The sequence below is a fragment of the Allofrancisella inopinata genome (genome assembly GCF_012222965.1).
Classification (GTDB): domain Bacteria; phylum Pseudomonadota; class Gammaproteobacteria; order Francisellales; family Francisellaceae; genus Francisella; species Francisella inopinata.
In genome coordinates this window covers 865071-922741 of the sequence record NZ_CP038241.1, presented here as the reverse complement: position 1 = coordinate 922741, position 57671 = coordinate 865071, and the positions used below count along the sequence as shown (strand labels likewise).

Here is a 57671-nt window from a genome sequence, read left to right as displayed (position 1 = left end):
ATCAACATCTTTAGGAGATTTTACAAATGAAATTTAGTCATAATTGGTTAAATGAGTATCTAGATGCTACTCAAAGTAGTCAAGATCTAGCAGAAACACTGACATTGGCAGGCTTAGAAGTTGACGCTGTAGAAGCAGTAGTTACTGAAAAAGTCAGTAATGTTGTAATTGGTCAAATAAAAACTATTACAAAACATCCTGAAGCAGATAAATTGAATATTTGCACAGTAGACGTTGCTGGACCAGAGCCTTTAACAATAGTCTGTGGTGCTACAAATATCTATGAAGGTATGAAAGCGCCAGTGGCAAAAATAGGGGCTGTATTACCAGGTGATTTTAAAATTAAAAAATCTAAATTAAGAGGTCAAGAATCTTTTGGTATGATGTGTTCAGAACAAGAGCTTGGTTTAGCAGAAAATGCTGATGGTTTAATGGATTTACCACAAAATGCTCCTGTGGGTGAAGACATTAATAAATATCTTAATTTAGACGATAATATTATAGAAGTTGATTTGACACCAAATAGGGCAGATTGCTTAAGTGTATATGGTATAGCTCGTGAAGTTTCAGCTCTGACAAAATCACAATTAAAAACTATCAAAATAGTCGAGCCAAAATTCCAAATACAAGACACTAAAGATATCAAGATAACTAATTTAGATGCTTGTAAAAGTTACTATGGTTGTATTATAAGAGATGTTGATACTTCAGTTACTACACCCTTATGGATGCAAGAAAAACTTAGAAGAAGTGGAGTTGGTAGTATCTCTTTATTTGTAGATGTTACAAATTATGTAATGCTACTTTTAGGTCAACCAATGCATGTTTTTGACTTTGATAAATTAGAAGGTGACATTAATGTCCGTTATGCAAATGACCAAGAAGAGTTAACTCTTTTAGATGATACAAAAGTTGTATTAGATAGCGACACCCTTGTGATAGCTGATGAGAAAAAAGCTTTAGCAATAGGTGGAGTCATGGGTGGCTTAGATTCATCTATTACAGCTGATACTAAAAATATATTCTTAGAAAGCGCTTTTTTTGTGCCAGAGAAAATAGCAGGTAAAGCTCGTAAATATAATTTACATACAGATTCATCACATAGGTTTGAAAGGGGCGTTGACCCTAAACTTGCTAAATCTGCTATGAAGTTAGCTATACAGCTAATAACTGATATAGCTGGTGGAAAAGTTGGTGAAATTTCTTGTCAAGAAGATTTAGAGTTTTTAAATAAACAGACTACTATAAATTTGTGTATCAAAAAACTAAATAGAGTTTTAGGTACTGATTTTAAAATTGATTATGTGCTTAACGTACTTACAGCATTACATATGCAGGTCAAAAAAACAGATGAATGTTGCTTGGAGGTGATTCCTCCATCATATCGTTTTGATATGGAAATTGCTGAAGATTTAATAGAGGAGGTTGCTCGAGTTTATGGATATTCAAATTTACCAGAAACTATGCCTTTATATCGAGCATCTAAGGTAAATATTTCAGAAAGTAGACAGGCTGTAGAAATTTTAGAATCTAGACTTATCGATAGAGGTTACTATGAGACTATTAACTATAGTTTTATCGATCCTAAATATGATGAGTTCTTCTTTGATCAAAAAGGAGTAACTATACAAAACCCTATTTCGCAAGATTTATCTGTAATGAGACAATCTCTTATCCCGGGATTATTAAACACCTTTAAAGTAAATATTTCACGTCAGCAAAATAGAGTAAGAATATTTGAAAAGGGTGCTTGCTTTAAGTTAAAAGACAATCAAAGAAGCCAGCTTGATAAAATTGCTGGATTAGCTTATGGTGATCTTTTGAATATTAATTGGTCTAACTCTAAAAAAGTAGATTTTTTTGATATGAAATCAGATGTTGAAGCATTGTGTAATGATGTTGCTAACTTAAGTTTTGAGGTTTGTGATGATATTCACTGGTTACATCCATGTCAATCAGCATATATTTTAGCTAATGGTAAAAAAGTAGGAGTTATTGGAGTGATCCATCCAACAGTACTTAAAACTTTTCAAATTAAAGCAAAAGCCCCTATAGTTTTTGAACTAGACTTAGATATTTTAACTCAAAAAGAAATTCCTAGTTTTGAAAAAATATCTAAATATCCATCAGTATCTAGAGATCTTTCATTTTTAGTTGGTAAAGAGGTTTTAGCTAGTGATATTATAAGTGCTATTAACGAGTTAAATATGACTACATTAAAAGACATAAATATCTTTGATGTTTACCAAGAGCAATCAAATAATAAAAAAAGTATAGCTCTTAGTATGCTTTTCCAAGATAATAATCAAACTTTGGATGATAAAGCTATTGTTGAAAATGTAGATAGTATCCTCAATGTCTTAAAAGATAGATTTTTTATTGAGCAAAGAGTTTAGATTGTAAAGAGACAGTTTAGCTTCTAACCAGAGTAATATTTATTGTCTTTAAATTTTTTACAGTAGCTAACAGTCGCATGTTCTAGGATGCCAGATTTGATCTTGTTGTAGCATTGTAGCGAAGGGGCTATAACTGTTTTTAAGTTACAGTCATTTTGTTTATAAAAGTTATTAGGAACAATATTGCTTTGGAACATCTGATTAGGAAATTTTACTTTTAAACCACTATGAGAACCATGCCAATCTGTCATTTGATCACCAATAGACATTAACCAATAAACATTTCTTTGCTCAGCTAGAGCTTGCCTAAAAGAATCTTTATACGCAATTTTTTCATCTTGCTGTGTAGCACAAAGAGTATCATTAATTGAGCCAGATAGAAAAACATATTTACTTATCTGGGTATTTGTTAAATTTAGATTTTGTTTTAGCCATTGTTCTGTTGATATTGCTGCTTCCATATTACAATATCTGGCTGTTATAAAATAACAATCGACACCATTCTTAAAACATTGTTTTTTAACAAAATTAGTTAAGTACGGGGTTGGTCTTGTACCTTTACTAAAGTAATCATCGTCAAAGGATGTAAGCTCAAGCGTATTATCTATATCAAACATTAAAGCTGGTCGTTTATCATTTGCTTGTATAGCTTTAATAAAACCTATATCTATAAATTCACTCATGAGTTTATTTAGGCTTTCAACCAAATTTTTAGAAACTTTTGTATATTGAGAATTTTCACTATAGTCAAAGCCATCTTTACTACCCATATATTCATAAACATCAGAATTCTGGGTTATTTTTGAAATACATTTTTTTGCATTCTCTGGTAATTTGAATTTGCCTTCATATTGATTATCAAAAGCTGTTTCTAACTGTGTAACTTTTGTATATAACTCTAGAGGATCAACGCTCTTTTCAGTTTTGTTATTGGAGCAAGCTGTTGTAATAGCTATAATCCCTAAACTTAACAAAAAAAAAGATAAAGTGATGTTACTTATTTTCTTCATATCAGCTCATCATATAAATATTACACCAAAATCAAGAACTATAGTAACTTAAAAAAGCAACTTTATCATATACTTTTTTAGTAAAAATATTAGATTTAGGAGGGTATTGTATTAAAAGTTACATCAAAGGAGTAAGTATTTTCATAATACTTTCAACTATTAAACTACCTCGTTTATTAGTTATATGAGAAGTATTTTGGCTTGAATCATCAATAATTTTCTCTGCCCATTTATATAATTTTAATACTTGCTTAGGAGTATAAATAAACGTAGTTAGTTCATAGTTTAAAAATAGACTACGATTATCAAGGTTTACAGAACCAAGCATGGCTATATTTTCATCTATCAAAACAGCTTTTGCATGAACCATATTTTTTGTAAAATGTACTTCAATATCACAATTAAGTAGTTCTCTGATATAGCTAGTTCTAGCTTTATCAACTATTTTATGATTTGACTGTTTAGGAGTTATAACTTTGACATCTATGCCTCTTCGTTTAGCAAGTACTATTGACTGAAACAAATCAGCCGACGGTATTAGATATGGTGTAATAATCCATAGTCTGTTTTTTGCTGAGCTTATTGCTGTAATTAAGCCAGCATATAGCTGGTCTCGCTGCATATCTGGACCAGATGGGATAACCTGGGTAAAGCATTTTTCTTTAACATTATTTTTTATTTTAAAGTCTAATTCTTCATTTGTTGCGAAATGCCAATCTGAACAAAAAACTTTTAGAAAGTATACTAAAGATTCCCCTTGAATTTTAAATAATAAATCATCCCACATTCCTTCATGCTCTATAGGGCTCATATACTCATCTCCAATATTCATACCGCCACTAAATACTGTATGGTTATCAAAAATGTAAATTTTACGGTGGTTGCGATAATTAATGTAGTTACGTAAAGGATTTACTAATATAGGCATAAAAAAAACAACTTTAGCACCTAACTTACGTAAATTACTGAATATTCTTTTGTTATGACGGTAAACATAAAAGGATCCTAAAGCATCTATCATTATTTTAATTTCTATACCACAAGAGGCTTTTTTCTCTAATGCATTGAGTATTAATCTAGAGGTTGTGTCGTATTTAAAGACATATGTTTGTATATATATATTTGTTTTAGCAGAATTTATAGCTTCAATAAAAGCTTTGTATGAGCTTACACCATCAGTATATATTTCAAAAGAATTGTTAGCTGTTAAAGTAGGCAGCTCAAGATTTGAAAAAACATTTATAATATCTGTAGGAAGGTTTCTATAAGCAGTATCACTTTTAATACAAATATTTTCTAAAGAAGGCTGACGTATACTCATAGCTTCTTTTTGCCAAAAACTTCTTCTATCTTTACGCTGAAATATAAAAAAGAAGGGAATAGCTATATATGGAATAAATAAGATTGCTAAAAGCCAAGCTAATATATTTGAGGCTGATTTTTTGTCAACTATAAGCTTCAGAACAACAATTATAGTGAATACTTGGCAAACAAACAGAATTATGTTTGCCTCTAAAATATATACTAAATTTAATAAAAAATTTTCCATTTATAGAACAACGCGTACCTAAGGTTAAAAAAATAATTTCAGAATCTATGGGAATTTTAACATATGTGAAGTCTACTATATATGGTAGGCTGACTTAATTTTTGATAGGTTTAACCTATATTTCTTAGTCTTTAGACCAATAAAAACAATTTTAACTACCTTTTTAAAATAAAACTAATAAAGTATAATGTCATCAAATTATAGAAAATTAATTGCATGAAAAAGATAGAGAACGTTGAAAAAAAGAAAGTCCAACCTGGACAAAAGCTTTTACCTAATATCAAAAACATTATCCTAATTGCTTCAGGCAAAGGAGGAGTTGGTAAATCAACCGTCACAACTAATCTGGCTGTAGCTTTTGCTAAGATGGGAGCCAAAGCAGGTATTTTAGATACTGATATTTATGGTCCTAGCCAGCCAACTTTACTAAATCTTAAAGATAATCCAAAAACTACAGATAAGAAAAAAATTATTCCTTTAGAGCGATATGGTGTGAAAATGATATCAATCGGTAATCTAATTGATCCAGAATCGGCTGTAATTTGGCGAGGTCCTATAGTTTCGCGAGCATTGATGCAACTTCTTAATGATACTGATTGGCAAGATATAGATTATTTGTTTTTAGATTTACCACCTGGAACGGGTGATATCCAATTGACCATATCGAAAAACATGCCTGTAACAGGTGCTGTGATCGTAACTACGCCACAAGATTTATCCTTAATAGATGCTAAACGTGCAATAGTAATGTTTGAAAAAGTGGATATTAAAACTTTAGGTATAGTAGAAAACATGAGCTATTACATTTGCCCCAAATGTGGTAATAGTGAGCATATTTTTGGTGAAGATGGTGCTCATTTACTTTGTGGTAAAAACAATATTGAATTTTTAGGAAGTTTGCCTTTGCATAAAGATATTAGAGAAAATGCAGATCACGGTATACCATATGTAAGTCTAGAGAAAAATGATAATATAACTACAAGCTACCTAGAAGTAGCTGAAAATTTATTGCATGAAATACAAAAGTTACCTAAAGCAAGTAGCTTAGATTCTATTAGTGTTAAATTAGAAAAATAAGTGAGTAAAAATGACGATTAAATCAGATAAGTGGATTAAAAAAATGTCCCAAGAACAAAACATGATAGAACCTTTTGAGGCAGGGCAAGTTAAAATAGTAAATGGTGAAAAAATAGTTTCTTATGGTACATCAAGCTATGGATATGATGTACGTTGTGCAGATGAGTTTAAAATTTTTACAAATATAAATTCATCTATAGTTGATCCTAAAGATTTTAGTGATAAAAACTTTGTAGATTTTAAAGGGGATGTTTGTATTATTCCACCAAACTCATTTGCTTTAGCACGTACCGTTGAGAAATTTAAAATACCTAGAGATGTGCTAGTAGTATGTCTTGGTAAGTCTACTTATGCAAGATGTGGGATTATTGTAAATGTAACACCACTTGAGCCAGAGTGGGAAGGATATGTAACCTTAGAATTTTCAAATACAACTCCATTACCGGCTAAAATATATGCTAATGAAGGTGTTGCTCAAATGCTATTTTTTCAATCTGATGAACCTTGCGAAACTTCATATGCTGATAAAGGTGGTAAATACCAAGGTCAATTTGGAGTAACACTTCCTAAGTGCTAATTTTTTATAAAGCTAATTAATAATCTTTAGATGTTATTCTACCTGTAATAGCCTGGAAAGCTCTTAATTCAAATAGTGATAAACTAGCAAAAACATGATCAAAAATATCAGCTTGGATCTTTTCGTAGTTTACCCAATTGGTGTCATTTGTAAAAATATATATCTCTATAGGTAAACCAGATTCAGTAGGTTGTAACTCTCTTATTAAAAAAGTTAGATCCTGGTGTATTTTTGGATGCTTGCGTAAATAATTTTCTATATAAACTCTAAGCAAGGTTATGTTAGTTATTTTTTCATTATTATTTTTTGCTACATAGTCTTTTAGTAACTCTTCTTGTTTTAATTTTCCTAAAAGGTCATCGTTACAAAATTTTATAGTATCAATATCAATATTTATTGAACGCTTTATTCTACGGCCACCGGTTTCAACCATACCTCGCCAGTTTTGGACACTATTACTGATAAGAGCATATGTGGGGATCGTTGAAATAGTTTTGTCAAAATTACGTATTTTTACAGTATTTACAGAAACCTCTATGACATTACCGTCAACGCCAGCAGCTGGTACTGTAATCCAATCATCCACTCTCACCATATCTAAAGCTGCTACTTGAATATTTGTAACAAAACCTAAAATAGTGTCTTTGAAAACTAACATTAATACAGCAGATAAAGCACCTAGTCCAGTTAGAAAAGCAATAGGGGATTTATTTAATAATTGTGATACCACTAATATAAAAGCTATGAAAAACAAAATTATTTTGATAATTTGAGCATAACTACGTAATGAATGTCTTGCAAAATATGGTAAGGTTTGAAAGTATTCAAAAATAGCATCTGTGAAAGCTATGAAAAACCATATAATAACTAATGTCATATAAATTTGAGCAATTAATTCTATAGCATTTACTAAATTTAATGTCCAAGGACAATCTGGAAAACTGGCTAAGCTAATAGCTACATATATAAAAATGGCAGGCCCTATGTGGGATAATTTCCTAAAAACATGATATTTAATTAAAGATTTTCCAAAATTAGAATCCTTTTTACTAAAAAAAGCTTTGACAATAGTTACTATATATTTTTTTAGTACTAAATTTAGCATCCAGGATATAAATAGTACTATTACACAAATAGTTGCAAAACTTAAAACATTCGCGATACTGTTATTTCCTAGCAATTTAGTATAAAAAAATATTAAAGTTTCCATCATAGTATTTACCTCTTAGATATTATTTGCTTTGTGTATTAGATTCTAGATTTTTATTAGGATTAGAGCTATTTTGCTGAGACCCTTTATTACTAGCAGCTATTGATGTACTAGTATCATTGCCAACTTGTTCAGGTAAAAGTAAGGCTATTTGATTAATCATATTATTTACTAATTGATCTTGTAAATAATTATAAGTTCTACTTGCTTCATTATCTTGAGCTAGCACTGTACCGGAGTTAGACTGCCAGAATTGTTGTGTACTTAGAGTTTTATTCGGTACGACTGGAGTTTCATCATATGGTTTAACTATGTTGTATGTTACTGTATATATTAGCTGATATGTATTATTTGAAGCACCACCAACAACACTTGTCATTTGTGACGTCTTAGCAGCATCTTGGATATTTATGATATAATCAGCATCTTTATCATTTGTGACAATATTTGCTTTATAACTCACTAAAGTTTTTCTTAGTTCATTTGCGTATTGATCAAAGTCATTAGATTCAATATAGAATTTAGTACCCACAATACTATCAAAATTACTAGTATTGCCATTTATTGAAACACCACGAGGGTGAAAGCCACATGAAGATAGTAAACCAATAAACAAAATAAATAACACAAGTATATATTTTTTCATTTTAAACACCTATTTTATTACTATATTTATTAGCTTCTGTGGTACATAAATTACTTTCATAATTTCTTTATTTTCAATTATAGGTTTGATATAACTATCAGATAAAACAGCAGCTTCAACTTGCTCTTTTGATAAGCTAGCATCTAGTTCTAATTTGGCTTTTAACTTACCGTTTATTTGTACCACTAATAAGAAATCATCTTTTTTAAGAGCTTGTTCATCAACTACTGGAAAATTAGAAGTTAAAATATCACCTCCTAAATTAAGCTCTTGCCATAGATAATGACATACATGTGGCGTAAAAGGAGCTAATAGTCGAAGTAAGATATTAAAGCCTTCAGATTTTATATCTTTTGCTAAATTTTCATTATTGTTTAAACTATTTAATATTTTCATACAAGCAGAAACTACGGTATTAAACTGGCTTTTATCAAAGTCAAAAATAGCCTGCTTAAGAGCAGAATATATCTCAAAACGAGTTGTTTTATCATTTTTTGTTAGCTTTTTATGATCTACTTGGAAATTAGTAAGTAACTCATTTTGGTGAGTTTGAGCATAGTTAAATACTTTACGTAAAAATTTATGTGCTCCTTCAACACCTGTTTCTGACCATTCTAAAGATTGTTCTGGTGGAGCAGCAAACATACTAAAAAGTCTAACTGTATCAGCACCATATTTATTTATTAACTCTTGAGGATCTACAGTGTTGCCTTTTGATTTAGACATTTTTGCACCATCTTTTAAAACCATACCTTGAGTAAGTAAGTTTTCAAAAGGCTCATCCGAAGAAACTAAACCTTGATCACGCATTAATTTATGGAAAAACCTTGCATATAATAAATGCATGATAGCATGTTCAATACCACCTACATATTTGTCTACAGGTAACCAATAATTTGCTTCATCGACAAGCATTTGATTGGCAGTAGGGCAAGTATATCTTGCATAATACCAAGATGATTCAAAAAACGTATCAAAAGTATCAGTTTCACGTTTTGCTTTAGCGCTACAGTTAGGGCAACTAGTTTCCAAAAATTCAGGCATATCTTTTAAAGGAGAGCCTGCAGCTGTTAAGGTAACATCAGTAGGTAACCTTACTGGTAAATTTTCTTCTTTTTCTGGTATTATTCCACAACTATCACAATGAATCATAGGAATAGGACAGCCCCAATATCTTTGGCGGGAAATACCCCAGTCGTGTATTCTAAAATTAGTTGTTTCATAACCTTTATTGTTATCAAAAAGATATTTTTTAATAGCTTGGTATGCTTGCTTAAAGTTTAAATCATTGAATTTGCCAGAATTTATCAAAATACCTTTCTCTACAAAAGCTTCTTTTTCTAAATTAACGTTTAGTTTTTTATCATTAGATTTAATAACTTGCTTTAGAGAAATATTATACTTTTTTGCAAATTCCCAATCTCTTTGATCATGTGCTGGAACACACATAACAGCGCCAGTACCATAACCCATTAATACAAAGTTTGCTACCCAAACATCAATTTCTTCATTAGATATAGGGTGAATCACTTTTATAGAAGTTTTAAAACCTTTTTTCTCTTGTGTTGCAAGATCTGCTTCCATAGTTGTTGATTTTTTACATTCATCTATAAACTTATTCAAATCAGAATTTGACTTTGCTTGTTCTAAAACCAAAGGATGCTCAGAAGCTATAGCTAAATAACTTACACCCATTAAAGTATCAGGACGAGTAGTAAATACTTCTATATCATCTTGACCATCTTTAATTTTAAACTTAACTGTTAAACCTTTAGATTTTCCAATCCAGTTAGTTTGCATCGTTTTAACAGCTTCAGGCCAGCCATCTAATTTATTTATATCCTTTAAAAGTTCATCAGCGTATTCAGTAATCTTAAGGAACCATTGTGGAATTTCTTTTTTTTCTACTAATGCTCCAGATCTCCAGCCACGACCATCTATAACTTGCTCATTTGCTAAAACTGTTTGGTCAACAGGATCCCAGTTTACTACAGAGTTTTTACGATAAGCTAAGCCTTTTTTATATAATTGAATAAAAAACCACTGTTCCCATTTATAATAATCTTCATCACATGTTGCTATTTCTCTTGACCAATCAAAACTAAAACCTAGAGAGTTAAATTGAGATTTCATATGCGCGATATTACTTTTTGTCCATTCTGCTGGCGATCTATTATGTTTAATTGCAGCATTTTCAGCAGGTAAGCCAAAAGCATCCCACCCCATAGGATGTAAAACATTTTTCCCTAGCATTTTTTGGTATCTAGCAATAACGTCACTTATTGTATAGTTACGTACATGTCCCATATGTAAAGTACCACTAGGATACGGTAACATTGACAAACAATAAAATTTTTCTTTAGATGTATCTTTAATAGCTTTAAAACTATTATTTTCTTGCCAATATTTTTGAGCATCTTGTTCTATGCTAGTGAAATTGTATTCTTTCATTGAATAATAAAACCTAGTTAATTTATTACGAAAACTAATTAGGTAATTCTATGTGAAAACAAACAAAATATCTAGTTCTCAGACATCCATGTTTCTAAAATCACGCAAGCTGCTAAAGCGTCAACTTTCACGTGACTGACTTTTTTATTTTTAACACTTTCTAAACGCCACCGTGCTTCTCTAGTTGAGTAAGCTTCATTTATTAGATGCACATTTTTTTGGTATCTATCTTCAACTTCTTTAGCAAAGTTACGTGTATCTCTAGTTATATCAGTATCAAGATCTTTAGTGTCTAAAGGAAGCCCTATGATAATATCAGAAGGGTTCCAACGTTTTATAACCTTATCAAGCTCAAACCAGTTGGGTTTACCATCATAAGCTTCAATTGTGCCAATTGGGGAGGCTGTTTTTGTGATCATCTGACCACTAGCTAGCCCAATCCGCGCTCGACCATAATCTATAGCTAGTAAAGCTTTAAACATAAATTAAGCATGCCCTATGTTTTTAAATAAAGCATTTAAATTTTGGAAACTATAACCAGCATGTTCTAGGTGATGTTGCCATTTTGATTTATTTTCATAATTAAATAAAATTTTTTTACTAAGCTTAGTTGTAACAATCCAATCATTAGATTTAATTTCGTTGGTTAGCTGCTCAGCAGTCCAGCAACTATAACCAACTATTGGTAGAAAATACTCTGGCAGGATGTTATTAGCTAGATCTTCTAAAATGTCTACTGAAGCTGTAATAGCTAAACCTTCATCTAATCTAATAGTTGAACTATAGTTTCTACCGTTAGTAGTATGTAAAATTAAGATTTTATGTGAACTAATAGGCCCACCCATATAAAGAGGATGATTAAGGATTTCCTCAAAAGTATGTAAACAAGGTATCTCTAGCTCTTCAAACACATCTTTCAGGGTTTCTGTTAAAGGTTTATTAATAATTAGCCCCATAGCCCCATACTTATCGTTCTGACATAGATATATTACAGATTGCGTAAATATAACATCATTCTTAATAAGTGGGGTTGCAAGTAAAATTTCACTTTTATGGTTTTGAAACATATTATATAGTTAAGACCTTTATTTTTTTAATAAAACAAACATGAAAAAAATCAATGCAGCGATAGGGATAATTCTAGATGATAAAAGTTCTAAAGTCTATATAACACTAAGACAAAAACATCAAACTTATTCTAACTACTGGGAATTTCCTGGCGGTAAAGTTGAGAAGGATGAAACTTTTATAGAGTGTATTAAACGAGAGCTTTATGAAGAGGTTGGAATACTAGTGAAATCTATAAATAGCTTCTTTAAGAAAAAATATATCAATAAAGATAGTGTGGAGGTGAATTTGGAATTTTTTATCATTGATAAATTTGAAAACAAACCACATCCAAAAGAAAAACAACAATTAGAGCTTGTAGAAATTTCTAAACTTAAAAAGTATAAATTTTTACCAGCAAGTTTAGAAATTATCGACAGATTACAAGTTGTTTATTCGTAAGTTTTTACCCACCAGTTTAGTGAAAGAGTAGTTATTAACATGTTTTAAACATGCACTTATCAACAATATACATAATTTAACATAATATATATTATGCGAATGTTAGTATTGTGTTGATAAATATGTGATTCTTATACACAGGTACACCTACACAATGAAAATACTTAAAAAAACTCGTTAAAAATTTATTTTTCGCAAAAAAAATGTACTATTTATTTAAAGAGTAAAAATAAACTATGTAGCTTATACAATGTTAAATGATATATTTCATCAACCAATAAGAACGAAAATTATTACTTATTTATATTCTATAGAAAATGCTTGTTTTAAAGACATCAAGGCTTTACTTGAGTTGACAGATGGGCATATGAGTACTCATATGCGAGTTTTTATAAAAAATGGCTACATTACCAGCACAAAATCATTCAAATCTGGCAAACCTATGACGACTTATTCTATTACGGAAAAAGGTAAAAAAGACTTTTTAGAGTATTTAAATGAATTGGAATGTATCGTTAAATATATCAAACGATCCTAGATAGAAAATCCCCTACTTCTATAACTTTTCTTTGACCAATAGCACATTTTACAACATACATCTTGAGATTTTCTATATAGTAAATAGCATCTTGAAAATATTTTAAACCTAAATTACAAGCCTCGTCTATAGAGATCGCTTCAAACATAAATCCATCCTCCTTATGTCCTGTTTTCTCATCGAACCCGTTAATTTGGTATACCCAATCATAACTTTGCCTAAGTTCAATTTCTAAAACTTTATTTCTTGATAAGTTTTTTTTAAGATTAAGTTCTTGATTCATAGGGTTAAAGGCTGTAATAATAGCAAATTTTGGCGGATAATATTCAGGTACTACAGGCAGCTCAAATTTAGTATTAAAATACCAGTCCGGCATATTTTCAGTAGCATTTCTACTCATATACTTCTAGTTTCTTTTGAAGTTGAGAGGCTGTAAAAACACCGTTTAAAGTTTCAACTTGCTTGGCATTTTTAAATATGATTAATGTTGGGATACTTCTAATACCAAATTTAGCAGCTAGATTTTGGTTATCATCGACATTTATTTTTGCAATCAAAGCATTTTTATAGTCTTTAGATAGTTGATCAAGTATTGGTGCGAGAGTTTTGCATGGACCACACCAATCAGCGTAAAAATCTACAAGTATTGGTTTTGAGGTGCTATTAATTATCTTATCGAAACCCGCTTCATCTGTTTTTATAACGTTACTTATAGCCATTTTTATTACCTCTCAATAAATGTTACGTTCGCTTTTATACTTATATCTTTTGACACCGCAGCTTGATTAGTATTATCATTATAGTTGTTTGCTACTGTTTTCATTAACACTAAATTACCACTAGAAGGTAATATATTATAATCAGGACCATACTTAATTGACTGTATGATGTAATTACTATCAGTCTGCTTATTAAAGTTATTTAGATATTTTTTTGTATCATTATATATTTTTATCATCAACTTTTGTTTTGCATTTTCGATATCTTGAGTTGGTGGATTATAATCTAAAATATCAACAACTAACTTTTGTCCATTAATTTTTTGATTATCTAAAGCAGTTTGTAGTTTATTTAATTGAGTTTGAGTAATTCTAGCTTGTAATTCTGACGTGACGTTTAAAGCTCCACTTTGACTTGTACTTTGTTGAATATTTTTAACTTTCCAATCAGTATCAATAATGTTTTTAATATTAGCAGTAATTTTATGTTGAACGTTATTTATATCTTGTAAAGTTGTTGTAGCATAAGCTGTGACTTGGACTAATATGCTATCACTTTTAACGCTAGTTTCAGCTTGAGTTGTATAGCTGATAGTGTTGTATTTCCCTTGGTCTTTGTTATCACATGCATATAACGATGTCATTGTAGCAATACTAATCAAAGTCGTAGAAGTAATTTTTTTCATTAAAACTTTACCATCTTTTTCTTTTTATCTTTATTATCTTACTATACTTTTATATTTGGTTATAATTTAAATCTTTTAATAAGTAAGTAATCATTTCCATATACTCCATGCATGGGTAATAACATTACCCGCAAATTCCTCAGCAACATATTCAGGATCTTTAATACAAATTTTCATGCATCGTTTATCACCCCTGAAACCAGTTATATCAATAGCTTCTAATATCTCAGAATTTTTATTTTTAAACATATATGATAAATGTCCCACACCCTCACCAGTTGGCTCATACTTAAATAGACATCCTACAAAATTCATATTACCAATATATTTAGCATAAATAGTCTCAAATTCCTTTACACTACCATATACGTTTAGATCATCATTGTAAACTTCTAACCCTAAAACTTTTTCTTCTTTAATAGTCACACCTAGTTTTCTTAAAAATTCGATGGATGAACCTGGAGAGGTAAAGTCATCATGAATAAGCTTACTCCATTCGGAATATTTACACTTTATATTTACACCACAATCACTACTAGCGATAATACTTGCTGCAGCATTAGCACATCTTAGTTGGTGTGTTGTCTCAGATAAAAATCTAAAAGACATTTCCCCAATTTCTTGTGCTGTCATTGTATATGGTTGTAGTATTTTAGGATTATTTAGTAATATTGAGCGCTTAAGGTTTGGTACATCTCTATGTACACTTAAACTTAAGCTACCAAGGTTGTTAATTGTTATATTTTTTTTATAATCATTAAGTGTAGCTATTATAATAGTTCTAAGTGAACTTGGAGAATCATTGCCACTATTTAATAAAGCATATTGATCTTTAGTTATGTTATTGGTTCCAATAATTAACTTTTTATCTATATATTTTTTAAGTATATCTATAAAATCCGTATCAGAAGAGGAATTTAATATCTCTTTAAGTAAATTTGCTCTTTTTACTCCAGTTTTACCATGATGGTGAAATATTTGCCAAGATGTTAAAGAAGACTTCTCTTTTGATAAATAAAATTCAATTGCTTCATTTATAGCCTTACGTAATTTAACAGACATAAATAAAATTATTGTCCTTTACGAAGTGTTGTAACCTTATTCTTATTATACCATCAAAACTTATGTTATATAGGGTAAAATTTATTAGATTTATTTATATAGTCTACTACAGGAATAGCTTAAAATCAAACTACCCCTGTAGTTTACGTGGTCAATCTTGACGTAACGATGCTCTACTTTTTAGTGTAGTTAGCTATAAATAAAACATTCAGAAAATATTGCAAAGTGAGGGTTTTTGCTGGACATAGTCACCGTCATAATTAAGCATTTCTTCTAAAGTTGAAATAACCTCAATACTAAACTCTTTTGCACTTTTTATAGAGTAAAAACTCCCTTCTAAACGGTCAGGAACCCAACAATAAACATTTTCTATACTAGAAAAATATTGATTATCTTTATTAAGAATATCTATTATATATGTATCCTTATCATTTTTTAGACAATCTAGGTTATTATAAAACGATTTGTTTTTCCCTTCACTTTTATTAGTTACCACTATTATTCTATGTGATCCCCCATACTCTATAGGATGTAAAAAATCAGCACTATAGTTAGCATTAATATGTACTTGAGCGGCTTCAATATTATATAGTAAGTATTTTGATTTTAAATAAGCAATATACATCATAATTATGTTTCCACAATCAATACAATCAAATGAGCTATATTTATTTTTGCCTTGGTTATGTGATTTTATAAAGGATTTCATGTCTTTATAGTGCGAGTTATATAATAATTTTTCACTGTTATTTCTATTATTTACAAAGTTGTGATAGGTGTAATTCTCATAGTCGGTTGATGTTGCAAAACTCCCGTTGTGATATGCATCTATATTATATATTTCTAAAACTTTTTTAATAATATGTTGTATTAACTCTTCAATATTATTACAAAATTTTTGTTGCTTTATAGATATGTTTTGTTTAAACAATTTATCTAAATTTACTGTAGAAGTAATAACATTTACTTTAAAATTATTATCCTTTAATTTGTGTTTTTAATAAAATCCTTTGTTTCAATAATATCGAATGTGCTGTCAATGCTGTTACTTAAGCAAATGTAACTAGAGTCTAATATGATATTATTATTAGAGTTTGTTTTATTAATTACAAAGGATAGGAGTTTAATATTTACTCCATTTTTTATATAAAAACTGTAATATATTTGCAAATTCTCATACTTTAAGTTATAAAAATAGAATAAAACCTTTATGAGACTTATATCTTCCATCATATGTGATATAAACATAGAAGTTTCAAATATAATAGAATATTTTTTCTTTAAAAGCTTTCGGTTCTTAAATCACCAGATTTAATTTTTTCTAGGATATTTTTAATTGATATTGGTTATGAATCTTCATAGAGATGACCCTAATTATATTACTATTATCATCTTATATGTATCCTCAAAGTTTCCTAAAATTCATATTTTAAGTAATTTTCTTTTAACAAGCATTATGATTTTATATAACCGAATCTAATATAGCATCTAATGACTCTAAAATCTCTTCTTTTATTTCATTATCAAAAGGAAAATCATCGGCTGTTAATTGGGATTTAACAAAGCTTTCCAATAATAAATGTTGTGCATCATGTAAAGAAAGCCCTCTAGATTGTAGATAGAATAAAGCTTCTTTATCTAATTCCCCTATTGTTGCTCCATGAGTACAAATAACATCATCAGAATAAATTACTAACTCCGGTTTAGTATTTATTTCAGCCTTATTACTTAATTGTATATTTTTATTATTCTGAAAAGCTTGTATTTGGTTAACGCCTTTAGCAACTACTGCTTTAGCATTAAACCAAGCTTTCGAGCTTCCATTAACTACTCCACGAAAGTTTACATTACTGTAAGTGTTAGAAGCATTATGGTTAACAAGAAAGGTAGCATTAGCAATAGCTTGGTGATTGAGCAAATAAAGCCCTCTGATATCAAACCTTGAACCTTCTTGATTAAGGTTAACTATAAAATCATTTCTAAGTAATGCATCACTATTTAATAGATTAAAAGCATTAAATTCTGCATTTTTTTCTAAATTCACTAAATAATTTGCTGTAGTTAAAAGTGCTATATTATTAGAGTTATCAGCATTGTTTGTAAAATTAACTTTTGCTGACTCAGCTAACTCTATATCTAAAAATAAATTGGTAGCCGAATTTGAAGTCAAATTCACAAAATCAATGTCCAAATCTAAATTAGCAAAAATATCAACCTGGAGCTTTAAAGCGATATTAGTTAATTTACCTTTTGCATTCTCAGTATTTATGAATATCAAACTTAAACAGTCTTTAGTATCTTTTTGTATTTCTAAGATAAAAGGCTTTGAGTTTTCTATTGCTAGTTTAGACATTTCTCTTATGTCTTCGTTAAATTCTAAACTATTTATAGGCACTAGTTTACTACGATAATCAATTGCTAAAACACCATCAATTATAATTATAACGTTTTCTTGCGTATCAAATTTAAAACCTTCAAGATAATCTTTAGCTTGTGGAGATTCTTTAAGTATCTCGGATATATTGTTTTTATCGTAAATAGCAGCTAGATTTGTATATTTCCAGCTTTCTTGTTTAATAGTTGGTAGAGAATTCTTGTTTATTAACATCTTTTTTAACCTTTTTAACTATTTAACCAAGAATAACCTTTCTCTTCTAACTCTAGAGCAAGGTTTTTATCTCCTGTTTTAACTATTTTCCCATCTGCTAAAACATGAACAAAATCAGGCTGTATATAATCTAAAAGTCGCTGATAGTGAGTAATTACTAAAAAACTTCTATTATCACTGCGCATAGAATTTGCACCGTGAGATACTATTTGTAAAGCATCGATATCTAAACCAGAATCAGTTTCATCCAGTATAGCTAATTTTGGCTCAAGCATCATAAGCTGAAGCATTTCATTACGTTTTTTTTCGCCACCAGAAAAACCTTCGTTTACTCCACGAGACATATATTTTTGGTCAATCTTGAGAACTTGCATGTTTTCTTTTAATTTTTTCATAAAAGAAATAGCATCCATTTCATTTTCACCCTTTTGCTTTCGAATACTATTTATAGCAGTTTTTAAAAACTGTACATTACTAACTCCAGGAATTTCAATAGGATATTGTAAACTTAAGAAAATTCCAGCAGCTGCCCTCTCAGATATACTTAGTTCTCTTATATCTTTTTCAGCAAACTTTATAGACCCTTGAGTTATTTCATAACCACTTTTTCCTGCTAAAACGTTACTTAAAGTACTTTTACCAGCTCCATTTGGTCCCATTATTGCATGGACTTCACCATAGTTAACTTTTAGGTTTAGACCTTTTAAAATTTGTTTATCACCAACATTTACATGTAGGTTTTCTATTTCTAACAACATTTTATTAACCTTATTTATTGATTTATATTAAGTCAATTTGGATTTTTTAACCAACAGCACCTTCTAAACTTACTTCCATAAGTTTTTGTGCTTCAACTGCAAATTCTAAAGGAAGTTTTTTGAAAACTTCTTTACAAAATCCATTTACTATCATAGCGATAGCATCCTCTTCAGAGATTCCTCTTTGCTTACAGTAAAAAAGTTGATCTTCAGATATTTTAGATGTGGTTGCTTCGTGTTCTATTTGTGAGCTATTACTTTTATTTTCAATATATGGATAAGTATGAGCACCACAATTATGTCCTATAAGTAAAGAATCACATTGAGAGAAGTTTCGTGCATTATCTGCATTAGGAGATATTCTAACTAATCCTCTATATGCCTGAGATGCTCTGCCTGCTGATATTCCTTTAGAAATGATTGTACTTTTAGTGTTTTTACCAATATGGATCATTTTAGTACCAGTATCTGCTTTTTGAGCATGACGTGTTAAAGCAACTGAATAAAATTCGCCTACAGAATTATCTCCTCGTAAAACCACAGAAGGATACTTCCAAGTAATAGCAGAGCCTGTTTCTACTTGTGTCCAAGAAATTTTAGAATTATCACCTTTACACATACCTCTCTTGGTTACAAAATTGTATATCCCACCTTTGCCATTTTTATCACCTGGATACCAGTTTTGCACAGTAGAGTATTTAATTTCTGCACCTTTCAAAGCAACTAGCTCAACTACAGCAGCGTGAAGTTGGTTTTCATCTCGCATTGGAGCAGTACAGCCTTCTAGATAACTTACATAACTACCCTCATCAGCTATAATAAGTGTTCTTTCAAATTGTCCTGTATTCATAGCATTTATTCTAAAGTATGTAGATAATTCCATTGGACAAGTGACACCTTTTGGTATATATACAAAAGAACCATCACTAAATACAGCTGAATTTAACGCTGCAAAAAAATTATCACCTTGTGGAACTACAGAACCTAAATATTTTTGAACCAAATCTGGATATTTTTGTACAGCTTCAGATATTGGGCAGAAGATTACTCCTGCTTCAGCAAGCTTATCTTTAAATGTAGTCACTACAGATACAGAGTCAAATACCGCATCTACAGCTATATTTTTGACACCAGCAAGCATTTCTTGTTCATGTAAAGGAATGCCTAGTTTATTATAAGTTTCAATAATCTCCGGATCTACCTCATCTAAACTTTTAGGATGGTCTTTCATAGATTTAGGAGAAGAGTAATAACTAATAGCTTGGTAATCTATTTTAGGATAATTAAGGTCAGCCCAGCTAGGTTCTTGCATTTCTAGCCATTTTTTATATCCTTTAAGACGCCATTCTAACATAAATTGAGGTTCGTTTTTTCTAGCTGAAATTAGCCTGATAACATCCTCATTTAGGCCAGCAGCTATAGTCTCATTTTCTATATTTGTAACAAAACCATGTTCGTAATCTTGTTCAATGAATTTATCTAAATTTGCACTCATTTTATTTAGCTCTTGGTTATTCTTTATGATTAACGATATCATAAATTGAAGTATTAGAAAGCATACTTAACACCCTATTATTCATAATTTTCCAATAATTATGTACAGTACACCTTTTTAAAACACTACAGCTTTTTTGCATATCGCAACATTCAGTAATATTGACATCACTTTCCACAGCTTTAACTACCTCTAACACAGATATTTCTCTAGGATTTTTCACTAGGGTATAACCACCTTCAACACCACGTTTAGAAGATACTATACTCGCTAAGGAAAGAAGGTTTAGTAACTTTCTTATAGTAGGTATGTTTAAGCCAGTTATCTCCGCTATTTTTGCAGCACTATATGAAGAAGAATCATTTTTAGCAATCGTAACTACTATCAATAGCCCATAATCTAGTAACTTACTTATCTTTAGCATAACATTTGCTCAAACTATACCGTTTTAGTATCATTTTGCTGATATAATAATAATAAACGCTAGCAAAGTAAATTAAAATTTGATTATTTTAATACCTTAGATTAGTATGTTTGCAATCTAGTATTTTTTTAAACATTGTATCAATAAAATATGAGAATTGCTATTTTAGGTGCAGGACAACTAGGTGTTTATTTAACACAAAGACTCAGTTTAGATCACCAAGTATCAGTTATTGATTTAGATGAGGAAAAATTAGGGTTTATATCTTCTGCTTTTGACGTGCAAACTATAATTGGTGATGTTACTAAACCTAATATAATGATGGAAGCTAACTTTAAAGACACTGATATGATAATAGCTGTAACTTCTGATGACACTACAAATATAGCTGTATGTGATATGGCTTATAAACTATATAAAACACCTTATAAAATAGCTAGAATCAGGGACTCAGAATATAGTAGGTTTCCAAAGTTATTAAACAATATTGATTTAGTGATTAAATCTTTTTTTGAAACGACAAAGCAATTAGAGCAACTGATTTTTTTACCAGGAGCTTATTTTATATCCAGTTTTTTTGACAAAAAAGTACAAATAGTTGGGGTTGAGGTTGCGGAAAACTCACCTTTAATAGACTTTTCGGTAAAAGATATATATTTAGGTTTAGGTGATGTAAGAGTTGATATAGTCTCTGTATATAGAGGTGATGATAAACTCGATATAAATGACCCTAATATCTTAATTAAAGCTGGAGATAGAGTAATGTACTTATCTGATAAAGCATATTCCCCTCAAATATTATCTATATTCCAAACTAAAAAGGCGAATATCAAAAAAATATTTATAGCTGGGATTAATCACGCAAGTATAACTTTAGCTAAGTCTCTTGAAAATAAAGGATATATAATAAAAATAATAGATCCAAGTGCAAAAAAATGTGAAGCTGCAATAAACCAATTATCTAAATCAACAGTACTACAATACAATCCTATTAATAATAATCTTTTAGTAAATGAAGGAATAGATGAAGCTGACATGTTTTTTGCTCTTACTAATTCCGATGAAGTTAATATCATGTCATCAATACTTGCAAAAAAACTAGGCGCTAAAAAAACTGTTGCTACTGTTAATAGTGCTGAATATTACTCTATTACTAGAGATTTAAAATTAATAGATTTATCTATTTCACCACATAGTTTTTCATATACAACTATTAAGGCTTTTCTTACTCAAGTTGATATACTTAGGATGTATGAGGTTGAAGGTACAGAAGAGTTACTAGTCGAAATAAAAGTTCATGGCGAAGAAAATATGTCGACTATTATAGGTAAAAACATTTCCGAGGTTAAATTACCAAATGGATTAAAAATTTTGGCTATTATGAGAAATAATATGCCTATATTTTATATTGATAATATAGTTGTAGAGAATGAAGATCGTCTTATCATTAAAGTAGGTAATAAAGATGCTCTAAATATCCTAGAGAAACTTTTCCAAGTAATGCCATTATACATTGCTTAAAAAGTTACTAATTTATGTTATTTTAATGTACTATAACTTTTATGTTTAATTTTTTAGTTTTTTGTTTTTATGGCAAATAAAGTATTTGGTAAAGAAAAGATTGGTATTTTATTATTAATATTATTAATGACAGGTGCGATTGATAATATTAGAAACTTGCCATCAACAGCTACTTCTGGTACCTATATCTTTTTCTTTTTTCTTTTAGCTGTAGTTTTATTTTTAGCTCCTGTAGGTTTAGTATCTGCTGAGATGACTTCTACATATACAAATAAAGGTGAAGAAGGTGTATATGGCTGGGTGAAGAAAGCTTTTGGACCAAATATAGCAATGTTAGCTATTTGGTTTCAGTGGATTAATACGCTTATTTGGTTTCCAAGTATTTTGACGTTTCTAGCTGGAACTGTCGCATATCTATTTAATCCTGACTTTGCTCAAAATATAAAATTTACAGTCATATTTATAACGATAGTGTTTTGGTCTTTAACTATAATTAATTTAAATGGCTTAAAAATATCTGCTATCTTTGCTAGTATTTGTACATTTTTTGGTATGGTTATTCCAATGATGCTTATGGTAGTATTCGCTTTGATATGGTTAACTTCTAACTACCCTACTCAGTTACACTTTAGTTTAGATAATTTGACTCCTAGCTTAAACTCTACTGATTCATGGATGGGTTTGACAGCCATCATAGCTTCATTCTTAGGACTAGAGTTAGCAACGGTTCACATTACAAAAGTTGCCAATCCCAAAAAAACTTTTCCATTAGCTTTATTAATATCTACAGTGTTTATAATTTTTACTATGATATTAGGTGCATTAGCAGTTAGTATTATTTTTCCTCAGTCAGATATAGATGTTGTTCATGGCACTATTAAAACTTTTAAAGTGTACTTAGATAGCTTTAGTATTCCAATATTTTTTTACTATCTGTTGGGTATAATGATAATTGTAGGATCAGTTGGTTCTATGATTAATTGGATGATATCTCCAGCAAGAGGTTTGCTACAAGCTGCAGATAGCCATTTTTTACCGAAAATTTTAGATAAAACCAATAAACATGATGTACCTAATGGAATCTTAATTTTGCAAGCAATTATTATGACTGTAATATGTTTTCTACTTGAATTAGTTCCTTCTGTTCAAGCTTATTATTGGTTATTAACAGCCCTTAGTACACAGATATATTCTTTAATGTATTTAGTAATGTTTTTAGCAGCTATCAAATTAAAGCTACAAAACAAAACATCTCTAAAAAATGAAGAAGATTTTCGTATTCCATTTGGTAAGCTTGGAATGCTGGTTGTTTGTGCAGCTGGAATTATGGGTACTACAATATGTATATTGGTTGGATTTGTTCCACCAGATAATATGTATGATAACCCAATAGAATTTATAATTTCTTTGTCTATCTCTCTAATAATAGCTTTATTGCCAGTATTATTTTTTATAGCGTATAGAAAACGTTATTTAAAGAAAATGGAATTAATAAGTGTAAAAATAGATTAATATCAATTACTACAATATTTAGATACCTCTGGGTTTATTGTTTTGGAAACCTTCTTGTGGTCCATCGAACATCATTTGTCGGTTTAACTTTCTATCTTCATCAGAAAGTAGATTCAAGTTGTGTTGCATATTTTCAGGCACTTGTTTTTTTGGGGGTTGTAGGTTTGTAGTTAAATTACTATATTCATCATCCGCGCCTTTTTGTTGATCATTGATTTTTTGATGTGGTGGCATTTCCTTTGGTCTGATTGGAGGCGTCATATTACCAATTTCTTGTTGTCCTCCATCTATGTTATTTTCTTTAATTTTTGGTTTTATTTTTTTTATTTTCTTACGTTGAGATTCTATATCTTTCATATTATTATTTAGTTGCTTAGGAGGCTGTATTTTTTTAGATAGCATTTTACTGGTATAACTATTACCATCTACACTATTAGATAAATCGCTAAACCCAAGCGATGCTAAGCTACAAAATAACATTGATGTTAAAAGTTTTTTTTTCATGACTTATCTCCACAAGTTGGGTTAAAAACTCTTTTTAATAATATCTTCTAGTTCTATAGTGTCCTTTGCAAATAAACGGATTCCTTCAGCTAATTTGTTTGTAGCCATTGAATTTTCATTTAATTGCCAGCGAAACTCAGCTTCTGTAAGAGTTGGAGTTTGTTTTATAACTTCGACACTGCTAGACAAACTAGTATCCAACTTTTCATATTTATTTGCTAATTCTTCTAGTAGCGCTGGTGAAATCGTTAAAGCATCACATCCAGATAAAGCCATGACTTGATTAGTATTTCTAAAACTAGCACCCATGACTATAGTTTTAAAGCCATGAGATTTATATAGCTGATAAATACTTTTAACAGAATTAACGCCTAAATCTTCTTCAATAGCTGGAAAATCAGTTAAATTATTTTCTTTAATTTGCCAGTCTGTAATTCTGCCCACAAAAGGAGAAATTAGATATACACCAGCTTCAGCACATGCTTGGGCTTGAGCTTTGTCAAATATAAGAGTTAAGTTACATTTGATACCCTCTTTTTCTAGAAGCTTAGCAGCTTTAATACCTTCCCAAGTTGCTGCTATCTTGATTAAAACTCTATCTTTAGAAATATTATTTTGCTCATACCTTGATATTACTTTTTTTGCATAATCAATAGTTTTTGCAGTGCTAAAAGAAACTCTTGCGTCAACCTCACTAGATACTTTTCCTTCGATAACTTCTAATATTTTAGATCCAAAAGCCACTAATATTTCAATTAATGCTTCTTGCATTAACGTTTCTTGACCAAGAGTAGGAAAGTTCTGTTTAACTTGAGAAATAGATTTTTCCAATAGATACTCATATTTTTTGTCTTTTACAGCTTTTAAGATTAAGCTTGGATTTGTGGTTGCATCAACTGGTTTATATTTTTTGATTAGTTCAAAATCTCCAGTATCTGCAACTACTCTAGATACTCTTTTTAACTGCTCTAATACTGATTGTGTCATGACTAAAATGCCTCCATAAAACTTTAGAAACTGTCTAAAGTATACAAAAATATTTAGAGTAAATAATTTATTTTTTTGAATATTTAGCTTTTAACATAGCAAAAACTGCTCTAACAGCCATCATTTCACCACCAACTGGCTTACCAGCTGTAGAAGATAAGTTCCACGCCATTATATCAAAATGGATCCAGTTTGGTGGATTGTCTCCTAAAAAATGCTCTAGAAATAAAGCAGCTTTAGTAGCTCCTGCATATGGTGATAAATCGGCATGTACTAAGTCTGCAAAGTCACTTTTTAGGTTCTTTTTGTAGCAAGTAGCTAATGGGAGCCTCCAAATGGAATCTTGAATACTTTGACTATGGGTGTATAGTTCGTTAGCGATGGTATCATTGTTACTAAAGAATGCAGAGATTTCAGTTCCTACTGCAACTCTAGCAGCTCCTGTTAAGGTCGTAAAATCTAATAATAAATCCAGATTTTTTTGTGATTCCTCGTAGAGAGGTTCTGCTAATATTAACCTACCTTCTGCATCAGTGTTCGTAACTTGAACAGTAGTGCCATTTTTCATTTTTATGATATCACTTGGACGAAAAGACTTAGCATCTATAGAGTTTTCTACAGCTGGTATACTTAAACTTAAGCGTACTGGTAGTTGATGTTTGATAATTATATAAGCCAAACCAATGGCATTAGCTGCTCCACCCATATCTTTGTGCATAAGTTGCATAGCAGAAGCAGGTTTTATATCTAAACCACCTGTATCGAAAGCTACACCCTTACCAACTATAGAGATTTTAGGATTTTCTTTATTGCCCCAGTTTAGCCTAATCAAACGAGGTTCTCTATGGCTTGCTTTTCCAACACTATAAATGCCCATATAACCTTGATTAGCAAGTTCTTGACCTACTACTTCATCAAAACTAGCATTAAATTTATTAGCTATTTTTCTTATAATTGCTGATATCTCAGCTGGACCCATATCTTCAGCTGGCGTAGAAATCATATCTCTAACGATATAACTTGCTTCTATTTCTGGTAAGATATAACTGTATTCATTAGGCAATAACATCTTGACTTCATTAACGTTTTTGTCTGAAGAGAGGTATTTCCCAAACTTATAAGCTCCTAACGCAAAGCCTATATAATAAAGAGCTAAATCACTTATTTCAGAATACTCTATATAGTAGTTTCCTTTAACTAACTGGTTGGGTAAGTTTGCTATAGAAAACATATCATCTGTTACTATGCATATAATTCTATCTATATCGCCAGCCGAATTAGGAATAATTAGAGTCGATTGCTTTTCTCCTAAATGAGAGTTTTGGATAAATTTTTGCATAAATTGGTCTTGATTAGTAACCCAATTCTCAAGATTATTTTTTTTAACCAAGTAAATAGGATACAACTTTGTATCTTTTTCTGTAAAAAAGCAGTTTAGTTGGGTTGATATGTACATATTTATAACTCCACCTTTTGATTAAACAACAACCATTCATTAAAATCTTCTACCGTTTTTGTAGTTAATATACCAGCAGTTTTATATAAGCTTAAAAATCCTAAAATGTAATCAAATTCAGCGTTATTTAGCTCTATAAGGCGTTGGTAATATTGGTTTAATAATATGAAATATTGAGTAATGGTCGTTGTACCCTGATCATATCTTTCTTTATATTTTTCATAAGCGATCTTAGCACTAGCAGCGGATTCTCTTAATGAAAAAACTTTATTTTTTCTTAACTCCACAAATCTATAAGCATACATAGCATCATTTTGAGCGACCCTTCCTGTTTGTATCATATCAAATTCTGATGACTGATAATTGTAAGCTGCTTCTTTAAGCTCAGCAAAGTTAGTACCACCTGATAAAATGTTCCATTCTAAATTTATTCCAAAGTAAAAAGCATCAACAGCACCTCTTGCCGGTAAATAATTATCAAAAATTGGATTACCTAGGGATGTAATAGAATTATAACCTGGTGAATACTTTATCTCAAAGTTAACCTTTGGCATAAATGGGCTAGTTGCTGACTGGTAGTTATAGAATTTACTTTCTTTAGTGTGTATAGAACTTAAATATGCTGGATTACTCCTCATAGTTAGCTCCTCCCATTCTTCTTCTGAAGATGGAGAAGGGTTTTTAAGTTCAAATTCATTACCGTATATTACAACATCATCATCATTGTTAGTAAATTTGCGTAATTCAGCACGAGCAACTTTTTCTTCTCGCTTTGCAGAAGCGTAATCAGCATCAGCTATATAGTAGTTTGCTTTAGATGTCTCATAATCAGCTATATCCGTTGCTCCAGCATTATACTTATTTTCTAATTCAGTTAGATTTGTTTTAGCAGCTTTACGATTATATGCTGTGTACTTAACATTTTTTATAGCTTTAGCTAAATTAAAATAAGCATAACTAACATCATACAAAAATTGTTGATAATTTGTTCTGTAGTCTTGCTGAGCAAATTGTGCTGTTTCTTGGGCAGATTGTAAATCTTTATAGGCACCATAATCATATAAAGGTTGGGTTAAACTGACTAAACCTTTAATTGAGTTGTAAGGCCCTGTTTGAATGTATGATTGGCTATTTCTACCTTGTAGTATATTGTTTTGGCTTATAGTTCCAGAAATATCTATTCTTGGTAATAATCTGCCCAGCTGGATAGCTGGATTCATCTGACGAGAATCAAGCTGATATCCTATATACTTATATTGAGGCGAATTATTTATAGACTGTTGTATCGTACGATTATAGTCAGCAATAGTATCTGCAGCGTAGCTAGTATATAGAATAAATACATTTAGTAGTATTATTAAAAAATACTTTCGTACTAATTTCAAAATTTTCTGCTCTTAGTTTAAGTTGGATAAAATAAATTTTTGTGTTAGCTCTAGAGCTGTTTGTATATTTTGAGAATTATTACCACCGCCTTGAGCCATATCTGGCCTGCCACCACCTTTACCATCTATATATTCACTTAGATGTTTAGCAATATCTCCAGCTTTTATTAAAGAGGTAATAGATTTGCTTACGCCTACTACAAATTGAACCTTACTAGCAATTATAGTGCTAAGCATCACTATGACTTTATCGTTTTTTGCTTTATAGTCATCTGTTTTTTCACGCAGTGTTTTTATATCAACGTCATTAATATTTGCTATAATTAAAGTTATATCACCATATTTGGTTTCTTTTATAGAACTATTTGAACCTGATAAAAGATCTTTCTTTAACTTAGAAATTAGCTTCTCTTGGGCTTTTAGTTGTTCTTGTAAAGAATACAGTTTGCTAAGGATGTTAATATCATTACATTTTAAAGTATTTTTAATATTAAAAAGCAAATTTTCTGCCTCTTGCGTATTTTTAATAGCTTGATCTGCTGTTACTGCTTCTATTCTTCGGATACCTGCGGCTATGCCGCTTTCTGATACTATTTTGAATAATCCAATCTCTCCTGTACGATTAACATGAGTACCTCCACATAATTCTGTAGAAAAATCTCCCATAGATATCACACGTACTATATCACCATATTTTTCTCCAAATAGTGCTTCTGCACCCATTGTTTTTGCTTTTTCTTGAGTAGTTTCAATAACAGAAATCAAAAAGTTAGCTCGGATCTGAGCATTTACTAAAGTTTCAATCTCTTGGATTTGTTGAACAGATATAGCTTGATCATGAACAAAGTCAAATCTTAATCTTTTAGCGTTAACTAATGAGCCCTTTTGCTCTACATGGCTGCCTAATACAACTTTTAATGTTTTATGTAGTAAATGAGTAGCACTATGATTAGCTGCTGTAGCTACTCTTATTTTATCATTCACTCTTGCAGTGACTTCATCATTGATATTTAAAGAACCTTTTACTAGTTTACCTATATGCAAAATTGCTTGGTCTGCTTTTTGTACATCCTCAACAATAAATTCTAAACCTACTCCCTCTAATATACCTTTATCACTAACTTGCCCACCAGATTCAGCATAAAAAGGTGTTTTATTGAGTACAACTACAACTGTATTATCACTACTATCTAGACTTTGAACAAGTTTACCATCTGTATATATTTCTATAACTTTAGCATCTTCAATTAAAGATGAGTAACCTCTAAACTCTGTTTTTGTCTGTGAGCTAATAACGTCATTATAGTCCACACTAAATTTCCCAGCTTCTTTAGAGCGCTGTTTTTGGTGCTGCATATGCTGCTGAAAAGCTTCTTCATCGATCTTAAGACCTTTTTCTCTTGCCATATCAGCTGTTAGATCCAAAGGAAAGCCATAAGTATCATATAGCTTAAAAGCTATCTCCCCAGAAATAGTGTTATCTTTTATATTCTGTATTTCATTTTCAAAGATTTTTATACCATTCTCAACAGTTTTTAAAAATAATTCTTCCTCTTTAATTAAAGTTTTTTCTATTAAATCTTTCTTGTTAATAAGCTCTGGGTAAGCTTCTCCCATTTGATCTATTAGCTTATTGAGAAGTTTATAGAAAAAGACTTCTTTAGCACCTAGTTTATTACCATGGCGTATAGCTCTACGAATGATCCTTCTAAGCACATATCCTCTGCCTTCGTTAGATGGTAATACTCCATCAGCTATTAAAAAAGCACATGACCTAATATGATCTGCAACTACTTTTAGAGATGGTGAGTTTATATCTGGAGCATTAGTTACTTGTTGAGCTTTTTTAATTAATGCTTGGAATAAATCAATTTCATAATTACTATTTACATGTTGAAGTACAGCAGCTATACGCTCAAGTCCCATACCTGTGTCTACAGATGGCTTTGGTAATTCTGTAATGCTACCATCTACATGACGGTTATACTGCATAAATACAATATTCCATATTTCTATATATCTATCACCATCCTCTTCAGGCGTGCCAGGTAAACCACCAGCAATATGTTCTCCATGATCGTAAAAGATCTCTGTGCATGGACCACATGGCCCAGTGTCACCCATTGACCAAAAATTATCAGATGAGTTTATCCTAATAATTCTTTCTTTGGGTAGACCAATATGCTTATGCCAAATATCAAAAGCTTCATCATCACTAGCGTAAATAGTTACCCAAAGCTTTTCTACTGGTAAATTAATATCTTTAGTCAAAAATTCCCAAGCAAAGCTAATAGCTTCTTTTTTAAAGTAATCACCAAAGCTGAAATTTCCTAACATTTCAAAAAATGTATGGTGCCTAGCAGTATAACCAACATTATCAAGATCATTATGTTTACCACCAGCTCTTAAACATTTTTGTACAGTAACTGCTCTTGAAAAGTCTCTTTTTTCAATACCTAAAAACACATCTTTAAACTGTACCATCCCAGCATTAGTAAAAAGTAAAGTTTCATCGCCAAAGGGTATCAAAGAAGAGCTTGGCTGGTGACTATGATTTTTTGATTTAAAATAATCTATAAATTTATTACGTAATTCTTTTGTTGTAATCATACAGATACTTACCTTTAATAAACAATAAAATAGCTATCGCTTCTTTATTCAAAACATTTAACATTATAAACTATTTTATCTACTAAAATAAACTCTACTAATCGTATTTATACTTAATTAGTATATAATTGCTAACAAATATAATTATTATAGAGCGGAAAATGAAAAAAAAATTAGTCATAACTATAGCTTTAACTATCATAATAATTGCATCCTTCGTTATATACCATTTTATAAAGGCAGTTAAAGTAGAAGAATCTTCTAAACAAGAAGTTGTAATAACTCAACCTAGTAACTACTGTTTGATTACTTACCAAGTTTCTAAAGATAATGCAAAAACATGGCAAAAAATCACTGTAGATGATGGCATGACTCCTTCTGAAAAAGCAGAATGCTGGAAAAAATACTTACTGCTTTTGAAAGAATTTAAAACTGGTATCAATGAAGATAAAAAATGGTATGGTGAAAATTCAGATGGTCAACCTATAACTAAACCAGCCATGAAGTTTTCTGAAAAGCCTTTTACTAAAGTGAAAAAAAGTAAGAAATCTTCAAAAAATGAAAGTTCAACGGATGAAGCTAATTTAAGAAGCGACTAAATAACAAAACATTTTTCATATCTCAAAGTTCATACATAATACTTATAATAGGCAATTGTCTCTCTAAAATCTCTAAGATGCCTAAATCTGATACTAGCGCTGTAAAATAAATGATATCCGAGCTGTTTTTATGATATAACATAAAATACATTATTTGCTTAAAAAAGGGGATTAGCACGATGTTACTTACAAAGAAAAATATTTTTTTTATACCATTACTTCTTTGCTTTACTTGTGTTTCTTTTGCCGAAGACTATAGTAATGAAAAAGATGAAAATGGTGTAGGTGCAAAGGTAACTTTAATTAATAATAGCAATGAAGGCTTATACATATTAACATCTAGTAGTGAGTGTATGAATAATGTTATTCCTACAACATGGGTGCTTCCTGGTCATAAACACAGTATGTATATAGAAGCTAATGGCAATTTTTTTGGTTGTGGTTGGCAGCATTCTGAAGCAACTTTTCAAATTGGGAGAAAACCAGGTGATGTAGTAGGTACAGTTAAATGGATTGATGCTGAGATTCCTTTCGGATCTAACCATGCTGATGCTTATGTACCAAATGGTTGGACGATTGATATTTCTTTGTACGATCGCAATCATGTTGTTATGTTATATGCTATTGCAAGTGATCACCGCTTACAACCTGGAGTTAATATTAGTGGATCATTTACTGATTTTACTATCCAGTACGATGGTTAGGTTAAATTAAGGTACTGCTAGACCTTTTCTACTATTTCTATCTACAAAACTACTGTATTAATCGTTTAATATTTTAATGAAGTTAGATGATAAGAGTATTTTAACCATAATAAATTTTTAAAGGTTGTTTTTTTTAAAAAAATTTTCAATTTCAGCTAGCTCATCAGCAGCACTTTTACCTTTTGGCGGAGGATTATTTCGCATGCGCTCTTCAGTTTTGTTTATAAGGTCCCTTAAAAATTTTTTCATATCTTCTTTATGTTCGTCCATACGGCTCAAAGGAGAGTTACTTTTTTTATTGTTATAAGAAATTTCTTCATCTATTTCGATAATTCCTTCACTAGGAAGGTAGTTTAAAAGAATATTATGGATTTTGCTCGCCTTTTGAGAGATCACTGACTTATAAATATTAGGAATAATAGTATTTGTCAGTAATTCAGCATAAAACTTAGTATTAAACGACGATGTATCATAAAGCATACCTCCAACGTTAAAATTCCCTATAGAACCTATAAATACAGTTGTGGAGATACACTCGTTAAATAAATCTTTTCGTGGTATTTCATTTGGCAGGTTATCAATATTTATATTATTTGGATTAGCTAAAGGCTTTAATGGAGGGAATGTAGCCATTTTTTTATTATGATCTAATAATGCTTTTCTGATTTTACTATTATTATCTCCTATAGTATTAAAAAATGTCTTATATACTCCATAACCCTCATGTTCTTTAATTGCATTTTCTGCAGTTCTAATCAAGATCTTGGAAAAATCATTTGGAAATTTATAAATATATGTAATAAATTCTTTAATAATTCCATTTAGTTCATCTAATTCATTTGGTTTATTTTTAAACATAAAGGTTATTTTGACCGTATTGCAAAAATTGACAGTAAATTTATTTTACATAGAATAGGTCATAAAGTCTTTAATTTTTACATTTTTTTAAGGCCTCTCTATCTCCTTAGTTTAACATACTAGGGATTGTTGCAAACTAAAATTATACGTTTCTAACTGTGTTAAAAATATTCTCAAAATGCTATATCTCTATCTCAAGCTTATTCAAAACCTTGCAAACTTCTCTAGCTACCCTACTAGGCAAGATGCCTATATAACCACCAAATTTTTTAGCTAAGTTATCACCTGCTAAGCCATGGATATATACAGCCAGCCTACTTGCTGATAAAGTGTCTAAACCTTGAGCTAAAAATGCTCCAATAATCCCAGATAAAACGTCGCCTTGCCCTGCTACTGCCATTCCTTGATTACCAGTGGAATTTATATAAATAATATTTTCCTGGCAGATTAAACTACCAGCTCCTTTTAGTACTACAGTTGAATTATACTTTTGTGCTAGATTTCTAACTGCTTCAAACCTGTCATCTTGAATATTCTGAGTATTACAACCCAATAATCTAGCTGCCTCTGCTGGGTGTGGCGTTATTATTTTATTTTTTAGTTTTATAAATTTTTCTCTAATTTGTGGATTCTTAGCAATTATATTTAATGCATCAGCATCAAATATAGCTGGTTGGATTAGGTTATCTATGATTTTCTCTAGAATTCCTTGGGAATATTTAGTTGTGTCAAACCCTATACCTAAAGCTAAACCAGTATAAGTTGCTATTTTTTTAATAGTACTTTCTAAATCTTTGGTCATAAGCTCAGGTTTAGTCATATCGGGGCTAAAGTCAGTATCTAATGGTGTTAATGTGACTTTACCACAACCACTATATAAAGCACTAATCCCAGCTAGCTGTAATGCTCCATTCATGCCTATATTACCACCAATTATTGCTAGGCTACCGTAACTGCCTTTACTAGTGTTTTTCTTCTTTCTTAAGGTAATATCTAGATTTATATCTTGAATTTTATTTTTATAAACTTGGTAAGATGTTGGTATTAGCTTTATAAACGAATTATCTATTAGCTTTGCAACTGTGACCTTGCCTGCATAATCTAAACCCTCGGCACTATGCAAGCCTTGTTTATCTGCTAGGAAGGTGATAGTTTCATCTGCTAAAATTGCCTCTTTATACACTTTAGCATTAAAAGCACCTAATCCACTAGGGACATCTATAGCTAATGTATATTTAGAGTTGCTATTTATAGCTTTAACGATTTCTAAAATATCACCTTGTAAATCCCTATCAAGCCCTATACCAAATATACCATCTACAACTACATCATAATTACTAATATTAGGCATGTTTACCAATGGAGATTTAAGTTTAGAAAATTCAAGGTAATAGTTTTGATTTTCTTGGTTGGCTTTTTGGAAGACTCTATAGACATTAACATTATAATTTTTGTTATAAAGTTTGATAGCTGCAGCGATAGCATCGCTACCATTGTTACCAGCACCGACTATAAAAAGTATTTTTGTATCTTGTGAGAATTTTGTCATTATATGCTTGACTATTTCATCAGAGGCGTATTCTATAAGGTTTATACCCTTAGAAATAGCATATTCTTCTATATTACGATTTTGCTTTTGGGTAAGAAAACACATAGCTTTGGTGAGTTTAATTTAGAGCTTTATTGAATATAATAGAGTAAATAATGGTGTATTTGTAGGAATAAATTTGTATATCCCTATGAGCCAGTTTACCAAAATTACAAGAGATTACTATTTTATAATTTCTAAAAGAATTTAGTGCTGAATAAAAAAATTAGTCTTTTATAAAATTTTCAATATCTGGAATAAGATCTTCCGGCATATCCTTAGGTGCAAATCTCTCTATAGTTTCACCACCTTTACTTATAAGAAATTTTGTAAAGTTCCATTTTATTCTTTCTGTACCAAGCACACCTTTAGCATGTTCTTTTAAATACACAAACAATGGTTCTGCGTCTTTACCATTAACGTTTGTTTTTTTCATAATTGGAAACGTTACATTATAGTTAGTTTCACAAAAATCTTTAATCTCAGCATCAGTTCCTGGTTCTTGGCCACCGAATGAATTACAAGGAAAGGCTATAACCTCTAAATCAGGGTATTTTTCATACAAATACTGTAAACCTTTATATTGCTTTGTAAAGCCACATTTACTAGCTACATTCACCACTAATAAAACCTTATCCTTAGGTAGGTAAAAGTCTGAGCCGTCGTTTGCTGTTAATTTAAAATCATAAATGCTGTTCATTATATTTTCCTTTTTTTATTATATGCTTTTAAACTTTTTTCTCTAAATCTCTGGAGTTTGAGATTATCACATCAAAGACATTATTTACAAGCTCAGGCGAAACATCATACTGCAAAGCTATAGCTTCATGAGTTTTTTTAAGTTTTGCTTCTCTGTCTGGGTCATATACAGCTAAGTTATGTTTTTTCTTATATTTACCTACTTGTTTTACTATTTGTTCTCTTTGGGCTATTAGCCTAATAATTTCTTGATCAATATTGGTAATCTTTGTTCTATATTGATCTAACGAAGGTGTATTGTGCCTTCCCATAGCAGATACACTACCCCAACAAATTATCCCTACTAATAATATAGTTATAGCTTTTTTCATAGTTTTAATTATTTTTGATATTTTTGTATACTATAATCTTTTAAAATAATTTTTAAAAGTCCATAATTACAAATTTGTTAATAAAACATTTAATTACAATGACTAAAGATAGAGATCAATTAGATATTAATGCTGAAAATTATCTAAAACCTAAGGTATGGAAAATTTTTAACTGGATGGTTTTCTGCTCGTTTATATTGATATTGTGCTCTTATATAAACGCAATATTTTTTAGTAGTGCTTTCATAGCTACAATCATAGTATTATTAGTTATTAAACTTTATCTAATAAATAAACTACCACCTATAAATTTCAGGATTTATATAGTAGTTTTTTTTGCAGTATTCATATTATGCGAATACAACCATTTACAAATTGTATATTATAAGTCATTTAAAATAAGCAACCTTGATTATACTAATCTGATAACTGATCCAGGAATTTTTGTAGGAGCTTTATGTAACATAGTTTTTACAACTAAAATCCAAGTAGCTCCTACTTTGTTTTTTAGTGAAGAATTTATAACTTGGGCTCAATCATATCTACAAGTGTCTTCATCAGAAGTAGTTATTCATATTGATGCTATATTTTTTATAATATTTGGTTATATAGTGCCAGTATTAGTTAATGCCTTTTATGCAATGCTTTGCGGTGTAATAAGTGTAAGGACAAAACAACTGCTCAGAAAATAAACTAGAAATAAAAGAAAATTTACTGTAGGTAATTTATAGTAAATTAAATCACTGTCTGTGGTACTCGCAACTGGATTCGAACCAGTGACCCCTACCATGTCAAGGTAGTACTCTAACCAACTGAGCTATGCGAGTAAATCGAGCATAATTATAGGTCTTTTTTTTGTTGATGTCAATGTTTTACAAACTGGCAAAAACACTATTACAAAACCCTGCCACTGGTGCAAGTGCAACATTATTTTCTATTTCAATATTAGCTATTTTTAAGCCCATCTTTTATACCATCTAATAAAAACCACTGCCCCATCTGCTTAGGTGAGTTAAAAGTTATACCATGCTTAACAAATACTTCCTGGACTTCTTCAACTTGATTTTCTATGATTCCAGATAGAGCAAGTTTTCCACCTTGTTTTAGACTACCAGCTATATTTTCAACTAAACTTATTAATATATTTGAAAAAATATTTGCTACAATCAGATCAAATTCTTGTGTTGGTGGCTTATCACTAAAATGTGTCTTATCAACAACACCGTTTTCTTTAGCATTTTTCTGTGAAGATTCAATAGAGTTAGGATCTATATCTATACCTTCAGCATAACTAGCACCTAATTTAATTGCTCCAATAGTAAGTATACCTGTACCACAACCATAATCTAAAACAAGAGAATCTTTAGTTACATGCTTTTCTAACCATTCAAGACACATTTTAGTGGTTTCATGGTTACCACAGCCAAAAGCAATACTTGGATCAACTATTATATATGTAGCTTTATCGTCTTTAGGCGGCTCACGCCAGTTTGGATATACTATAATATTTTTACCAATCCTAATTGGCTCATAGTCATATAACCAGGCAGCTTCCCATTGTTGATCTTTGATAACTTCATAATTAATCTGACTTTCTAACACGTTTTCAAACTCTTTTTCAAGAGTAGCTATTATCATATCTATATTATGATGATTTTCGTATAACACTATAACATTAACAATATCATTTGGCTTATCAATCTTAGTTACAGATCCAACCTCATTATTAAAAAGATAATCTTCAACAAGATCAAAAAAATTAGATTTTATCTCAAATTGTAATTGGTGCCACTGTTGCATTTTTTTAGGCTTAAAATTTCATGCTTTAAAATAATACTAAATATATTCTAATACTAAATATATTAATTTACAACTGCACCTTTTATAAGTTTCTAAAACAATATATCATAAAATATTTTTTCCTTAAGTAGCAAATATGTGAGCGAAAGTTTTATAGCATATCAATAATGAAAATACTTAATAATCGCCAACCTAAGTAAATTCTATTTAGGGACTAGTAAGTATGGTAGTGTGGCTACTGTTACTGATATTATACCAATACCAACACATATTAGTACTTTCTAACTTTGTATTTCATACCTAATTTAATCCTTTGATATTTGCCAATAGCCACTGCTATTGCCTGCACATCAAAAACTTAAATTAGTCATAAACTCCTTTGTGATAAATGTACCAATTTATGTTGGTATTGGTATTAGCTCTAAATAAAGATGGTTGTTATTAAAAAATGAATATCTACTCTTCAACTTTCCCAAGTGAAACAAACATATCTTTAAATGACTGAGGAGAATCATCTTTTAAAAAAGTATCAGAAGATGAAGCATACATTGTCTTTCCTTGAGTATAGGAGTAAAAACTAACATTACCACTATCAAAAAAATCCATAGCATAAGAATTACCTTCTGAATCTTTCATAAAATAACGATCTCCCCAGCTATATGCATAACTTGAACTACCTGGAGTAAAAGCGATAACCTCTCCAGAAGGAGTTGCTATTTCAACATGACCCTCATCAGGTGTACCAACCCACTCAAACCCTGCTCCATTAGCTGCAGAATAACTCGTTTGTGTATTAAACATTGATTTGTCATTAATCGATGTCTGTTTAATGGCTCCTGATTCTATTAAACTATCTCTAGTTGCAGCTATACTTGAAGGAGTATCACCGGCACTTGTTTCATTATTATTTGATACCCCAGGAACCATATTGCTTGGAATATTTCCTGCTGTTTTAGTTATTTCAATAATTGTAGCATTCAATAATGACATACTTAAAAGAATGCTCCCCATAATGATTGCTAATTTTTTAATGTTCATAGGTATAATCCTCTCTAGCTTTTATTTTACTGAGACAAGGTTAAATTATATTGATAGTATGGGTCTTCAACATCAGGTATTAAACTTTGCTCAACATAAACTTTTATAACCGCGTTTTGCGAGTCAATTCTCTCTTTACATACTTGTGTAACGTTATCTTTATTTAGCTCAACACATCCCCAAAGATCAGAATCTTGAACAGGGATTACTCCCGTTTCATATGTATAGTGAGTAATTTCATTAATATAGGTTCGAGCTGCAATATCTGCTTTAGAAAGCTTTGCTTTGACTTGATAGTTTGAATATAGTGGCACCGCTATAGCCGCAATAATAGCAATTATAGCTATCACGACTATTAATTCGATTAAAGAAAAGCCTTTTTGTATTCTCACTAGTAGTATCACAAATAGCAATAAATTACTTTAGTATAATAGTTTTTTATTTAAAAACGTAGGAAAAATTGATAAGTGAAAACTATTTTTAAAAAATAGTTGAATTGCAACAAAATTATAATGTTTATAAAGAATTATGGCTGACTATAAGACCAAAAAAGTCTGTTTGCATCATCTGATGGACTAAATTCAGTCTCTCTGTTATCTATATATTCGCCATATCTAGAGTTTATAAACTCTCTATCTGGTGGCACATATGCAGCACCTTCAGCACGTTCTTCTTTAACCTCTGGACCATCATACATGTTTGGTCCGGCGTATCTCACATATGAATAACCAACCATAGAGATTATAAGTCCTATTAAAACCAAAATTAACTTTTTCATAGTTACATCTCCCTATAAAGACCTTATTAGCCTACTTTCCATTATAACCTGTTTGCTACTTATATGAAAAAAATTTAACTCTTAGAGAAACATTTTTTGTTAAAATAATTTCTAGGCAAACTCATACCTAATCAAACAAATGCAAAAATATAATGGGAAATACAATAAAAAAGCCATTCTCTTAATTAATCTAGGAACTCCTGACTATTATGACACAAAATCTATCAAAAAATACCTTAGAGAATTTTTATCTGATCGGAGAGTTATAGAAGCAAATCCTATTTTATGGAAGTTAATTTTAAACCTTATAATCCTACCTATTCGCTCCAAAAAGAATGTTCATAGCTATAACCAAGTTTGGAACAAGGAACATAACAAGTCACCTTTACTACTATATACAGAAAACCTAGCTAAAAAACTAAATGAAAAGTTAAAAGGCTATACTGTTGATTATGCTATGAGATACGGTAATCCTAGTATTAAAACTAAGATTAAAAGCCTACAGGAACAAGGTGCTATTGAGATATCCATATTTCCACTATATCCGCAGTACTCTGCTACAACTACAGCTACAGTCTATGACGAGGTATATAAGCTTTTAACTAAACTTCGTTGGCAACCAACTATAAAAGGTATAAAACCTTATTATGATAATAAATATTATATTAAAGCTATTAATCAACAAGTTAGACAACACCTGCAAGAATTAAGCTACATACCAGATATAATTTTATTCTCATTTCATGGTTTACCACAAGAGTATGTTAACAAAGGGGATCCATATTACTGCCACTGTCATAAAACTTATCGTTTAGTTAAAGAATCTTTAGCAACTGAATATTCAAATGTAGATTTTGAGCTATCTTTCCAATCTCGATTTGGGCCTAAAAAATGGTTAGAGCCATATACTACAGTAAAGCTAGAAGAACTTGCCAAGCAAAATAAAAAAGTTGTTCTAATAGCTCCAGGATTTAGTGTTGATTGCTTAGAAACCTTAGAAGAACTTGCTATTACTGAAAAGCAAAATTTTATAAAAAATGGCGGAGAAAAATTTACTTTAATACCATGTTTAAATGACTCTCAAGCTCATGTTGAAATGCTATGTAAAATACTACTCAAGAATTATGAAAAAAGTTGCTATTCATTGGTTTAGACAAGACTTACGTTTGTCTGATAATCCAGCTCTTAATCATGCAAGCCAAGCTGATGAAACTATAACTATATACATATATGATGAAAAATATCCTATTGGTGGAGCAAGTAAACTATGGTTGCATCACTCATTAACAAAACTAAATACTTCTCTCTATAACAAGCTAAATATCTACAAAGGTAATCCTCTTGAAATTGTAAAAAGTCTTGTTAAAGAACATAATATAACTGAATTTTATTGGAATCGGTGCTATGACAAATATAGTATAGATAGGGATACACAAATTAAGCAATTTCTCCAGGAACAAAATATAAACGTAAAAAGTTTTAACGGTAGTCTACTTATAGAGCCATGGAAGTGTGTAAAGTCAGATAACTCGCATTATAAGGTTTATACACCTTTTTATAAAGAGCTAATAAAAATTAGAAAATATAGCTCCAATATTGCAAAACCAAAATTTAACAATCTTAAGAAATTAAACAATTCAAATGATATAGCTTCTCTTGAGCTATTAGAACCAAGACACTCTTGGCAAGAGATTATTAAACAATGGAATGTAGGCGAAGAAGCGGCTATAAATATATTGGAGCAATTTTTAGATGAAAAAGTTAAAGACTACAAAGTAGCCCGTGATTATATGGATACAGATGCAACATCAAACTTATCACCCTATTTACATTTTGGTGAAATCTCACCAAATCAGCTTTATAATGCTATACAAAATCTAGATTCACTAGGAAAAAATGAAGAACATTTTATAAAAGAACTAGTCTGGCGTGACTTTTGTTATTACCAAGCTTATTACTACCCTGATTTAGATCATAAAAATATCAACTCCAAATTTAATAAATTTGAGTGGCAAAGTGACCAAAACCTACTAAAAAAATGGCAACAGGGGCAAACTGGCATCCCTATAGTAGATGCTGGAATGAGAGAGCTTTGGCAAACTGGCTATATGCATAATCGTATACGTATGATAACTGCTAGTTTTTTAATTAAAAATTGCTTAATACATTGGAAAGAAGGCGAGAAATGGTTTTTTGATACCCTTTTTGATGCAGATTTCGCTAGTAATAATGCTAATTGGCAATGGGTTGCTGGCTGTGGACTTGATGCTGCTCCTTATTTTAGGATATTTAACCCAGTTTTGCAGGCAGAAAAATTTAAAGCTCATTATTATATCCGTAAATATGTACCAGAGTTAAAAAATCTGCCAGATAAATATTTAGCACAACCATGGGAAGCTAGTGAAGCTATGTTAAAAGAAGCCAAAATTACGCTAGGTGAAACTTATCCAAAGCCTATAGTTGACCTTAAAGTATCTAGAGATGAGGCTCTAAGAAGATTTAAAAGCTTATAAAAAGGTCTAATACCAATTCCAACACATATTAGTACTTTCTAACTTTGTATTTCCTTTATTGTATTTAAAATATCTCTAGCTATTTCTTGCTTATGTTTATTTCTAAATTCGAAACTATCATCGTTCATCTTAGAAAAAATAGTTATACTATTACTATCTTGGCCTAGTACAGAGATATTATTAGCGATCACCATATCTAAATTCTTCTTTTCTAGCTTCGCTTTAGCATACTCTACTATATTTTGTGACTCTGCTGCAAATCCTATTGCAAATATTCCTGGATAATGGTTTTTACAATTAGCCAAGATATCAGGGTTTTTTATAAATTCTAAAGTTAAAGTATTATCACTTTTTTTTATTTTATGCTCAAATTGTTGTTTTATTTTATAATCAGCTACTGCTGCACACCCTATAAATATATCTTTGTCTTTTGCTAGCTCTAACATAGCTATATTCATACTATCAGCACTAAGTGTCTCAACTATCTTTAAGTTAGTATGACTAATACTAAAATCTATAGTTGTTTTAGCTTTTAAAACAGTAACTTGCGCTCCTCTATGTAAAAGTTCTTTGATTAGCTCAAAACCCATTTTTCCAGAACTATAGTTAGACAAATACCGAACACCATCTATATCCTCAACTGTAGCACCAACTGTTAGTAATACTTTTTTATCTTTAAAATCTTGCGATCCTGTTAGTAGCTCAAATAATCGTTCAGGTTCATGTAACCTACCGTATCCTATATCACCACAAGCTTGTTCTCCTTGGTCTGGCGAAATTATATTAAAGCCTAAACTTTGTAATTTCGATACATTTTCTTGCGTAAGTTTGTTTTGCCACATATTTACATTCATAGCTGGAGCTATATAAACTTTAGAGTAATCATTATTTGCAAGAATACACTGACTTAACAAGTCACTAGCAAAACCAGCAGCGAATTTAGCTACCGAATTAGCAGATGCAGGTACAATTATTATTTTATCAGCCCAACGTGATAAATTTATATGAGCCATACTTTGCTCATACGAATACATATCTAAATTGCAATCGGTATAAACTTGACAACCTAAAGCAACTAAAAGCTCTGGTTTAATAAATTCTAAACCACCTTTTGTGATAATACTCTTACATTCGTAACCACTTTTTATAAATAAACGTATAAGATTAATAGCTTTAAAAGCAGATACACTACCAGTTATCCCAAACAAAATTTTATTAGACATTTGTATCTCTCTAAAATAAACACTCTTTTAAAGACTAAAAATAAATAAACTATACAGTCAAATAGAATGTGTAACTTATTTAATGACAGTTCCTTACTTATAGAATGCGTTTTCTCTTATAAATAAATATTATCAATAACACCATAAACGCTATAGCTACCGCCATAGCATTTATATTACTTCTAAAAGTATTTTCATCTGTGATCCAACATGCAAATACCATACCAAAAAAGATACTACTAGTCCGACCCAATGCAAAAATCATGTTACAAGAGAGAGATCTGACTTCTGTGGGAAATTCTCCAGCAGCGTATTGGGCCCACATTATATTATAACCACCTCCTATTAAGCCTATAACTACTCCATAGAAAAATATTGTAGCTGAAGATATATAACTATATATAAATATGCTTAGTAAAAAAATAATTATGTTTATTATAAAAAATAAGTTTGGAGTTTTAAAAAACTGGTTGTAAATACCGCTTAAAATACAACTTATAATATTCCCTGTAAAAAAGCCAAATAAAAATACTTTTACTAAGGTAGCAAAATCAATCTCAGAAGAGATAAACCTTACTAAAGCAAACATAACTGTTATTACGAAAAAATATGGTATTGTTATTAAAAAGTTTAACAGTAAAGGTTTACTATAATTTTTGAACAAGAAAAATATGTTACCAGCATTTTTAAATTTATCAGATGCATATAAATGTATAAAATGTGGAGATTCTTCTAATACTTTCCTAACAGCATATATTCCTAAACCAGCAACCCCTCCAAATATAAACATAAATTTGTAAGAAAAAACTCCAAAAAGTGTTGCTACAATACCCCCGAGAACTCCTAGTATATACAAGAGACTCATTCCCCAAGCAGCTAATTTAGGTGGGAAAAATTCAACTATAAGTACTGTAGATACAGCAAACTCACTAGCTAATCCTAAGTAAGCCAAAAATCTTAAGGATAAAAAAACATAGATACTACTAACAAATATCGACAATATAGTAGTAACAGAATAAAGCAGTATACTATATTTAATTACTGTAATCCTGCCAAATCTATCTGCTAATATACCAAATAATATTGCCCCTATTAATATACCGGCCATTTGCACATTATTGGTTAGATAATACATCTGCTGTATAGATGTTGAATTTAAAATACCAAACTGCTCTTTGAACAAATCTACATAAGAAACGCTCATTACAGTTAAATCATAAAAATCTATAAAATACCCTAAGCATAAAATAGCAAGAATCCATTTAGTATTTTTTTTCATGTGAATGAATCTAATTTAATAAAACTAAAACAATATTATAAGAGCAAAAAATTTATATAGCTATAGCCAATTTATTTATAATACCAATACCAACATAAATTGGTACATTTATCACAAAGGAGTGTATGACTAATTTAATCCTTTGATATGGTATAATACTGTTATAAAACAAAATGCTTATAAATATCAACAACATGGTTAATAATATAGTACTTTATGGCAAATTAACTTATATTAATCAACAATAATGTTTTTCTCATTAGCAGTTGTTTTACAAAAAGTCACATAACGTTTGTCTGTTACTATCCAATAAAATATAGCTCCAATAAAACCTTCTAATAGATAGTTATCAAGCGGTGCAACAATAGCTAAAAATATTATAAATGGAAGAATTAGATATGCCAATTTTTTAAAACCTACTCTTTTGTATTCAATACTTCCATATAGAGCCATTAATATTACTAATACTATACTCATATTAATATTTGTTTGAACCTCAATGGTATTTAAAAGTAAAGTCAAAAGTACAAACACTACAAGACCAAATAATCGTGTACGTGGTGCTAAAGCGCCCATACTAATTGGGGCAGCCATATAACCTATTATATGAAGGCCTGTTACAATTATCATTAAGCCCGCCCAATTCTCTGAAAATAATAAAAATATTGCTGATAAGCAAAAATTAGCAAGCAATGATCTTCTAGAGACATTAACTTTTGGAGTTATTTTTGCAAAGTATCTCGGCATTTGCCCTTCAGAAGACATCGCATAAAGCATCCTAGAAGATGCCCCTAGATAGCTATAACCTGTCGCAGATGGGCTTAAAATACTATCAGCGATCAATAAAAAAGCTATATAACCTAACCCCAACATAGTAGCCAACTGCAACAATGGCGACTCAAAATCTAAACCTGACCAACCGCCTTTTTCTACCAAATAAGCATGTGGCACTGCTTGCATAAAAGCGTACTGTAAAGCTGTATATAAAGCCAATACCAGAATTAATGCTATTATAATAGCTAGAGGTACGTTTCTACTAGGATTCTTAACTTCACTGGCATAAGCTACTACTGTTTGAAAACCATTAAAAGAATATATCAAACCACCTGCAACAATAGCAGTTAAAGCGTTAGAAAATCCATAATTGCTATTGTTAGGAATCTCTGAAGAAAACATACTAAGATGCTCATTGCTATGTGTAACAGCATATATTATAAATATTATTACAATAAGAACTGGTACAAACATCTTAAAAACTGTAATAGCATTATTAACTTTAGATAAGAGTTTAACTCCATAAAAATTAACTAATAGATATAATGCTAGAATAAATAAAGCAAAAAGCTCTCCTGGAAAGGTAAGTGCATTATCTGTCATAAGCCAGGTCATACTCTTTACTCCAGCAAGATATTGAGTAGTAGCTAATGCTTCGGTAGAAATAACTACAACGATTCCAAACCAGTTTGCAAATGCAAATGGCATGGCGAAGATACTGTTGTGAGAAATAGCGCTAGACCTGGTCGTAGCGCCTCGCACAGGGTACATTGAAACAACTTTGCTTAAGCACAATGCTATTAACAATACAATACCTGCTGCTAACACCCATGCTAAAAAAGCCCAATTACCAGCATTTTTCACAGTCAACTGAGCACTAAACAGCCAACCTGAGCCAACCATACTAGTTGCACCTATCAAAACAGCACTCACCAACGACATCTTTTTAGAACTATCAGCATCAATCTTCATATCACTTCCTTATTATTAAGTTTAGATTTACCACCAACTCAATGCTCAAATAAATAAGTATTATAAAATTAAACTTAGCACTATTTTTTTTAGTTTACAATAAATTTTATTCCTCTAAACTCATTAAAGATGCATTACCGCCTGAAGCTGTAGTATCAACACTTACAGTTTTTTCTACCACAAACCTACGTAAATAAAGTGGCGACGCTGTTTCTATAGCAAGCTTAGTACATCTGCCATTTTTAGTAACACTTTCAGCTACAAAAGGTATAATTGCTCCTCTACGCAGTGCCAAAGCTTGATGAACTTGTTTTACGGCAGATACACTACCAGAAAAAGCTACTAGTGATACTTTACTATTAAATAATAATGCTGAAGTTACTTCTTCTGTATCTGATAAAACTAATTGTATAACTTTCGGACTTATACCTATTTTTAACATTAATTTAACAACATTATAGGCTGTAAGACTTCCTGTATACGCCGGTTTTGCTATTACAGTATTACCAGCAAGCATAGCAGCAGTAGCCTGACCTACAAACCTTATAAGAGCATCATCACTTGAGCACATGCTTACAACAACACCACGTCCTTTTAAGCTTAGCTCATCAATCTCACCAGTAGGCCCTGGTAACCGCTTAGGATGAGCAAGCTCTTTTTTAGCTTGTAAACAATAATATGCTACTTGTTGAATAGTTTTATCTATTTGAATGTGGGCCTCTTCTACTGATATTTTTGATTCAGTTACCAAACTAGCAGCAATCATATAACGTTCTTTCTCCAATAAACTCAAGAACTTCTCTATAAAATCTGCTCTTATTTCAGCATTTATATTATTCCACTGGTCAGCTTCAGAATAAGCAATCTCAATCGCTTTATCTACAACATCTACTGTTGCCTGGAAAACTTTACCGATTGTCGTACCATTGGTGTCTTTTAAATCATTAAAGCTATTTTTACGAGGAGCATCTCCATTGACGATACTAGTAATGGTGTGCCTATTTTTTATATACTTGCTAGTTAGCTTCTCATCTGTAGCTATTTTTTCAGGGTTATAAACTTCTTCAATAGCTCCTACACCAGATAATTTTTCATTTGCTAGCCTATGCATATAAAAAGGTCCGCCTGCTTTAGGACCTGTACCTGATTTTCCTTGACCGCCAAATGGTTGCACCCCTACAATAGCACCAACTATATTTCTATTAACGTAAACATTACCAGCTTTAATATGGTTTTTAACATAGTTCATAACTTCGTTTATCCTACTATGTACGCCTGCTGTTAGACCATACCCTGTAGAATTAATGTCTTTTATAAGTTGAGAAAGTTGATTTGCCTTAAATCTAAGGATGTGTAAAACAGGACCAAACTGTTCTCTACCTAAATCTGATAGTTTATTTACCTCAAAAGCTACTGGCATTACAAATGTGCCTTTTTGAGTATTTTCGTTGGTTGGTAATTGGTATACTAACTTAAATTTAGACTTTTTCTCTTCAATATATGCATTAAGGCTATCAGCAGCTTCTTTGTCTATAACTGGACCAACGTCTGTATCTATATATTTAGAGTCACCAACCTTAAGTTCTTTCATAGCTCCAACTATCATTTTTATATAGTTATCAGCTATATCCTCCTGTAGACATAATACACGCAAAGCAGAGCATCTTTGGCCAGCACTATCAAAAGCTGACTTAATAACATCTGCAGTAACCTGCTCGGGTAAAGATGATGAATCAACAATCATAGCATTTTGACCACCAGTTTCCGCTATAAAAGGTACTATCTCGCTGTCTTTACTTGCTAAAGTTTGGTTTATAATAGCTGCTACTTCAGTTGAGCCTGTAAAAATAACTCCTTTACAAATAGGACTTTTAACCAAAGCGCTACCAACCATCTCACCAGCACCTGGTACAAATTGTAAAACTTTTTTAGGCAGTCCAGCTTTAAACAAAAGTTTAATAGCCTTATAGGCAATTATAGGTGTTTGTTCAGCAGGTTTTGCCACCACAGTATTACCAGCTGCTAAACAAGCTGTAATTTGCCCTAAAAAAATAGCTAGTGGGAAATTCCAAGGACTTATACAAACCATAGGACCTCTACCACTAAACTCAATTTGCTTTAGGTTTTCCGATAATGCTGGTAGCTGAATTGCGCCACTAAACTCCTCTCTAGCTTGGGCTGCATAATAACGACAAAAATCAACCGCTTCTCTAACTTCATCTATAGCATTACTTAGAGTTTTTCCAGCTTCAATCATAGCTATAGCTATAAACTCATTGACATTTTTCTCTAATAAATGAGCGAATTTTTCTAAAATGACAGCCCTTTGGGAAGCTGGTGTATCGTTCCACTGCTCAAAAACTTCATTAGCATTTTTAAGCGCCTTTTTAGCAATTTTTGCATCAGCATTTATTACGTATCCTATAGCTTCATTAGTGTTCGGGTTTATAACGTCCTCATAATTATCATCTAACTCTTTTATACCTGACACTATTGGTTTAGCTTTATAAGAGTTTTTAGAATTATATTTTTCAATTTCTTTATATATATTATCTAACACTGCAAAATCATTAATATTATAACCTTTTGAATTAAGTCTAGGAGCTACAATATCTTTTGGATATGGGATATTTGGATGCTGTCCACAGCCATGATTTATAGCTTTTTTAACCGGATCCTCTATCAACTCTTCTATAGGCAAATTTTCATCTACAATCCTATTTACAAAGGAGCTATTTGCACCATTTTCAAGTAGCCTTCTTACTAAATAAGCTAATAAATGCTTATGCCCACCAACTGGTGCATATATTCTACAAGGAATATCTTGGTATTCTACATGACCAACAATATTGTCATATAAAGCGTCACCCATACCATGTAAACACTGAAACTCATAGTCTTTATTGCCGTTAGACAACTCTAAAACTATAGCTACAGTTTGAGCGTTGTGTGTCGCAAATTGTGGATAAATATACTTATGGTTTTCAAAAAGCTGTTTAACACATGCTTGATAAGACACATCTGTATGATATTTACGTGTAAATACTGGATAACCTTCTAAACTTTGCTCTTGTGCATGTTTAATCTCAGCATCCCAGTATGCTCCTTTCACAAGCCTAACCATAAATCTCCTATTAGTTTTCTTAGCTAAACTAGCTAAATAATCCAGTACATACGGAGCACGTTTTTGGTAGGCTTGCACTACAATACCGATACCGTTAAAGCCCTCTAATGAAGGCTCATGAGCTAGCCTTTCAACCAGCTCTAATGATATTTGTAACCGTTCTGTTTCTTCTGCATCAATATTCATACCTACATTGTATTTTTTAGCTAGTTCTGTAAGTTTAAGTAGCTTTGGATAAAGCTCAGTATGAACTCTCTCATGCTTAGCTACTTCGTAACGCGGATGTAAAGCAGATAATTTTACTGAAATACCAGGATTTTTCTTAATTTCTTCATATTTAGCATATTTTGCTAATTGATCAATAGCATATAAATATTGCTGATAGTAATATTGAGCATCTTCCATAGTCATAGCAGCTTCACCAAGCATATCAAATGAGTAGGTATAACCCTTTTCAACCTTAATTTGAGAAATTTTTAAAGCTTCCTCTATTGTTTCCCCAAGAACATACTGTTTACCAACTATCTTCATAGCTTGTTTCATAGCTTGACGAATTACAGGCTCACTAGTTTTTTTAACAAAATTTTGAAACACCCTACGAAAAGATTTTTTAGTATCTTTTAAAATTTTACCTGTAAGTATCAAACTCCAAGTTGCTGCGTTAACAAACAAATGCTTTTCCATACCAACATGCTCTTTCCAAGCAACACTTGTAAGTTTATCTTTGATTAACAAATCTATAGTGTAAGTATCTGGAACTCTTAGTAGTGCTTCAGCTAAACACATAAGTACAATACCTTCTTCTGAAGATAAATCATATTCAATCATGAAAGCATCTATACCAGATTTTTTAAGCCTATTTTTTCTAACTTTGGCTACTAAATCATAAGCAGCTTCTCGAACTTTAGCTTTTTGAACACTTGACATTTCAGCCTTTTTAACTAACTCGGTTACAGCTTGTTTTTCGTCTATCAACCAAAAGTTAGATATATGCATTATTTCTCTAGAAACAGGATAGTTACCTGTGTGACTTAATAATTTATTCATATGAAAACATTCCTCTACTTTAAGTTTTGTTCATTAAACTTCTTTTTCTCTTGAATTATCTTATTAACTAGCTTCTGAAATTTTTCTGGAGGTTTGACACCTTTAAATAACCAGTCAAACATATCACAATCTTCGCTAGTTAAAAACTCAACAAACAATTTTTTACTTGCCACACCCTCGTTCATATAACAATTATCTAAGTATGGTGCTAGCATAATATCCAGCTCTAACATACCTCGACGTGCAGAATATTTTATTTTATTTATAGAGCTAAATATTTGGTTATCGTTTTTTATTAGCATTTTCAGAAAGTGGTTGATATTATAATAGATTTGGTTAAGTTTATACTATAGAATCTTCCCTACCAAGAGCAGTAGTCAAATTATTTTAAAATTGCTCTTTTAATTACGCTAATATTTTTGTATTATCTCTAACAAACTTTAATAATTTTCAGATTATTAACGTCTTTTCTAACATATTTTCATGAAATAATAAGGATCCAAATCTAATGGCAATTAGTCAAAGTGCAATTAAAATACTTGAGCAAATCGATGAATTAGACTTATTTAGCAATGTTTCTGATGAATGGTCAACTCTGTTAAATGAGCCTGACAACGAAATAAAAATTAAAAAGCTTTATTCTGCTTTAGTTAAAGAGAGTGTACGCAGGGAAACAGCTGAAAGATTGACTAAGGATGCAAAATCATATTGTGACTTTATCCAAGAACAGTCAAAACAAAGAATATCAGATTTAAAAGAAAGTTTAGAAAATCAAATTACCTTCTTGACACAACAAATTAAAACTCTAAAAGAAGAATCAGCTAAAAATCTAGATTACTACAGAAATGAACTTAGAAAAGCTACTAAAAATTTAGCAGAGAATAAAAGCTAACTTAAAAACGTTCCTAGTTCTTTTTGAGATTTAACTACTATTTCTAAATCTCCTGCTTCATTAAGTAAAATAAACTTAAGTTGTCCATTACTGTTTTTTTTATCAACCAACATAGCATCTAGATACTCGTTTTTGCTTATATTTTTAGGAAATTCTATAGATATACCAAAACTGGTTATAAAATCTTTAGCTTTTTTAGCTTTTTGACAATCAATCATACCTAGATAACGTGAGAAATCTATAGCTTGTGCCATACCAACGCCAACTGCTTCACCATGTTTTAAGCCTTGATAATTTTGACATTTTTCTATTGCATGACCAAAAGTATGACCAAAGTTTAGTATCACTCTTGCTCCACTTAGCTCTTTTTCATCTTCGGCAACAACTTGCGCTTTTATTTGGCAACTTTTCTTTAGCATTTCTACAAGAGTCACAGTATCTTTTTGTAGAACTTTTTGTCTGTTAGATTTTAGCCAAGTATAAAAATCTTTAGAAATAAAACCATATTTTACAACCTCTGCCATACCTGAAAAATATTCGTGCTCAGGCAAGGTTTTATAAAACTCTATTGAAGTATAAACTACTTTAGGTTGATAGAAAGCTCCTATCATGTTTTTACCTAAAGGATGATTTATAGCAGTCTTACCTCCCACAGACGAGTCAACTTGAGATAGTAAAGTTGTTGGGATTTGTATAAAATCTACTCCTCTTTGGTATATGGCTGCTGCAAATCCTGTGATATCTCCTACTACACCTCCTCCTAATGCTATAAGAACTGTAGATGCTCGAGTAAATTTATACGTCAGTAGCGAACTTAAAATTTGATCTAAACTTTGTTGAGATTTATACTGCTCCCCATCCTCTAAAATACAGGTTTTAACTTTCGTTGCTATAGTTTTTATACCATCTAATAAAACATCAAGATATAATTTCTGGATCGTTGTATTTGTAACTACTAAAACTTGTTTATTAGTTATAAAAGAATGAATATTAGAAAAATCTAGAGAAGAATCTATTAGTATATTGTAGCTATCACTAGTTGTAGGATTTACTTGTAATTTATCGATCACAATATTGATTCTTCTACCAAAAATGTAGATATTTTGTTAACTATATTTTTAACTGTTGCACCATTTGTTTCAACTACAACGTCAGCTATACTTCTATATAATGGCTCTCTTTCTTCCATAAGCTTTTCTAACACTGGCTTTTTATCATCTACTCTTAAAAGAGGCCTTTTAGTGTCTTTAGCTGTTCTTTCTAACTGTTGCTCTATAGTTGCTTCAAGGTAAACTACCTTTCCACGAGATGATAATAATGATCTAGTATCAGGGTCTAATATAGCTCCTCCACCCGTAGCTAAAACAATATTTTGCTTTTCCGATAAAATTTCTGCTATAACGTCTCTTTCACGATTACGAAAACCATCCTCACCTTCTAGATCAAATATCCAGTTGATATCTACTCCACACTTTCTTTCTATAGTTTCATCAGAATCAATAAACTCTAATTTTAATTCTTTTGCTAATTGTTTACCTATAGTAGATTTACCAGCACCGACTGGACCTATTAAGAATATATTTTTTGTTCTTATCATTTTTGACTCAAAATTATAAGTTAATTATACACTGTGATAGTTAGTACTAATCACCCCTTTAAATAATAAATTATAGGTAAATAAGATACCTAAAGCTTTTGTTTTTTTCAACCATTATCTTTATTTATTGCCTTTCTATTTTTGTTTCTAATATTTTTGGCGTTATAAAGATCAGAAGTTCTCTATCATTATTTTTTATATTTGTATAGCTAAATAAATACCCAAGATACGGAATATCTCCCAAAAGAGGTATTTTAGTACGAACTTCATCTTGCTTAGTTTCATAAATCCCCCCTATGACTATAGTTTGTCCATCTTTAGTCATAATCTTTGTGGTTATTTCTCTTGTGGCGATACGAGGTGGTAACTCTTGATCTTCAGAATTAGGAATAACTGAGTTTTTTGTTACTACAATTTCTAAAATGAGATTACCATCTGGTGCTATCTGTGGAGTTACTTTTAGCTCTAAAACTGCCTCCTGAAACGAAATAGCTGCTGCTCCTGATGCTGTGGTTTGTTTATATGGTACCTGCTCCCCTTGCTTAATAAATGCTGTTTCATTATTAGCGACAATTAAGTGAGGAGAAGCCACTTGATTTAATAAAGATTCAGACTCTAATGCTTGAATCTCTATAGTTAGTTTCATACCTCCAAAAACAGTGTATGCAAGTTCAGCAGTTGCTCCTAAAGCATCCTTTGGCATTTTAAAAGTATCTAAACCTATATTAACTGCTCCACCAGTAGTATCAGTAAGACCATAGTTAAATCCAAGTTCTAATGAAGTATCCCTATTAACTTCTACTATTCGTGACTCAATTAAAACCTGATCGTTTGGAATATCTATCTCATTAACAACTTTCTTAATCTGAGGAATCTTCTCTTCAGTATCAGTTACTATCAAAGTATTAGTACGTACATCAGAGGTGATACTACCACGTGGTGACATAATACCACCATTTTGTTTAGCCATAGATGTTACAACTGTCTGTGCAGCTTGAGCTGTAGTATAGTTTAAAGATATAAACTCAGTTACTAAAGTAGCATTATTCTCTAATGATCGTTTAGTTTGTAATTCAAGCTGCTCTTGAGCTGCTATCTCTGAAGCTGTGGCAACATACAAGATACTATCCATCTTTTTAGTAGCTAAACCTTTACTAACTAAAACTATATTCATCACCTCGTTCCAAGGTACATTTTTTAAATCAATAGAGATATTTCCTCTTACACTACTACTTACTACAAGGTTTAAACCAGCAAATTCAGATAATACTTGAAGAACCGTTTGCACTGGAGCATCTTGAAATGAAAGTGATATAGACTCATTTATGTTAAAATTCTCAATTCTACTTTTACGTCTATCTATTTTAAAAGTAAAGCTATTACCTTCTTTAAAATCAGTAAGAGCTATTCTATCAAGTGAGTGAATTATAAAAACTACATCATTATTTTCATTACGTACCTTTATGATATCAACTATGGTATTAAAAACTCTTGTATCAATATTACTAATCCATTTATCAGAAATAGAAGTATTTTTAAAAGTTATTGTAAGAGTATACCCATCTCTAGAAAGCTTAGTTTTATAATCAGAGAAATTCCCCACATTCTCCTCAAAAGCTACGCTAAAAACTGCGCCTCCATTTAAACTTCTATGAAACTCAAGGTCTTTAATGTGGTGTCTACTTAATATTTGTTTACTTTCTTCTCTACCAACAATTTTTACATTATCTTCACTAGCCTTCCCTGCTGCAGTTACTATATCCTTTTTAGCAATATCAGTATCAGCAAATGTTGTACTAAATCCTACAACACTTACTAGTGTAATTAATATCGTCAGTAGCTCCTTTTTACCCAAAAACATCCTCTAACCTTAATTAAATTAATGTATAACTACTTGTGTTTTTTTCCAAACCCTATTTTGCATATCTTTATACCATTGGCTTATTAAAACACCTTCTTTTGTAATATCCTCAACCTCTCCATAATCTGGGCCTATTAGCTCACCTTTTTTGATGTATAGAGGTTTTGCAGGTTCTCTAGTATTTTCAACCACTCCCCATATGTTTTTATCTTGATAAACCATACCTTTAAAAGAAAAGGTATTTATAGGGTAAGTTTGTAGTTTTGTTTTTTTAGCGTTCATTATTTTCTCTAATTCTGGAGGTGTAACTATAGGTTTTGGTTTAGCAACCTTTGATTCTTGTTGTGGTAGGATTTCTCTTTTTTCAAAAGGAAGATAATGATTCATACTAAAAATATTACGTATTTTAGATAACCTTTCGAAAGTTAAAATATCGCCCTTATATTCAGGAACTTTAAGTTTCTCCGTGCTTTTAGTAGTTTGTATTTTATTTGCTATCAAATTATCAATTTCTTTTGTTTTAGCGGCATAGTTAGCAAAAGCTATACTATACCCTTCCACGATAAAAACTAAAATAAGCAAAAACCTTAACACGTAGATTTTAAAGTTAAAATACATGCGATCTAAGCCCCCACTCCTTGACGAGAGTAAGTTTGCAGATTTAACTCTACAACTAGATTTCCATCAGCCTCTCTTTTAATAGCTATATTAGTGATTATAGCTATATCTTTCATATCAACCAAAGCTATAAACAGCTTTATTAGCTCAGGAAAACTGCAACTTAATTTTGCCCTAAAGTTTATAGCGTACAAATCTAAATATTTATTTTTCTCTACACCAGCTGGTGATAAATCAATAATTGTGACACCTGAACTACTTATAGCTTCATTCAAAGATGATAAAAATATAGGCACAGAATGACTTTCTGGTATACTAAATTTTGTTTCACGGTTGCTTTGCTCTAAAATCTCAACCTGCTCTTTTAATTTTTCTAAATCTTTTTGTTTCTTTATTAATAAAGGGATTTGTTCCTTCATAGAGTTTATATGATTTTCAACAGAAGCATTATTTGTGAGCACTGGTCCAACAAAAATACCATAAAAAATTAATGAAAATAACCCTAATAATATCAGCATTGCTATTAGTCTAAACTTTAAAGGGGCATAAATAACTTTGTTGATATATCTATTAGATAGGAGAGATTGTAACTTATCTATCATTTTACAGAATCTCCTCTAAACGCATTTTCTTCACCAAATTTAAATTGTAAAGAGAAACTTCTCTGACCATTTTTTTCAGGACCAAGGTTTTTTAACTCAACTTTTTTTATTTTGAATTCAACCTCTAAGTTTTTCATAAACACAGAAAGTAGCTTTAGATCTTTTGTTTCACCATTAAGCACAACCTCATCCTCAGGAGCAATATAAGTTATACCTGAGAGTTCAAGCTTGTCTGTTATAGCTCTAGATATTTTTTCTATACCAAGTAGCATATAAAACTGACTTGCTTTAATATTTGCCAGATTGTCAGCTACATCAATCAATTTATCACGTTGCTTTTTAACCTCTTGGTACTGTAAAGAATTTTTATTAAGCTCTGTAATTTTAGTTTGAATATACTGCTCAAGTCTCATATCTTCTCTACTTGACCAAGATAAGATGATAGATAAAGTAAACATCGCAAAAAAAGCGACTAAAGCAGTAAATCCTATATCAATAGCGATATACGTTAGCTGCAATTTTTTATGACGATCTTGAATAAAATTTAATGGTTTCATCATAATGCCTCCATCATAGCTATTGCTACAGGCATTACATATCGATAAGGAGCTTTAATATCTACCTTGTAGTTTTGCTTCTGAATATTTACAAATGGATCCAAAATACGACAATCTTTTGTTGAAAGTTCCTTTATTAACTCAAAAATCTCTTCAAAGTTTGTTTTAATCCCATAAATATATACAGTGTTATCTTGAGATGAAAAATCAGAAAAATCTAAAGACATGAAATCTATAAATCTTAATAATAATTGAATAGCCTCATCAACGTAAGTAGCATCTGTAATCTTAGTGTCAAATATTTTCACAGCTTCATAATTTCTAAGTTCACCACTAGGAGAAAAACTGTATATACATAATTTATCAGTGTATAGGCCAAATAAAATACTATTAGTAGCATGTTGTGAAATTTCCGATAAAAACAGTTTCTGCACAAAGTTACTAATAACGATATTATCAAGAGCGCATACAGAAACAGCTTTCTTAGACTTTTTAGCAATGTTATACAAACGCTCTGTAATTTTAGTATCGGCAATGTAATAAATAGTTATTATTCCTTTTTCTTCTAATTCATCATCAAAATCAAAAGCAATATCTGAGTAACTTTCTGGAAATTTCTTTTTTAAGAAATGTTCTTTTAGGTAAAATTCAACACCCTCTTTTACAATTATTTCAGAGTTTTTTTTATCACATACTATTTCTTCTTTTGATATATCTATGTCTTTATAGGTAACAAAACCCAATCTAGTAAAAAAACCAAGTTTATTTTCTAAAATGATATTGCTAATTACATTTCCTATGTAATCAGAAATGAGTTCCCCCTCGAAATATGCTTGCTCAGAAAATATATCACTACTGCAACAAACCAATGAATATTCTTGGTTTTTTTTATCAAGCTTAACCGCTGCTAAGGAAGTAAAGTCATACTCTATACCCAAAACAGTTTTTTGCGCTTTTTTTCTTTTTTTTTCAAGTAACAGTGATAGCATCTAAAATAAGCCTATTTTTTCCTTAACAAATTACCTAGCAAATTACATAATACATTAATTCTAGATATATTATTGTAATTATTTTATAATTAAAACCAAATTATGTAAACTATACTTTTAAAAGGTTATAAGTAAATGCAAATAATTCTCTTAGGAGCTCCAGGAGCCGGCAAAGGTACTCAAGCAAAAATAATTGAGCAAAAGTATAATATCGCACACATATCAACCGGTGATATGATTAGAGAAACTATAAAGTCAGGTAGTGAAATTGGTAATCAACTAAAAAAAATTTTAGACTCTGGACAGTTAGTATCCGATGAATTTATTATTAAGATAGTTAAGGATAGAATTTCAAAAAAAGATTGTAAAAATGGTTTTTTACTTGATGGTGTACCCAGAACTATTGTACAAGCTGAACAATTAGATAAATTAGGTGTAAACATCGATTTTATAATTGAAATAGATGTTGACGATAAGTTACTAGTAGAAAGAATAACA

The 57671-nt window shown here is 30.8% G+C and carries 55 protein-coding genes, 1 tRNA gene and 1 pseudogene (1 of these 57 only partly in view); 14 read left to right on the top strand and 43 right to left on the bottom strand.

Going from position 1 to position 57671, the window contains the following annotated elements; genetic code table 11:
• The first annotated feature begins 26 nt into the window (after nucleotides 1-26).
• Nucleotides 27-2396, top strand: a complete 2370-nt coding sequence (gene pheT / locus E4K63_RS04160) for a phenylalanine--tRNA ligase subunit beta (protein WP_133941844.1) — start codon at nucleotides 27-29, stop codon at nucleotides 2394-2396.
• A gap of 23 nt (nucleotides 2397-2419) precedes the next feature.
• On the opposite strand, the gene E4K63_RS04155 is transcribed toward pheT, so the two are convergent.
• Together E4K63_RS04155 and cls are read right to left on the bottom strand one after the other, a co-directional pair.
• Entirely contained in the window at nucleotides 2420-3406 is a 987-nt protein-coding gene (locus E4K63_RS04155; protein WP_133941842.1) for an HAD family acid phosphatase, read from the bottom strand.
• Nucleotides 3407-3524: 118 nt separating this feature from the next.
• The gene (cls, locus tag E4K63_RS04150; RefSeq protein WP_133941840.1) at nucleotides 3525-4955 is read right to left on the bottom strand and encodes a cardiolipin synthase; all 1431 of its coding nucleotides are present in this window, start codon (nucleotides 4953-4955) and stop codon (nucleotides 3525-3527) included.
• 216 nt (nucleotides 4956-5171) lie between these two features.
• Between cls and E4K63_RS04145 the strand changes: the two genes are divergently transcribed.
• Together E4K63_RS04145 and dcd are read left to right on the top strand one after the other, a co-directional pair.
• Nucleotides 5172-6032, top strand: coding sequence for an Mrp/NBP35 family ATP-binding protein (locus E4K63_RS04145; RefSeq protein WP_133941838.1), 861 nt, complete (start codon nucleotides 5172-5174; stop codon nucleotides 6030-6032).
• A 10-nt stretch (nucleotides 6033-6042) separates the two neighbouring features.
• Nucleotides 6043-6609 carry a dCTP deaminase gene (gene dcd, locus E4K63_RS04140; protein WP_133941836.1) on the top strand — a complete coding sequence of 189 codons (567 nt, stop codon included), beginning with the start codon at nucleotides 6043-6045 and terminating at the stop codon, nucleotides 6607-6609.
• A gap of 16 nt (nucleotides 6610-6625) precedes the next feature.
• On the opposite strand, the gene E4K63_RS04135 is transcribed toward dcd, so the two are convergent.
• The 5 genes from E4K63_RS04135 to E4K63_RS04115 form a co-directional block, all read right to left on the bottom strand.
• Nucleotides 6626-7819, bottom strand: coding sequence for a mechanosensitive ion channel family protein (locus E4K63_RS04135; protein WP_133941862.1), 1194 nt, complete (start codon nucleotides 7817-7819; stop codon nucleotides 6626-6628).
• A 22-nt stretch (nucleotides 7820-7841) separates the two neighbouring features.
• Entirely contained in the window at nucleotides 7842-8465 is a 624-nt protein-coding gene (locus E4K63_RS04130) for an LPS-assembly lipoprotein LptE (protein ID WP_133941834.1), read from the bottom strand.
• Nucleotides 8466-8474: 9 nt separating this feature from the next.
• Nucleotides 8475-10916 carry a leucine--tRNA ligase gene (leuS, locus tag E4K63_RS04125; protein WP_133941832.1) on the bottom strand — a complete coding sequence of 814 codons (2442 nt, stop codon included), beginning with the start codon at nucleotides 10914-10916 and terminating at the stop codon, nucleotides 8475-8477.
• A 71-nt stretch (nucleotides 10917-10987) separates the two neighbouring features.
• A complete protein-coding gene (ruvX, locus tag E4K63_RS04120) occupies nucleotides 10988-11398 on the bottom strand; it encodes a Holliday junction resolvase RuvX (protein WP_133941830.1) in 411 nt (136 codons plus the stop codon).
• A gap of 3 nt (nucleotides 11399-11401) precedes the next feature.
• Nucleotides 11402-11983: a YqgE/AlgH family protein gene (locus tag E4K63_RS04115; protein ID WP_133941828.1), complete on the bottom strand. Its 582-nt coding sequence runs from the start codon at nucleotides 11981-11983 to the stop codon at nucleotides 11402-11404.
• Nucleotides 11984-12023: 40 nt separating this feature from the next.
• Here E4K63_RS04115 and mutT point away from each other — a divergent pair, with 40 nt between their 5' ends.
• Together mutT and E4K63_RS04105 are read left to right on the top strand one after the other, a co-directional pair.
• Nucleotides 12024-12425, top strand: a complete 402-nt coding sequence (mutT, locus tag E4K63_RS04110) for an 8-oxo-dGTP diphosphatase MutT (RefSeq protein ID WP_133941826.1) — start codon at nucleotides 12024-12026, stop codon at nucleotides 12423-12425.
• 250 nt (nucleotides 12426-12675) lie between these two features.
• Nucleotides 12676-12963 carry a winged helix-turn-helix domain-containing protein gene (locus E4K63_RS04105; RefSeq protein WP_133941824.1) on the top strand — a complete coding sequence of 96 codons (288 nt, stop codon included), beginning with the start codon at nucleotides 12676-12678 and terminating at the stop codon, nucleotides 12961-12963.
• On the opposite strand, the gene E4K63_RS04100 is transcribed toward E4K63_RS04105, so the two are convergent.
• The 9 genes from E4K63_RS04100 to E4K63_RS04060 all read right to left on the bottom strand — a co-directional run bounded on the left by E4K63_RS04100 (nucleotide 12950) and on the right by E4K63_RS04060 (nucleotide 20715).
• The gene (locus E4K63_RS04100; RefSeq protein ID WP_133941822.1) at nucleotides 12950-13363 is read right to left on the bottom strand and encodes a DUF3293 domain-containing protein; all 414 of its coding nucleotides are present in this window, start codon (nucleotides 13361-13363) and stop codon (nucleotides 12950-12952) included. The two genes, E4K63_RS04105 and E4K63_RS04100, sit on opposite strands and share 14 nt — an antisense overlap.
• Entirely contained in the window at nucleotides 13356-13682 is a 327-nt protein-coding gene (trxA, locus tag E4K63_RS04095) for a thioredoxin (RefSeq protein ID WP_133941820.1), read from the bottom strand. The genes E4K63_RS04100 and trxA overlap by 8 nt, the downstream gene beginning before the upstream one ends.
• 5 nt (nucleotides 13683-13687) lie before the next feature.
• Nucleotides 13688-14368: a hypothetical protein gene (locus E4K63_RS04090; RefSeq protein ID WP_133941818.1), complete on the bottom strand. Its 681-nt coding sequence runs from the start codon at nucleotides 14366-14368 to the stop codon at nucleotides 13688-13690.
• 90 nt (nucleotides 14369-14458) lie between these two features.
• Nucleotides 14459-15430, bottom strand: a complete 972-nt coding sequence (locus E4K63_RS04085; protein WP_133941816.1) for a hypothetical protein — start codon at nucleotides 15428-15430, stop codon at nucleotides 14459-14461.
• Nucleotides 15431-15638: 208 nt separating this feature from the next.
• Entirely contained in the window at nucleotides 15639-16361 is a 723-nt protein-coding gene (locus E4K63_RS04080) for a hypothetical protein (protein ID WP_179965688.1), read from the bottom strand.
• Between the two features lie 531 nt (nucleotides 16362-16892).
• On the bottom strand, nucleotides 16893-18038 hold the full coding sequence (gene sufD, locus E4K63_RS04075) for a Fe-S cluster assembly protein SufD (RefSeq protein WP_133941812.1): 1146 nt from the start codon (nucleotides 18036-18038) through the stop codon (nucleotides 16893-16895).
• A gap of 14 nt (nucleotides 18039-18052) precedes the next feature.
• Nucleotides 18053-18796: a Fe-S cluster assembly ATPase SufC gene (gene sufC, locus E4K63_RS04070; RefSeq protein WP_133941810.1), complete on the bottom strand. Its 744-nt coding sequence runs from the start codon at nucleotides 18794-18796 to the stop codon at nucleotides 18053-18055.
• 46 nt (nucleotides 18797-18842) lie between these two features.
• Nucleotides 18843-20291 (bottom strand): Fe-S cluster assembly protein SufB, encoded by a 1449-nt coding sequence (gene sufB, locus E4K63_RS04065; protein ID WP_133941808.1) that lies wholly within the window; start codon nucleotides 20289-20291, stop codon nucleotides 18843-18845.
• 16 nt (nucleotides 20292-20307) lie between these two features.
• Nucleotides 20308-20715: an SUF system Fe-S cluster assembly regulator gene (locus E4K63_RS04060; protein ID WP_133941806.1), complete on the bottom strand. Its 408-nt coding sequence runs from the start codon at nucleotides 20713-20715 to the stop codon at nucleotides 20308-20310.
• Between the two features lie 150 nt (nucleotides 20716-20865).
• Here E4K63_RS04060 and trkA point away from each other — a divergent pair, with 150 nt between their 5' ends.
• Together trkA and E4K63_RS04050 are read left to right on the top strand one after the other, a co-directional pair.
• On the top strand, nucleotides 20866-22236 hold the full coding sequence (trkA, locus tag E4K63_RS04055; protein ID WP_133941804.1) for a Trk system potassium transporter TrkA: 1371 nt from the start codon (nucleotides 20866-20868) through the stop codon (nucleotides 22234-22236).
• Nucleotides 22237-22305: 69 nt separating this feature from the next.
• The gene (locus E4K63_RS04050) at nucleotides 22306-23748 is read left to right on the top strand and encodes an APC family permease (protein WP_133941802.1); all 1443 of its coding nucleotides are present in this window, start codon (nucleotides 22306-22308) and stop codon (nucleotides 23746-23748) included.
• Nucleotides 23749-23766: 18 nt separating this feature from the next.
• Here the strand turns inward: E4K63_RS04050 and E4K63_RS04045 are convergent, their stop codons facing one another.
• The 5 genes from E4K63_RS04045 to alaS all read right to left on the bottom strand — a co-directional run bounded on the left by E4K63_RS04045 (nucleotide 23767) and on the right by alaS (nucleotide 30690).
• Nucleotides 23767-24252, bottom strand: coding sequence for a hypothetical protein (locus E4K63_RS04045; protein ID WP_133941800.1), 486 nt, complete (start codon nucleotides 24250-24252; stop codon nucleotides 23767-23769).
• 21 nt (nucleotides 24253-24273) lie between these two features.
• Nucleotides 24274-25239 (bottom strand): transaldolase, encoded by a 966-nt coding sequence (gene tal, locus E4K63_RS04040; RefSeq protein ID WP_133941798.1) that lies wholly within the window; start codon nucleotides 25237-25239, stop codon nucleotides 24274-24276.
• A 67-nt stretch (nucleotides 25240-25306) separates the two neighbouring features.
• Nucleotides 25307-26695: a M17 family metallopeptidase gene (locus E4K63_RS04035; RefSeq protein ID WP_133941796.1), complete on the bottom strand. Its 1389-nt coding sequence runs from the start codon at nucleotides 26693-26695 to the stop codon at nucleotides 25307-25309.
• Nucleotides 26696-26697: 2 nt separating this feature from the next.
• Entirely contained in the window at nucleotides 26698-28080 is a 1383-nt protein-coding gene (locus E4K63_RS04030; RefSeq protein WP_133941794.1) for a TolC family protein, read from the bottom strand.
• A 12-nt stretch (nucleotides 28081-28092) separates the two neighbouring features.
• Nucleotides 28093-30690 carry an alanine--tRNA ligase gene (gene alaS, locus E4K63_RS04025; RefSeq protein WP_133941792.1) on the bottom strand — a complete coding sequence of 866 codons (2598 nt, stop codon included), beginning with the start codon at nucleotides 30688-30690 and terminating at the stop codon, nucleotides 28093-28095.
• Between the two features lie 161 nt (nucleotides 30691-30851).
• On the opposite strand from alaS, the gene E4K63_RS04020 reads away from it, so the two are divergent.
• Nucleotides 30852-31289 carry a hypothetical protein gene (locus tag E4K63_RS04020; protein WP_133941790.1) on the top strand — a complete coding sequence of 146 codons (438 nt, stop codon included), beginning with the start codon at nucleotides 30852-30854 and terminating at the stop codon, nucleotides 31287-31289.
• 179 nt (nucleotides 31290-31468) lie between these two features.
• Nucleotides 31469-31993, top strand: a complete 525-nt coding sequence (locus E4K63_RS04015) for a hypothetical protein (RefSeq protein WP_133941788.1) — start codon at nucleotides 31469-31471, stop codon at nucleotides 31991-31993.
• 117 nt (nucleotides 31994-32110) lie between these two features.
• Here the strand turns inward: E4K63_RS04015 and E4K63_RS04010 are convergent, their stop codons facing one another.
• The 4 genes from E4K63_RS04010 to E4K63_RS03995 form a co-directional block, all read right to left on the bottom strand.
• Nucleotides 32111-32851: a hypothetical protein gene (locus E4K63_RS04010; RefSeq protein WP_133941786.1), complete on the bottom strand. Its 741-nt coding sequence runs from the start codon at nucleotides 32849-32851 to the stop codon at nucleotides 32111-32113.
• A gap of 181 nt (nucleotides 32852-33032) precedes the next feature.
• Nucleotides 33033-34505 carry an NAD(P)H-hydrate dehydratase gene (locus tag E4K63_RS04005; RefSeq protein WP_133941784.1) on the bottom strand — a complete coding sequence of 491 codons (1473 nt, stop codon included), beginning with the start codon at nucleotides 34503-34505 and terminating at the stop codon, nucleotides 33033-33035.
• Nucleotides 34506-34665: 160 nt separating this feature from the next.
• Nucleotides 34666-35139, bottom strand: a complete 474-nt coding sequence (locus tag E4K63_RS04000) for a glutathione peroxidase (protein WP_133941782.1) — start codon at nucleotides 35137-35139, stop codon at nucleotides 34666-34668.
• A gap of 28 nt (nucleotides 35140-35167) precedes the next feature.
• Nucleotides 35168-35509: a chorismate mutase gene (locus E4K63_RS03995; protein ID WP_133941780.1), complete on the bottom strand. Its 342-nt coding sequence runs from the start codon at nucleotides 35507-35509 to the stop codon at nucleotides 35168-35170.
• 98 nt (nucleotides 35510-35607) lie between these two features.
• On the opposite strand from E4K63_RS03995, the gene E4K63_RS08220 reads away from it, so the two are divergent.
• Nucleotides 35608-36201 carry a hypothetical protein gene (locus E4K63_RS08220; RefSeq protein WP_243830484.1) on the top strand — a complete coding sequence of 198 codons (594 nt, stop codon included), beginning with the start codon at nucleotides 35608-35610 and terminating at the stop codon, nucleotides 36199-36201.
• A gap of 58 nt (nucleotides 36202-36259) precedes the next feature.
• On the opposite strand, the gene E4K63_RS03985 is transcribed toward E4K63_RS08220, so the two are convergent.
• The 6 genes and pseudogenes from E4K63_RS03985 to E4K63_RS03960 form a co-directional block, all read right to left on the bottom strand.
• A tRNA-Val gene (locus tag E4K63_RS03985) sits at nucleotides 36260-36336 on the bottom strand.
• Between the two features lie 48 nt (nucleotides 36337-36384).
• Nucleotides 36385-36474 (bottom strand): annotated as a pseudogene (locus E4K63_RS08215) (tRNA dihydrouridine synthase DusB); the annotation flags it as partial.
• Complete coding sequence (gene prmA / locus E4K63_RS03975; protein WP_133941778.1) at nucleotides 36455-37309, bottom strand: 50S ribosomal protein L11 methyltransferase; 855 nt, start codon at nucleotides 37307-37309, stop codon at nucleotides 36455-36457. The gene prmA and the pseudogene E4K63_RS08215, both read right to left, overlap by 20 nt.
• Nucleotides 37310-37765: 456 nt before the next feature.
• Complete coding sequence (locus tag E4K63_RS03970; protein ID WP_133941776.1) at nucleotides 37766-38347, bottom strand: hypothetical protein; 582 nt, start codon at nucleotides 38345-38347, stop codon at nucleotides 37766-37768.
• A gap of 26 nt (nucleotides 38348-38373) precedes the next feature.
• Entirely contained in the window at nucleotides 38374-38751 is a 378-nt protein-coding gene (locus E4K63_RS03965) for a prepilin-type N-terminal cleavage/methylation domain-containing protein (protein WP_280525935.1), read from the bottom strand.
• A gap of 122 nt (nucleotides 38752-38873) precedes the next feature.
• Nucleotides 38874-39125: a hypothetical protein gene (locus tag E4K63_RS03960; RefSeq protein ID WP_133941771.1), complete on the bottom strand. Its 252-nt coding sequence runs from the start codon at nucleotides 39123-39125 to the stop codon at nucleotides 38874-38876.
• A 139-nt stretch (nucleotides 39126-39264) separates the two neighbouring features.
• Here E4K63_RS03960 and hemH point away from each other — a divergent pair, with 139 nt between their 5' ends.
• Together hemH and E4K63_RS03950 are read left to right on the top strand one after the other, a co-directional pair.
• Nucleotides 39265-40278, top strand: a complete 1014-nt coding sequence (gene hemH, locus E4K63_RS03955; protein WP_133941770.1) for a ferrochelatase — start codon at nucleotides 39265-39267, stop codon at nucleotides 40276-40278.
• Nucleotides 40247-41638 (top strand): cryptochrome/photolyase family protein, encoded by a 1392-nt coding sequence (locus tag E4K63_RS03950; protein ID WP_133941860.1) that lies wholly within the window; start codon nucleotides 40247-40249, stop codon nucleotides 41636-41638. Before hemH ends, E4K63_RS03950 begins: the two co-directional genes overlap by 32 nt.
• A 38-nt stretch (nucleotides 41639-41676) precedes the next feature.
• On the opposite strand, the gene coaBC is transcribed toward E4K63_RS03950, so the two are convergent.
• The 5 genes from coaBC to E4K63_RS03925 all read right to left on the bottom strand — a co-directional run bounded on the left by coaBC (nucleotide 41677) and on the right by E4K63_RS03925 (nucleotide 50359).
• The gene (gene coaBC / locus E4K63_RS03945; protein ID WP_133941768.1) at nucleotides 41677-42861 is read right to left on the bottom strand and encodes a bifunctional phosphopantothenoylcysteine decarboxylase/phosphopantothenate--cysteine ligase CoaBC; all 1185 of its coding nucleotides are present in this window, start codon (nucleotides 42859-42861) and stop codon (nucleotides 41677-41679) included.
• A 97-nt stretch (nucleotides 42862-42958) separates the two neighbouring features.
• On the bottom strand, nucleotides 42959-44140 hold the full coding sequence (locus tag E4K63_RS03940) for an MFS transporter (protein ID WP_133941766.1): 1182 nt from the start codon (nucleotides 44138-44140) through the stop codon (nucleotides 42959-42961).
• Between the two features lie 234 nt (nucleotides 44141-44374).
• Complete coding sequence (locus tag E4K63_RS03935) at nucleotides 44375-45886, bottom strand: APC family permease (RefSeq protein ID WP_133941764.1); 1512 nt, start codon at nucleotides 45884-45886, stop codon at nucleotides 44375-44377.
• Nucleotides 45887-45992: 106 nt separating this feature from the next.
• The gene (putA, locus tag E4K63_RS03930) at nucleotides 45993-50057 is read right to left on the bottom strand and encodes a bifunctional proline dehydrogenase/L-glutamate gamma-semialdehyde dehydrogenase PutA (RefSeq protein ID WP_133941762.1); all 4065 of its coding nucleotides are present in this window, start codon (nucleotides 50055-50057) and stop codon (nucleotides 45993-45995) included.
• 14 nt (nucleotides 50058-50071) lie between these two features.
• Entirely contained in the window at nucleotides 50072-50359 is a 288-nt protein-coding gene (locus E4K63_RS03925) for an FAD assembly factor SdhE (protein WP_133941760.1), read from the bottom strand.
• Between the two features lie 206 nt (nucleotides 50360-50565).
• On the opposite strand from E4K63_RS03925, the gene E4K63_RS03920 reads away from it, so the two are divergent.
• Nucleotides 50566-50949, top strand: a complete 384-nt coding sequence (locus E4K63_RS03920) for a kinesin (RefSeq protein ID WP_133941758.1) — start codon at nucleotides 50566-50568, stop codon at nucleotides 50947-50949.
• On the opposite strand, the gene aroB is transcribed toward E4K63_RS03920, so the two are convergent.
• From aroB to E4K63_RS03885, 7 genes are all read right to left on the bottom strand, one after another.
• Complete coding sequence (gene aroB / locus E4K63_RS03915) at nucleotides 50946-52019, bottom strand: 3-dehydroquinate synthase (RefSeq protein ID WP_133941756.1); 1074 nt, start codon at nucleotides 52017-52019, stop codon at nucleotides 50946-50948. The genes E4K63_RS03920 and aroB overlap by 4 nt on opposite strands.
• Entirely contained in the window at nucleotides 52016-52546 is a 531-nt protein-coding gene (gene aroK, locus E4K63_RS03910) for a shikimate kinase AroK (protein WP_035719018.1), read from the bottom strand. The genes aroB and aroK overlap by 4 nt, the downstream gene beginning before the upstream one ends.
• Before the next feature lie 124 nt (nucleotides 52547-52670).
• Nucleotides 52671-54407 carry a type IV pilus secretin PilQ gene (locus tag E4K63_RS03905; protein WP_133941754.1) on the bottom strand — a complete coding sequence of 579 codons (1737 nt, stop codon included), beginning with the start codon at nucleotides 54405-54407 and terminating at the stop codon, nucleotides 52671-52673.
• An 18-nt stretch (nucleotides 54408-54425) separates the two neighbouring features.
• Nucleotides 54426-55025, bottom strand: a complete 600-nt coding sequence (locus E4K63_RS03900; protein WP_133941752.1) for a pilus assembly protein PilP — start codon at nucleotides 55023-55025, stop codon at nucleotides 54426-54428.
• Between the two features lie 5 nt (nucleotides 55026-55030).
• The gene (locus tag E4K63_RS03895; RefSeq protein ID WP_133941750.1) at nucleotides 55031-55627 is read right to left on the bottom strand and encodes a type IV pilus inner membrane component PilO; all 597 of its coding nucleotides are present in this window, start codon (nucleotides 55625-55627) and stop codon (nucleotides 55031-55033) included.
• Nucleotides 55624-56184, bottom strand: coding sequence for a PilN domain-containing protein (locus E4K63_RS03890; RefSeq protein WP_133941858.1), 561 nt, complete (start codon nucleotides 56182-56184; stop codon nucleotides 55624-55626). The genes E4K63_RS03895 and E4K63_RS03890 overlap by 4 nt, the downstream gene beginning before the upstream one ends.
• Nucleotides 56184-57173, bottom strand: a complete 990-nt coding sequence (locus tag E4K63_RS03885; RefSeq protein WP_133941748.1) for a type IV pili — start codon at nucleotides 57171-57173, stop codon at nucleotides 56184-56186. The genes E4K63_RS03890 and E4K63_RS03885 overlap by 1 nt, the downstream gene beginning before the upstream one ends.
• Nucleotides 57174-57308: 135 nt before the next feature.
• Here E4K63_RS03885 and adk point away from each other — a divergent pair, with 135 nt between their 5' ends.
• On the top strand, nucleotides 57309-57671 hold the 5' portion of the coding sequence (gene adk / locus E4K63_RS03880; protein WP_133941746.1) for an adenylate kinase. 288 nt of this gene lie beyond the right edge of the window; 363 of the gene's 651 nt are visible here — the first part of the coding sequence; its start codon is at nucleotides 57309-57311; the stop codon falls past the right edge of the window.

What these genes read in the sequence shown, in the direction of transcription:
- pheT (WP_133941844.1), top strand. Translation starts at nt 27, where the DNA reads ATGAAATTTAGTCATAATTGGTTAAATGAGTATCTAGATGCTACTCAA.
- E4K63_RS04155 (WP_133941842.1), bottom strand. Translation starts at nt 3,406, where the DNA reads ATGAAGAAAATAAGTAACATCACTTTATCTTTTTTTTTGTTAAGTTTA.
- cls (WP_133941840.1), bottom strand. Translation starts at nt 4,955, where the DNA reads ATGGAAAATTTTTTATTAAATTTAGTATATATTTTAGAGGCAAACATA.
- E4K63_RS04145 (WP_133941838.1), top strand. Translation starts at nt 5,172, where the DNA reads ATGAAAAAGATAGAGAACGTTGAAAAAAAGAAAGTCCAACCTGGACAA.
- dcd (WP_133941836.1), top strand. Translation starts at nt 6,043, where the DNA reads ATGACGATTAAATCAGATAAGTGGATTAAAAAAATGTCCCAAGAACAA.
- E4K63_RS04135 (WP_133941862.1), bottom strand. Translation starts at nt 7,819, where the DNA reads ATGGAAACTTTAATATTTTTTTATACTAAATTGCTAGGAAATAACAGT.
- E4K63_RS04130 (WP_133941834.1), bottom strand. Translation starts at nt 8,465, where the DNA reads ATGAAAAAATATATACTTGTGTTATTTATTTTGTTTATTGGTTTACTA.
- leuS (WP_133941832.1), bottom strand. Translation starts at nt 10,916, where the DNA reads ATGAAAGAATACAATTTCACTAGCATAGAACAAGATGCTCAAAAATAT.
- ruvX (WP_133941830.1), bottom strand. Translation starts at nt 11,398, where the DNA reads ATGTTTAAAGCTTTACTAGCTATAGATTATGGTCGAGCGCGGATTGGG.
- E4K63_RS04115 (WP_133941828.1), bottom strand. Translation starts at nt 11,983, where the DNA reads ATGTTTCAAAACCATAAAAGTGAAATTTTACTTGCAACCCCACTTATT.
- mutT (WP_133941826.1), top strand. Translation starts at nt 12,024, where the DNA reads ATGAAAAAAATCAATGCAGCGATAGGGATAATTCTAGATGATAAAAGT.
- E4K63_RS04105 (WP_133941824.1), top strand. Translation starts at nt 12,676, where the DNA reads ATGTTAAATGATATATTTCATCAACCAATAAGAACGAAAATTATTACT.
- E4K63_RS04100 (WP_133941822.1), bottom strand. Translation starts at nt 13,363, where the DNA reads ATGAGTAGAAATGCTACTGAAAATATGCCGGACTGGTATTTTAATACT.
- trxA (WP_133941820.1), bottom strand. Translation starts at nt 13,682, where the DNA reads ATGGCTATAAGTAACGTTATAAAAACAGATGAAGCGGGTTTCGATAAG.
- E4K63_RS04090 (WP_133941818.1), bottom strand. Translation starts at nt 14,368, where the DNA reads ATGAAAAAAATTACTTCTACGACTTTGATTAGTATTGCTACAATGACA.
- E4K63_RS04085 (WP_133941816.1), bottom strand. Translation starts at nt 15,430, where the DNA reads ATGTCTGTTAAATTACGTAAGGCTATAAATGAAGCAATTGAATTTTAT.
- sufD (WP_133941812.1), bottom strand. Translation starts at nt 18,038, where the DNA reads ATGTTAATAAACAAGAATTCTCTACCAACTATTAAACAAGAAAGCTGG.
- sufC (WP_133941810.1), bottom strand. Translation starts at nt 18,796, where the DNA reads ATGTTGTTAGAAATAGAAAACCTACATGTAAATGTTGGTGATAAACAA.
- sufB (WP_133941808.1), bottom strand. Translation starts at nt 20,291, where the DNA reads ATGAGTGCAAATTTAGATAAATTCATTGAACAAGATTACGAACATGGT.
- E4K63_RS04060 (WP_133941806.1), bottom strand. Translation starts at nt 20,715, where the DNA reads ATGCTAAAGATAAGTAAGTTACTAGATTATGGGCTATTGATAGTAGTT.
- trkA (WP_133941804.1), top strand. Translation starts at nt 20,866, where the DNA reads ATGAGAATTGCTATTTTAGGTGCAGGACAACTAGGTGTTTATTTAACA.
- E4K63_RS04050 (WP_133941802.1), top strand. Translation starts at nt 22,306, where the DNA reads ATGGCAAATAAAGTATTTGGTAAAGAAAAGATTGGTATTTTATTATTA.
- E4K63_RS04045 (WP_133941800.1), bottom strand. Translation starts at nt 24,252, where the DNA reads ATGAAAAAAAAACTTTTAACATCAATGTTATTTTGTAGCTTAGCATCG.
- tal (WP_133941798.1), bottom strand. Translation starts at nt 25,239, where the DNA reads ATGACACAATCAGTATTAGAGCAGTTAAAAAGAGTATCTAGAGTAGTT.
- E4K63_RS04035 (WP_133941796.1), bottom strand. Translation starts at nt 26,695, where the DNA reads ATGTACATATCAACCCAACTAAACTGCTTTTTTACAGAAAAAGATACA.
- alaS (WP_133941792.1), bottom strand. Translation starts at nt 30,690, where the DNA reads ATGATTACAACAAAAGAATTACGTAATAAATTTATAGATTATTTTAAA.
- E4K63_RS04020 (WP_133941790.1), top strand. Translation starts at nt 30,852, where the DNA reads ATGAAAAAAAAATTAGTCATAACTATAGCTTTAACTATCATAATAATT.
- E4K63_RS04015 (WP_133941788.1), top strand. Translation starts at nt 31,469, where the DNA reads ATGTTACTTACAAAGAAAAATATTTTTTTTATACCATTACTTCTTTGC.
- E4K63_RS04010 (WP_133941786.1), bottom strand. Translation starts at nt 32,851, where the DNA reads ATGTTTAAAAATAAACCAAATGAATTAGATGAACTAAATGGAATTATT.
- E4K63_RS04005 (WP_133941784.1), bottom strand. Translation starts at nt 34,505, where the DNA reads ATGTGTTTTCTTACCCAAAAGCAAAATCGTAATATAGAAGAATATGCT.
- E4K63_RS04000 (WP_133941782.1), bottom strand. Translation starts at nt 35,139, where the DNA reads ATGAACAGCATTTATGATTTTAAATTAACAGCAAACGACGGCTCAGAC.
- E4K63_RS03995 (WP_133941780.1), bottom strand. Translation starts at nt 35,509, where the DNA reads ATGAAAAAAGCTATAACTATATTATTAGTAGGGATAATTTGTTGGGGT.
- E4K63_RS08220 (WP_243830484.1), top strand. Translation starts at nt 35,608, where the DNA reads ATGACTAAAGATAGAGATCAATTAGATATTAATGCTGAAAATTATCTA.
- prmA (WP_133941778.1), bottom strand. Translation starts at nt 37,309, where the DNA reads ATGCAACAGTGGCACCAATTACAATTTGAGATAAAATCTAATTTTTTT.
- E4K63_RS03970 (WP_133941776.1), bottom strand. Translation starts at nt 38,347, where the DNA reads ATGAACATTAAAAAATTAGCAATCATTATGGGGAGCATTCTTTTAAGT.
- E4K63_RS03960 (WP_133941771.1), bottom strand. Translation starts at nt 39,125, where the DNA reads ATGAAAAAGTTAATTTTGGTTTTAATAGGACTTATAATCTCTATGGTT.
- hemH (WP_133941770.1), top strand. Translation starts at nt 39,265, where the DNA reads ATGCAAAAATATAATGGGAAATACAATAAAAAAGCCATTCTCTTAATT.
- coaBC (WP_133941768.1), bottom strand. Translation starts at nt 42,861, where the DNA reads ATGTCTAATAAAATTTTGTTTGGGATAACTGGTAGTGTATCTGCTTTT.
- E4K63_RS03940 (WP_133941766.1), bottom strand. Translation starts at nt 44,140, where the DNA reads ATGAAAAAAAATACTAAATGGATTCTTGCTATTTTATGCTTAGGGTAT.
- E4K63_RS03935 (WP_133941764.1), bottom strand. Translation starts at nt 45,886, where the DNA reads ATGAAGATTGATGCTGATAGTTCTAAAAAGATGTCGTTGGTGAGTGCT.
- putA (WP_133941762.1), bottom strand. Translation starts at nt 50,057, where the DNA reads ATGAATAAATTATTAAGTCACACAGGTAACTATCCTGTTTCTAGAGAA.
- E4K63_RS03925 (WP_133941760.1), bottom strand. Translation starts at nt 50,359, where the DNA reads ATGCTAATAAAAAACGATAACCAAATATTTAGCTCTATAAATAAAATA.
- E4K63_RS03920 (WP_133941758.1), top strand. Translation starts at nt 50,566, where the DNA reads ATGGCAATTAGTCAAAGTGCAATTAAAATACTTGAGCAAATCGATGAA.
- aroK (WP_035719018.1), bottom strand. Translation starts at nt 52,546, where the DNA reads ATGATAAGAACAAAAAATATATTCTTAATAGGTCCAGTCGGTGCTGGT.
- E4K63_RS03905 (WP_133941754.1), bottom strand. Translation starts at nt 54,407, where the DNA reads ATGTTTTTGGGTAAAAAGGAGCTACTGACGATATTAATTACACTAGTA.
- E4K63_RS03900 (WP_133941752.1), bottom strand. Translation starts at nt 55,025, where the DNA reads ATGTATTTTAACTTTAAAATCTACGTGTTAAGGTTTTTGCTTATTTTA.
- E4K63_RS03895 (WP_133941750.1), bottom strand. Translation starts at nt 55,627, where the DNA reads ATGATAGATAAGTTACAATCTCTCCTATCTAATAGATATATCAACAAA.
- E4K63_RS03890 (WP_133941858.1), bottom strand. Translation starts at nt 56,184, where the DNA reads ATGAAACCATTAAATTTTATTCAAGATCGTCATAAAAAATTGCAGCTA.
- E4K63_RS03885 (WP_133941748.1), bottom strand. Translation starts at nt 57,173, where the DNA reads ATGCTATCACTGTTACTTGAAAAAAAAAGAAAAAAAGCGCAAAAAACT.